This is a genomic window from Rhizobium sp. WSM1274 (assembly GCF_025200775.1).
In the GTDB taxonomy this organism is placed as follows: Bacteria; Pseudomonadota; Alphaproteobacteria; order Rhizobiales; family Rhizobiaceae; genus Rhizobium; species Rhizobium leguminosarum_I.
Genome location: NZ_CP104140.1, coordinates 169944 through 227614, shown reverse-complemented (window position 1 = coordinate 227614; position 57671 = coordinate 169944). Strand labels below are relative to the sequence as shown.

Genomic DNA, 57671 nt, shown 5'->3' with positions numbered 1-57671 from the left:
AGATGGTCTCAATCTTCGCGATCGGCGCGGCTTTGACCAACGTTTTCGGCCGCATGGTCGGCAACCAGCGCCAGGGCTGGGCGATCCTTGCCACGATGGGCGTGCTGTTCCTCGCAGGTGTCATCGTCACATATTGGGCGGAAGCTGCCGGCAACCCGCTGATGCATGCTTTCGGTCTCGGCGGCGGCAATATGGAAGGCAAGGAAGTCCGCTTCGGCGTTGCCTTGTCTTCGCTCTTTGCGGTCATTACCACGGCCGCTTCCTGTGGCGCGGTCAATGCCATGCACGGCAGCTTCACCGCGCTTGGTGGCCTGATCCCTTTGATCAACATGCAGCTCGGCGAAATCATTGTCGGCGGTGTCGGCGCGGGTTTCTACGGCATCCTTCTCTTCATCATCGTCGCCGTCTTCGTCGCCGGCCTGATGGTCGGCCGGACGCCGGAATATCTCGGCAAGAAGATCGAGGCGAAGGAAATGAAGATGGCCGTTCTCGCCATTCTCTGCCTGCCGCTCACCATGCTGGTCTTTACCGCAATTGCCACCGTGCTGCCCTCCGCCGTCGCCTCGATCGGCACCGCCGGCCCGCACGGCTTCTCCGAAATCCTCTATGCCTATACCTCGGCTGCGGCCAACAACGGTTCGGCTTTCGGCGGCCTGACCGGCAACACGCCCTGGTACAACGTGACGCTCGGCATCGGCATGCTCGCCGGCCGCTTCCTGGTCATCATCCCGGCGCTTGCCATCGCCGGCTCGCTGATCGCCAAAAAGACGGTTCCGGCTTCGGCAGGCACCTTCCCGACGGATGGACCGCTCTTCGTCGGCCTGCTGGTCGGCACGATCCTGATCGTCGGCGGCCTGACCTTCTTTCCGGCCTTGGCGCTCGGCCCTATCGTCGAGCACCTGGTCATGATCGCCGGCCAGACCTTCTGAGGTGATGCCATGATCCTCCGTCACAGGCTTCGCAACGCTCCCACCCTCGTCCCGGTGCGCCGGGACGAGGGAATGGCCCGACGACCCGCGCCCCCGACGTCATCCTGGTGATGATGGCAGGCTCCTCGTCATCGCCGCCATCTTCAAAATCCTACAGGGCTGACCGGCCGCCGGTTCGCCATCCTCGTTTCAAAGCTGGAGTCTCTTATGAGCCAGGCAAAATCCGCGAGCATCATGGATTCTCGCATCCTCATTCCGGCCGTGGGCGCCGCCTTCAAGAAGCTGAACCCGCGCGCGCTTGCCAGAAACCCGGTCATGTTCGTCGTGGCCACGGTCTCGGTGCTGACCACCGTCCTCTTCCTGCGCGATTTCGTAGCAGGCAACGGTAATCTCGGCTTCTCGTTTCAGATCAATCTTTGGCTCTGGTTCACCGTCCTCTTCGCCAACTTCGCCGAAGCCGTCGCCGAAGGCCGCGGCAAAGCGCAGGCGGATTCGCTGCGCAAAGCGCGCACCGAAACCCAGGCGAAGCTACTCACCGCCAACAACGGCAGCGGCTACCGCATGGTGCCGGGCACCAGCCTTAAGGTCGGCGATATCGTGCTCGTCGAGGCCGGCGACATCATCCCGTCGGATGGCGAAGTGATCGAAGGTGTAGCCTCCGTCAACGAAGCGGCGATAACAGGCGAATCCGCCCCTGTCATCCGCGAATCCGGCGGCGACCGCTCGGCCGTCACCGGCGGCACGCAGGTACTCTCCGACTGGATCCGTGTCCGCATCACCGCCGCTGCCGGCTCGACCTTCATCGACCGGATGATTGCGCTCGTCGAAGGCGCCGAACGCCAGAAGACGCCGAATGAGATCGCACTCAACATCCTGCTTGCCGGCATGACGCTGATCTTCGTGCTTGCCACCGCGACGATCCCGAGCTTTGCCATCTATGCCGGCGGCTCGATCCCGATCATCGTGCTCGTCGCCCTCTTCGTCACCCTGATCCCGACGACGATCGGCGCACTGCTCTCGGCAATCGGCATCGCCGGCATGGACCGCCTCGTCCGCTTCAACGTGCTCGCCATGTCCGGCCGCGCGGTCGAAGCTGCCGGCGACGTCGACACGCTGCTGCTCGACAAGACGGGCACGATCACGCTCGGCAATCGCCAGGCAACGACCTTCCGTCCGGTCCGCGGCGTTTCCGAACAGGATCTCGCCGATGCCGCCCAGCTCGCCTCGCTTGCCGACGAAACGCCGGAAGGTCGTTCGATCGTCGTGCTCGCCAAGGAGAAATACGCGATCCGCGGCCGCGACATGGCAAGCCTGAAAGCAACCTTCGTGCCCTTCACCGCCCAGACCCGCATGAGCGGCGTCGATCTCGAAGGAGCCTCGATCCGCAAAGGTGCGGTCGATGCCGTGCTGGCCTACGTCAACGGCGATTCATCCTCGAAAAACGGCAGCGAGGTCGTGCGCGAACTGCAGTCGATCGCCGACGAAGTCGCCAAATCAGGCGGCACACCGCTGGCAGTTGCCCGCGACGGCAGGCTGCTCGGCGTCATCCAGCTGAAGGATATCGTCAAGGGCGGTATCCGCGAGCGCTTCACCGAGCTGCGCCGCATGGGCATTCGCACCGTGATGATCACAGGCGATAACCCGCTGACGGCAGCCGCCATTGCCGCCGAGGCCGGCGTCGACGACTTCCTCGCCCAGGCAACGCCGGAAATGAAGCTGGCGCTGATGCGCGAGGAACAGTCGAAGGGCAAGCTCGTCGCCATGTGCGGCGACGGCACCAACGATGCGCCGGCGCTCGCCCAGGCCGATGTCGGCGTCGCCATGAACACCGGCACGGTCGCCGCCCGCGAGGCCGGCAACATGGTCGATCTCGATAGCGATCCGACGAAGCTCATCGAGATCGTCGAGATCGGCAAGCAGCTCCTGATGACGCGCGGCGCGCTGACGACGTTTTCGATCGCCAACGACATTGCCAAGTATTTCGCCATCATCCCGGCAATGTTCCTGACCTTCTACCCGCAGCTCGGCGTGCTCAACGTCATGGGATTGTCGACGCCGCAAAGCGCCATCCTCTCGGCGATCATCTTCAATGCCCTGATCATCATCGCGCTGATCCCGCTGTCGCTGAAAGGTGTCCGCTACCGTCCGATCGGCGCCGGCGCGCTACTGTCGCGCAACCTGCTGATCTACGGTGCCGGCGGCATCATCGTCCCCTTCATCGGCATCAAGGCGATCGACATGGCCGTCGCAGCCCTCGGACTCGCCTGAACACTCCAAGGAGTAAGACAATGTTCAAAGAACTTCGTCCGGCAATCGTCATGATCGTCGCCACCACCGCCATCACCGGTCTTCTCTATCCCCTCGCCATGACGGGTGCTGCCCAGGCCCTCTTCCCGACCCAGGCGAACGGCAGCCTGATCGAGAAGAACGGCCAGGTGATCGGCTCGACGCTGATCGGCCAGGCCTTCACCAGCGACAAGTATTTCCACGGCCGCCCTTCGGCCGCCGGCGACGGCTACAATGCGGCTGCCTCCAGCGGTTCGAATCTCGGCCCGACCAGCCAGAAGCTGATCGACCGCGTCAAGGGCGACTACGAGACCGCCAAGGCGACGAACCCGAACGCGGAGGTGCCCGCCGACCTCGTCACCGCTTCGGGCAGTGGCCTTGATCCCGATATCTCGCCGGAGGCTGCCTACTTTCAAGTGGCGCGCGTCGCCACGGCACGTGGTGTTGATGAGGCCAAGGTCAAGGCGCTGGTCGACGGTGTGGTTCATGCCCGCGAAATCGGCATTCTCGGCGAACCCACAGTCAATGTTCTGGCGTTGAACCAGAGCCTTGATGCTTCTATGACTCGGTAACCCTGGCAGGCTGGGCGCCCTTTTTCTTCCCATCGCTGCGCGCGTCGCAGGGACGAAGGATAGGAAGACATAGCGCCCCTCCTCGGCAGCCATCTACAGAAAGACCACACGCATGCCAGACGACAATCGCGACCAGGCCGGCAGGCCCTCGCCCGATGCGCTTCTTGAAAAAGCCCGGGCGGAGTCGCGCGGCCGTCTGAAGATCTTCCTCGGTGCCGCCCCCGGTGTCGGCAAGACCTACGAGATGCTCGTCTCCGGCCGCGCCAAGATGGCCGACGGTCTCGATGTCGTCATCGGCGTTGTCGAAACTCATGGCCGCAAGGAGACCGAGGCGCTCGTCGCCGGCTTCGAGATCATCCCCCGCGTTGAAATCAGCTACAAGGGCCGGCCGCTCGAGGAAATGGACCTCGACGGCATCCTCGCCCGCCGGCCGGATCTTGTGCTGGTCGACGAACTCGCCCACACCAATGCCGAGGGCAGCCGCCATCCGAAGCGCTATCTCGATGTCAAGGAATTGCTCGATCGCGGCATCGACGTTTATACGACGCTGAATATCCAGCATGTCGAAAGCCTGAACGACGTCGTCTCGCAGATCACCCGCATCCGCGTGCGCGAGACGGTGCCGGACTCGATTATCGACCTTGCCGACGACGTCGAGATCATCGACCTGACGCCGGATGATCTGATCAAGCGTCTGCATGACGGCAAGGTCTACATGCCGCGCACCGCCGAACGTGCGCTGAGCAATTATTTCACCCCCGGCAACCTGACGGCACTGCGAGAGCTTGCGCTCCGCAAGACTGCCCAGCGCGTCGACGACCAGCTGCTCACGCATATGCAGGCCCATGCCATATCGGGCCCCTGGGCGGCGGGCGAACGCGTTCTCGTCTCGGTCGACCACCATCCGCGCTCCGCCTCGCTGGTGCGTTATGCCGCCCGCATGGCCTCGCGGCTGCGCGCACCTTGGGCGGCCGTCTATATCGAGACCAACCGCTCGATCAATCTGACGGAAGCCGAGCGCGATATCGTCGCCGCCACGCTGCGCCTTGCCGAGCAGCTCGGCGGCGAAGCGATCACCATTCCCGGCCGCGAGGTAGCCGAAGAGCTCGTCCGCCACGCCACCGCCAATAACGTCACCCATATCGTCATCGGCGCCCCGAAGAAGCCGACATGGCGCGACTGGTGGAGCCGCTCGATCACCGACGAGCTGATCCGCAAGACCGGCGAGATCAGCGTCCATGTCATTTCAGGCAATGAGAAGGACGGCACCACCGCGCGCGGCGTCAGGGCGGCCGCCACCCCGCCGCCACTGGATTTCAGGGCCTACCTGCTGGCAACCGGTTATGTCGCCATCGCGCTCGGCGTCAGCATCGTGCTCGACCAGGTGCTCGACGTGCGCAACCTCGCCCTCGTCTTCCTGATGGCGGTGCTGACCTCCGCCGTCCTCCACGGCCTGCGGCCCGCCCTTTACAGCTGCATCCTCAGCGCGCTTTCCTTCAATTTCTTCTTCCTGCCGCCGCGCTACACGTTGACGATCAGCGATCCGGAAAGCGTACTTGCGCTCTTCTTCTTCCTGGGCGTCGCCATCATCGCCAGCAACCTGACCGCGACCGTGCAGCGCCAGGCGGCCGCCGCCCGCCAGCGGGCGCGCACGACCGAGGACCTCTATCTCTTCTCTAAAAAACTCGCCGGCACCGGCACGCTCGACGACGTGCTCTGGGCGACGGCCTTCCAGCTCGCCTCGATGTTGAAGGTCCGCGTCGTGCTGCTGCTGCCGGAAGAGGGCGGTATCGCCGTCAAGGCCGGTTATCCCCCCGATGACACACTCGACGATGCCGATATCGCCGCGGCCCGCTGGGCCTGGGAGCACAATCATGCCGCCGGCCGCGGCGCCGACACCCTGCCCGGCGCCAAGCGCCTCTATGTGCCGCTCCGAACCGGGCGCACCGCCATCGGCGTCATCGGCCTCGACAGCGACCGCCGCGACGGGCCGCTGCTGACGCCGGAGCAACAGCGGCTGCTCGATGCGCTGGCCGATCAGGCGGCCCTTGCCATCGAACGCATCCAGCTTGTTGCCGATGTCGACCGGGCACGGCTTGCGGCCGAAGCGGACCGGCTGCGCTCGGCCCTGCTGACGTCGATCTCGCACGACCTGAAGACACCGCTGGCCGCCATCCTCGGCGCCGCCGGCACGCTGCGCGACTATTTCGCCTCGATGCCGGAGGAGGACCGCAGCGACCTGCTGTCGACCGTCGTCGACGAATCCGAACGCCTCAACCGCTTCATCGCCAACCTGCTCGACATGACCAAGATCGAATCCGGCGCGATGGAGCCGAACCATGCGCTGCATTATGCCGGCGATATCGTCGGCAGCGCGCTACGCCGCGCGGCAAAGATCCTCGACGGCCATAAGACCGAGATGAGCATTCCCGCCGAGCTGCCGATGGTGCGCGTCGATCCTGTCCTGTTCGAGCAGGTGATCTTCAACCTGCTCGACAATGCCGCGAAATACGCGCCCGAGGGATCGGTGATCCATATCGGCGGCTGGGCCGATGCCGACAACGTCGTCGTGCAGATTTCGGACGAAGGCCCAGGCATTCCGCCGGCCGATCTTACCCGCGTCTTCGACACCTTCTACCGCGTGCGTAAGGGCGATCAGGTGCGCGCCGGCACCGGGCTTGGCCTTTCCATCTGTCGCGGCTTCATCGAGGCGATGGGGGGCACGATCACCGCCGGCAACCGGACGGGCCGTCCGGGCGCTGTCTTCACCATCCGCCTGCCGAAACCCACCGACATTCCAAAACTGGATGAACTCAAATGACCGGTTCAGCCGTCAAAATCCTCGTCGTCGACGACGAGCCTCCGATCCGCAAGCTGCTCCGCGTCGGCCTGACCGCGCAAGGCTACGAGGTGCAGGAGGCGCCGAACGCCAGCGTCGCCCGTCAGTCGGTCGCCGCCGACATGCCCGACCTCATCGTGCTCGACCTCGGCCTGCCCGATACATCAGGCCACGACTTGCTGCAGGCGTGGCGCGACGAAGGGCTTTCCATGCCGGTCGTCATTCTCTCCAGCCGCACTGACGAGGCCGGTATCGTCAAGGCGCTGGAAAGCGGCGCCGACGATTACGTCACCAAGCCCTTCGGCATCAACGAACTCGGCGCCCGCATCCGCGTGGCGCTGCGCCACCGCCTGCAGCAGCAGGGCGAAAAGGCAATCTTCCAGACCGGCGGGCTGTCGATCGATCTCGTCAAGCGCATCGTCAAGGTCGACGGCCAGGAAATAAAGCTGTCGCCGAAGGAATACGATATCCTGCGCGTGCTCGCCCAGCACGCCGGTAAGGTGCTGACACACCAGTTTCTTTTAAAGCAGGTATGGGGGCCGGCGGCGGATGTGCAGTATCTGCGCGTCTATATCCGGCAGCTGCGGCAAAAGGTCGAGCAGCTTCCGGACCAGCCGCACTATATCACCACCGAGACCGGCGTCGGCTACCGGCTCAGGGAACCGGATTGACATCCCCTCCCTCCCGCTGCCCGAGCAGTATTGAGCCGAACAGTATTGAGAATGACATGAACCTTCTGAACATCATCCGGCCGGAACACACCTTCATCGGCGTGTCGGCGCCGACCAAATGGCGCGCGCTGCAGACCATCGCGGACAAGGCGGCCAAGGCATTCTCCGTCGATGGCCAGACCATCCTGAAGGCGCTCGAAGCGCGTGAGAAGCTCGGTTCCACCGGCATCGGCAACGGTATCGCCATTCCACATGCGGCGATCGACGGCATGACCAGCCCGCGCGGCCTTCTCATCCGCTTCGCCCAACCACTGAATTTCGAAGCGATCGACGATATCCCGACCGACATCGCCTTCGTGCTGCTCTTCGGAGAAAACAATCGCGGCGAATATCTGAACGTGCTGTCTGCCATCGCCAGGCGGCTGCAATCGGACGGCGTGCTTGCCGCCATGCGCAAGGCAATAACGGTCGACGAATTCTATTCCGATTTCATCGCCGATTCACGGGTGTGACGTCCAAATTCAATAGCGAGAGCATGATGCTCGTCCGAAGATCGCTCACACTTGTCGGCATCATAAAAAGGCGCGGCCCGAAGGTCGCGCCCGCTCATCTGCAATCAGACTATCTTAGAAATCGCGCTGGAAGCGCAGGAAGCCGAACACTTCGTCGTCGCCTTCGTCCTCATCGTGATATTGCACGCTGAGCTTCGTACGCAGGTCTTCGACGATCTGGTAGTCGATGGTGACACCTGTGGTATAGGCGCTGCCGCCGGTGAAGCCGTTGCCGTCAGCCTCGAGAGCGATGTTTTCGAAGTACTGGAAGCCGGGAGTGACCTTCCACTTGTCGTTGATCTTCAAGGCATACTCAGCTGCGATCGTCCATTCGGACTCTTCGTAGTAGTAGTTGGCGCCGCTTGCCCATACGCCGGCGATGCCGAGCGTGCCCGGGCCGATATCGGCATAGACGATGCCGCGGACAGCGACTTCGCTGGTGTCGGTGTCATAACCGGCAAGCAGGTAAGCGCTGATGGCGCCGGCCTTGTAGGAGACCTGGCCTGCGACACCAAAGTTGTTCGGGCCGTCGCCCGGCTTGGTGGCGTAGTCGTCTTCCAGTTCGTCGACCGAGATGCCGGCCGCGAAAGCGCCGGCCTCGTACTGATAACGGATCGAGTTGTGGGTCGTCTCGTTGCTGGCGAGCGTATCGGTCTCCCCGCTCATGTCGTCATCCCACCAGCTGTACAGCTTACCGACGCGGAAACCGGCAATGTCGATATAGCCTTCATCGAGCAATGCTTCCTGGTCGGTGGCATTGTCGACATTGTAACGCAGCGTGATGACGCCGGTGAGCGTGCCGTACTCGGTGTCGTTCTTGGCCTGGAAGGTGACCTGACCGCGAGTCCAGAAGTCTACGTCGGAGTCGCCGGAAATATGGTCACCGAAACGCACTTCAGTACGGATGTAACCGCCGATCGAAAGGCATGTTTCCGTCCCCGGAATATAAAAATAGCCGGTACCGTAGGCGTCGCAAACGCGAACATATTCCACGGGCTCGGGTTCCGCCGCCACGATGGCGTCGGCTGCACGGGCTCCGGAGGCCGCGGCAAGGGCGGCAACGGAGGCAAAAAGGATCGTCCTGATATTCATTTTGAATGGCCCTTAACAGGTTTGGAATGCGAGGCGCACTTCAAGGGTTGCCCCCGCGTTGCGGTCGGCGAATACGACCGCAACGGAGGCCATATAGGAATCCGCAAGTGCCATCGCGGCAAAATCTTGGCAAAAATCAGCACCATCATGTCGCTTTCGTGGAGGAACTGTGGCCAAAAAAACACGCTCCCGCGACACGACGGCGGGCGACGATCGATTGGCCGCGGCCAACTTCGGCACGTCCATTTCGAAACCGCCTCTTAAATGGAATGACATTCTAACAGTCCGACTGGAACGGGAAGAAACTTCGTTTCATTATACGACTGAATTGATAGAGTTAAGACACAAAACAGGAGGGTTCCCATGCAGACACAACGGTTCACCCGGCTCCTCGCGGCGGCGGTCATGGCAGGCAGCTTCGCAATCGGGGGCATCGCTCCGGCATTCGCGGATCAGACGCTTCTTAACGTTTCCTACGATCCGACCCGCGAATTGTACAAGGATTTCAATGCCGCCTTTGCCGCCAAGTGGCAAAAGGACAGCGGTGAAACCGTGACGATCCAGGCATCGCATGGCGGCTCCGGCGCCCAGGCCCGCTCCGTCATCGACGGCCTCGACGCCGATGTCGTGACACTTGCCCTCGAAGGCGATATCGACGCCATCGCCAAGGCGACCGGCAAGATCCCGGCCGACTGGAAGACCAAGTTCCCCAACAATTCGACGCCATATACGTCGACGATCGTCTTCCTCGTCCGCAAGGGCAACCCGAAGGGCATCAAGGATTGGGGCGATCTGGTCAAGGACGACGTGCAGGTCATCACCCCGAACCCAAAGACATCGGGCGGCGCGCGCTGGAACTTCCTTGCCGCCTGGGCATGGGCCAAGCAGGCCAACGGCGGCGACGAAGCCAAGGCGCAGGATTACGTTGCGAAACTGCTGCAGCACGTTCCGGTTCTCGACACCGGCGCCCGCGGCGCCACGACCACCTTCGTCCAGCGCGGCCTCGGCGATGTGCTGCTTGCCTGGGAAAACGAAGCCTATCTTTCGCTCGAGGAACTCGGTCCCGACCAGTTCGAGATCGTGACACCGACCTTCTCCATCCGCGCCGACCCGCCGATCGCCATCGTCGACGGCAATGTCGACAAGAAGGGAACACGCAAGGTCGCCGAAGCCTATCTCAACTACCTCTATTCGGGCGAAGGCCAGAAGATCGCTGCCAAGCATTACTACCGGCCGTTCAAGCCGGAAGCCGCCGATCCGGCTGACATCGCCCGCTTCCCGAAGCTGACGCTGGCGACCATCGACGACTTCGGCGGCTGGAAGAGCGCACAGCCGAAATTCTTTGGCGACGGCGGCGTATTTGACCAAATCTACAAGCCGGCCCAATAATAGACTTCATGAAAGCACATAGCCCCACGCGGTGGCGGTTCAAACGGCCGAGCGTCATTCCGGGTTTCGGAATGGCGCTCGGCCTTACCTTGACCTGGCTCACCCTTCTGATCCTCATCCCGCTTTCGGGCCTTGCCGTCCGGTCGAGCGCGCTCGGCTGGGAGAAATTCTGGTCGATCGCGGTCGATCCCCGCACGTTGAACGCACTGCGTATCAGCTTCGGCAGCGCCTTCATCGCCGCGATCGTCAACGCCGTCTTCGGCATCATCCTCGCCTGGGTGCTGGTGCGTTACCGCTTCCCCGGCAAACGCATCATCGATGCCATGGTCGACCTGCCCTTCGCGCTGCCGACCGCCGTTGCCGGCATCGCACTGGCGACACTCTATGCGCCGAACGGCTGGATCGGTCAGTTCCTGACGCCGCTCGGCATCAAGATCGCCTTTACGCCAGCCGGCATCGTCGTGGCGCTGATCTTCGTCGGCCTGCCCTTCGTGGTGCGCACCGTGCAGCCCGTCATGGAGGAGATCGACAAGGAAGTGGAGGAGGCTGCGGCAACGCTCGGCGCCAACCGCTTCCAGACGATTTTCCGCGTGCTGCTGCCGGGGCTGGCGCCGGCCGTGCTCACCGGCTTCGCGCTCGCCTTTGCCCGCGGCGTCGGCGAATACGGCTCGGTCATCTTCATCGCCGGCAACCTGCCGTTCAAATCGGAGATTGCGCCGCTGCTGATCGTCATCAAACTCGAAGAGTATAATTACGCGGCAGCCACCGGCATTGCGGCGATCATGCTGGTCCTCTCGTTCGCCCTGCTGCTGGTCATCAACCTCATCCAGAGCTGGAGCAGGCGGAGGTATGGCTATGGCGCTTGATGCGACCGTTCGACCGGCAAAGCTGCGTTCGGTGACGACTGAACATCGGATCGCACGCTACAGCCTGATTGTCCTTTCACTCGTCTTCCTGCTGCTGATCCTGCTGCTGCCCCTCGCGGCCGTTTTCGTAGAGGCCTTCCGCAAGGGCACCGGCCCCTTCCTCGAGGCGCTCGGCGATGCGGAGACATTTTCGGCAATCCGCCTCACATTGATCGTCGCGGGGATCAGCGTGCCGCTCAACCTCGCCTTCGGGGTCACCGCCGCCTGGGCAATCGCCAAATTCGAGTTCAAAGGCAAGGCCTTCCTGACGACGCTGATCGACCTGCCCTTCTCGGTCTCACCCGTGATATCGGGCCTGGTCTTCGTTCTGCTGTTCGGCGCCAATACCTGGCTCGGCCAGTGGTTCAGCGCTCACGACATCAAGATCCTGTTTGCGGTGCCGGGGCTGATCCTCGCCACCATGTTCGTAACCTTCCCCTTCGTCGCCCGCGAACTGATTCCGCTGATGCAGGAACAGGGAACGGCCGACGAGGAGGCGGCCCTTTCGCTCGGCGCCAGCGGCTGGCAGACCTTCTGGCACGTGACCTTGCCGAATATCAAATGGGGCCTGCTCTACGGCGTGCTTCTCTGCAACGCCCGCGCCATGGGTGAATTCGGCGCCGTCTCAGTGGTATCAGGCCACATCCGCGGCCAGACCAATACCATGCCGCTGCAGGTGGAAATCCTCTATAACGAGTATAACTTCACCGGCGCTTTTGCCGTCGCCACGCTTTTGGCCTTGCTCGCGCTCCTGACTCTTGTTTTGAAGACGCTGCTGGAAATGCGCTATAGCGCCGAAATCGCCGCCAGCCGGCGGCACTGAAGGAATTGGAATGGAAGTACGCGTTCAAAACATTCGCAAGGAATTCGATCGTTTTCCGGCGCTGCACGATGTCTCGCTCGACATCCGCTCCGGCGAGCTGATCGCACTGCTCGGCCCTTCGGGTTCCGGCAAGACGACATTGCTGCGCCTGATCGCCGGGCTGGAAAGCCCGACGGAGGGGCTGATCTTCTTCGGCGACGAGGATGCCTCGAAGAAATCAGTGCAGCAGCGCAATATCGGCTTCGTTTTCCAGCATTATGCCCTCTTCCGCTACATGACGGTGCTCGATAACGTCACCTTCGGCCTGAGAGTCAGAAAGGGTGCGCGGCGGCCTGCGAAGGCCGACATCCGCCGGCGGGCGCTGGAACTGCTCGACCTTGTCCAGCTTTCCGGTCTTGAAAAACGCTATCCCGCCCAGCTTTCCGGCGGTCAGCGCCAGCGCGTGGCCCTCGCCCGCGCTATGGCCGTCGAGCCGAACGTGCTGCTGCTCGACGAACCCTTCGGGGCGCTCGACGCCCAGGTTCGCAAGGACCTGCGCAAATGGCTGCGCGAGATCCACGACCGCACCGGCCACACCACCGTTTTCGTCACGCACGACCAAGACGAGGCCCTAGAACTCGCCGACCGTGTCGTCGTTATGAGCCAGGGGGCGATCGAGCAGGTCGGCACGCCCGATCAGGTCTACGATTATCCGAACTCGCCCTTCGTCTTCGGCTTCATCGGCCAATCGAACTGCCTGCAGGTCGAGATATCAGGCGGTGACATCCTCTTCGAAGGCCGTTCGCTCGGTCTTAATGCCGATGGTGAGCCCGAGGGACCCGCGCAACTCTATTTCCGCCCGCATGACGTCAGGCTCTGCGAATCAGCCGAAAACTGCATAGCCGGCCAGCCCGTCTCCAGCCGCCGCGTGGCAGGCACCCGCCACATCGAATTGGATATCGGCAACGACCGCCCGCATATCGAGATCGAATTGCCGCCGAGCGAGGCCGACAGGCTTGACCGCAACCGGGTAGCTTTCAAGCCAACCCGCTGGAAACTGTTCCGCAGCTGATGGAGATTGGGGCAGCGCCGCGCGTCTTTTCGAGAGCTGCAGAAGACGCTGTAACACTTTGAATTGCTGCTTAATTTTATCCTTGGATCGATTCCGATCTCGGGAATTATGGAATGGCTCATCGCCGGAATCGTATTTGGCGAGAGGCCCTTAAGGTTTTTGTTATCTAAGGTTGTTTGTATTTCAGTCATATGACGAGTAAAACGTTTTCGCTTTATCATGAAGGGCTGAACTAATTCCGTAGGAGGCACCTGGCGTTGAGGGCGGAGATTTCCTTTGGAAAATCCCTGATCGGGATTTTGTTTGTAGGACTGGCAGCGGCAAGCTGCACGACGACATCGAAACCGGCGGCAACGGCGGCGAACACCAAGACGAAGCAGGGCCAAGCGGCGAAAGTCACGTTCAATTATACGGCCAAAGACCGCGAGTGCCTGCAACGCGCGATGTATTTCGAATCGCAGCATTCGGACGAGGACGGCTACATGGCTGTCGGGACCGTCGTCATGAACAGGCTCACCTCTGGCGCCTATTCCACATCGATCTGCGGCGTCGTGGCCCAGAAAAGGCAGTTCGCGCCCGGCGTGATGACGCGCGAAGTCAAACCGCAGGCGGAAACTGAGCTTGCGAGCGCGGCCGATGCGATTCTTATCAAGGGCGCACGCCATCCTGCGGTGAAGGATGCGATGTTCTTCCACACCGATGGCCTGAAATTCCCATACGACAATATGCACTATGTGACGGTTGCCGGCGGTAACGCCTTCTACGAGAAGCGCGACTCCAACGGCATGCTTGAAACGCCGCCGCCGCTGCCCTCCTACGAGGTGGCGATGAACTATGTGCCCGGCGAAAGCATGCTGCCGCCGCAATTCGAGGCATTGATACCCTCGGCAGTTCCCGTTCCTCTGCCGGCTCCGGACCCCATGGCGACGGCGAGCACGGGGCAGATGCGGATAACGGCGCCGGTGACTTCGCCGGAAACATCACCGGTAACAGCGGTCGAGCCGGAGCCGGGAATGCCCATCGCGATCCCTATTCCCCGGCCCGCCTATGACAGCGTGATGCTGCGTGAAAGCCTTCCGACGAAAGGTGGTTAAACCGTCCTTCCGGTATGAGTTAGATGGAAGCGCGCCTAGACTAAAGCGCGTCGCAATCTTTCAGATCCGCTGACCGCACTTCATGTCTTTGATTTCCGCATGTCGCGATCTCAAAACCGCTGCACACTTTTGCGCGACATGCTTTAGGCGCGCTCTTCCCAGACCCTCGCCAATTCGACGATCGTTTTGACGGCCTTTTCCATGTCCTGACGGCTCACCCATTCTAGCGGCGAGTGGAAAGCATGGCCGCCGGCGAAGATGTTCGGGCACGGCAGTCCCATGAAGGAAAGACGCGAGCCATCCGTGCCGCCGCGGATGCTGCCGCGCACCGGCGTCATGCCGGCCCGGCGCACCGCCTCGATGGCGTTCTCAACGATCTCCGGGTGACGATCGAGCACCACCTTCATGTTGCGATATTGCTCCTTCACCTCAAAACGATAGGTCGAGCCGGGATAGCCAGCCAACACGTCCTTAACGATGGCTTCGAGCATCGTTTCCTTTTCCGTCAGCCCCTTGTCGGTGAAGTCACGGATGATGAGGCTCAGCGACGCCTTCTCCATCGAGCCGGTCACGCCTGTCGGATGGATGAAGCCCTGCTTTCCTTCGGTGGTCTCGGGGGCAAGATGCCTCGGCAGCCGGTCGATGATGGCGCCTGCGATCTTGATGGCGTTTTCCATGCGGTCCTTGGCAAAGCCGGGATGGATTGCCACACCTGATATGCTGATCTCGACGCCATCGGCCGAGAAGGTCTCATCCTCGATATGGCCGGCCGTCTCGCCGTCCATCGTATAGGCGAAGTCGGCACCGAGTTTCTTCAGGTCGACCTTGTTGACGCCGCGCCCGACTTCCTCGTCGGGGGTGAACAGGATCTTGATCGTCCCATGCCTGATATCGGGATTACCGACGAGCATCTGAGCCGCGGTCATGATTTCGGCCAGTCCCGCCTTGTCGTCGGCACCGAGCAATGTCGTGCCGTCGGTCGTGACGATATCGTTGCCGATCTGGTTCTTCAGTTCGGGATGATCGCTGACGCGGATCACCCGGCTCGTATCATTGGCAAGCTTGATATCACCGCCGGCATAGTTCCTGATGATCTGCGGCTTGACATCGGTGCCGCTGAAATCGGGTGCGGTATCCATATGCGAGCAGAAACAGATGACCGGCACCGTCTTGTCGCTGTTGGCCGGAATGGTCGCGTAGACATAGCCGTGTTCATCGAGATGCGCGTCGGCGAGACCGATCTTCAGCAGTTCATCGACCAGAACCCGTCCGAGATCCTTCTGCTTTCCCGTGGTCGGCTGCGTCGACGAGGCAGGATCGGATTGCGTGTCGATAACGACATAACGGAGAAAGCGGTCGAGAACAGTGTCGGTCATAGCATCCAGTCCAGCAAGATCACACGGACGATATAGCCCTCATGGGCGATGCGGCAAAAGATTTTTCCGCTCGCAGCGCGTGAGGGTTCCACCATCCAATACGTCTCTCAGCCACCACCGCGGCAGCGAGCAACCCACCTCAACCCTCTCAGTCGACGCGTTTTCCCTCGGCGTCGAACACATGCAGATACTGGGCCGGGAAGGCCACATTGATTTTCGGACCTGCCTTCAGCGCTTCGCGGTTCAGCGTGAAGATCTTGAACGGCAGACCATGCAGGGCAAGGTGCAGGATGATGCCGAAGCCTGTGGGCTCGACGAGTTCCACATCGGTGGCGAGCCCTGCCCCGCCGTCGCTCACCAGCACATGCTCCGGCCGGATGCCGAGCGTCACCTTTGCGCCGTCGACAAGCGGCAGCGGCTTTGCAAGCGGCACGATCGTGCCGTCCTTCAACTTCACGCCGCCGGCATCATAGGTGGCCTCGAGGAAATTCATCCCCGGCGAGCCGATGAAGCCGGCGACAAAGAGATTGGCGGGGCGGTCGTAGAGTTCCAGGGGACTGCCGACCTGCTGGACCACCCCGCCATGCATGGCGACGATCCGGTCCGCCAGCGTCATTGCCTCGATCTGGTCGTGGGTCACGTAGATTGAGGTCGCCTTCAGGTCGCCATGCAGTTTCTTGATTTCGGCGCGCATCTGTTCGCGCAGGCGCGCATCGAGGTTCGACAGCGGTTCGTCGAACAGAAAGGCCTTCGGCTGGCGCACGATGGCGCGGCCCATGGCGACGCGCTGGCGCTGGCCGCCGGAAAGCGCCTTCGGCCTTCGTTCGAGCAAAGGGTCGAGGCCGAGCTTGGCAGCGGCTGCGGCCACCGCGCCTGCAATCTTCTCCTTCGCCACCTTCCGGAGCCTGAGGCTGTAGCTCATATTGCCGGCGACGTTCATATGCGGGTAAAGCGCGTAGGACTGGAACACCATGGCGATGTCGCGATCCTTGGGATGCAGCTCGTTGACCCTATTGCCGGCGATGCTGATCTCGCCTGATGTGACCTCCTCCAGCCCGGCGATCATCCGCAGCAGCGTGGACTTGCCACAGCCGGACGGGCCGACGAGCACGACGAACTCGCCGTCCCGGATCTCGAGGTCGACGCCGTGCAGCACCTGCACATGACCATAGGCTTTGTGAATATTCCGGATATCGATCGATGCCATTTGTTTAACCCTTGACCGCGCCGGCCGTCAGGCCCTGGACGAGATAGCGCTGGATAAGCAGGAAGAAGAGGCCGGCCGGAATGAGCGCCATGACGCCCGCCGCCATCATCTGCCCGAAATCCACCGAGAATTTCGAAACGAAGGTGAGAAGGCCGACCGGGAAGGTCGCCGCATCATTGCCGTTGATCAGCATCAGCGCGAAGAGCAGTTCGCTCCAGGCGGCGGTGAAGACGAAACCGAGGGTGGCGGCGATCCCCGGCAGCGTCAGCGGCAGGATGATCTGGCGAAACGCCGTGAACTGCGTCGCCCCGTCGATCTTCGCCGCCTCTTCGAGATCCCTCGGGATGCCGTCGAAGAAGGACTGCATCAGGAAGGTGGCGAAAGGCACGTTGAAGGCGGTGTAGACGACGACGAGCCCGGTCAGGCTGTTGGTCAGGTGCAGCGGCGACAGGATCTTGAAGATCGGCGCCACCAGCATGACCAGCGGGAACATCTGGGTCAGCAGCATCAGGGCGACGATCCAGTATTTTGCCCGGAAATTGAAGCGCGACAGCGCATATCCCGAGAGCGAGGCGCAGATGGTCACGGTGACCGCCGTCGAGGCCGAGACGATCAGGCTGTTCTTGAAGAAGGTCGGAAAGGCGCTGTGGCGCAGCACGAAGGCATAGTGATCCCATGTCATGCGCGATGGCCACATGCGCACGCCCTCGCTATAGAGCAGGTCATTCGGCGTCACCGAGACCTTGAGCAGCCAGAACAGCGGAAAAAGTGCGAAGGCGATGTAGCAGAGGATCGCCAGACGGTGTGCGATGGTGGGAATGACGGATCGTCTCATGATCTCAATCCTTGTTCAGCAGCGTCTGCCGGAGCAGGATGATCAGCATCGAATAGGCAAGCAGCAGCACGAGCAGCACCAGCGCGATCGCCGAGGCATAGCCGAAATCGAGCCGCCTGAAGGCCGTCGTGAAGATGTAGCTGGCGACGATCTGCGTCCGGTCGGCCGGCCCGCCACTGGTCATGACGACGATGAGATCGGCGAAATTGGAAATCCATACGGTGCGCAGCAGCACCGTGATGGCGATCGTCGGCGCCAGAAACGGCAGGGTGATCGAGCGGAAGCGCTGGAACCAGCCGGCGCCGTCGATCGATGCCGCCTCATAGAGATCGCGCGGGATCGCCTGCAGCGCCGCAAGCAGGGTGATGGCGAAGAACGGAATGCCCCACCAGACATTGGCGACGATCGGCCCCCACATCGCATAATTGGGATCGGAGAGGATGTTGCCCGGCTCATGCATCAGCCCGAGGGCGAAGAGCCAGTGCGGGATCGGCCCGATGACGGGATTGAACAGCCAGGCCCAGTTGAGGCCGGCGAGAAAGGACGGCACGGCCCAGGGCAGGAACACCAGCGCCTGGGCGATCGCCCTGCCCTTAAAGGGCTTGTCGAGCAGCAGCGCAAGGATCAGCCCGAAAACGAACTGCAGGACGACGGAGGCGCCGGTCCACCAGAGCGTATTCCGCAGCGCGCCATAGAAGGCGGCATCGCCGGCAAGCTCGCGGAAATGATCGAGCCCGATGAAGCCGCCGGAAAACGGATTGAGCAGCTGGATATCGCGGAAGGCATAGGAAATGCCGACCGTCAGCGGCACCAGCATCACCGCAATGATCAGGATCAGCGACGGCGCGCTGTAGAGATAGGGCTCCGAAGCATCGGCAACGCGACGCAGCCATGGCCTGCGGTCGCGACGCATGTCGAGCGTATCGGCGGAAATGGTCATCGGTCTGCAATTTCCATTGTCTTACCCGGTTGGGAATTTGTGGTGCTTTTGAATGGAGAGACCGGAGCCCCCTCATCCGCCTGCCGGCACCTTCTCCCCGCTGGGGAGAAGGGAATATGCCGCAACGTTTCCGTTCCCTCCTCCCTCGGGGAGAAGGTGGCCCGTAGGGTCGGATGAGGGGGCTTCTGGCTCAAAGCCCGCTATCCGCTATTTCTTGGCAAGGAACTTCTGCTGCGCCTTGGTGAGGTAGTCAGCCCACTGGTCGGCCAGATCCTTTGCCGAGATATCGCCGAGCAATGCCTGCTGCGAGGTCTTGATCGCCAGCGAATCCTTGAAGAAGGCGAATTCCTCGAGGTACGTCGGCATCACGGTTGGTACCGTGTTCGGGTCCGCCAGTTCCTCGAACCAGCCCTTGAACTGGTCACCGGCATAGAACGGATCCTTCTCGGCCGCCGTATAGGCCGGGAGGGCGCCGATGCGCTTGTTCCACTCGATATTGCCTTCCGGCCCTTCGAGGGTGGCGATCAGCTTCCAGGAGAGATCCTTGTTGCCGCTGGTCGTGAACATCGACCAACCGCCATAGCCGATCGTCGGGAAGGACTTGCCGTCAGGACCCTTCGGCAACGGCATCACGCCGAAATCATCCTTATTCATGCGTTCGGCGATGGCGATCAGCGCATCGGGATCCTGGTCGAGGAAAGCGCAGGTGCCGGAGTAGAAGCCGGCGACGACTTCGTTGAAGCCCCAGTTGACGCTATCCTTCGGCGCATAGCCCTTCTTGTAGAGATCGACCATCCATTCGATGCCCTTGGCCCAGCCGGGGCTGTTCATCGTCGAGGTGCCGTCGTCGTTGAAGTACTTGTTCGAGCCGGCCATCGAGGCGGCAAAGATCATCCAGCCGTTGAGGCCGCCTGGTCCGCCGCGCATGCAGTAGCCGTATTTGCCGGACAGTTTGGAAACTTTCTCCGAAGCGGCGGTGAATTCCTCCATCGTCTTCGGCGGCGCGGCGACGCCGGCTTCGGCAAGCAGTTTCTTGTTGTAGAACATCGCCCTCAGATAGAAGCCGTAGGGCAGCATATAGGCTGTGTTCTTGATGTCGCGGCCGAGTTCGAGTGCGCGCGGCGTCAGCTCCTTGGTGTGTTCCCACTTTTCGAGGTAGGGCTCCAGGCTCTCGAGCATGCCGTTATTGGCATAGAGCGACAGCCAGGTGTCGGGCATTTCCATCACATCGGGCACGTCGCCGGCCGATACCATGGTCGCGAACTTCTGGAAGGCTTCGTTCCAGGGCAGCGAGATGATGTCGACCTTGGTGCCGGGATTGGCGGCTTCGAATTTGCCGACGATCGATTTCAGCGTTTCGGTGCGCTCCGGGCTGGTAATGACTTCGACAAGCTTGAGCGTCGTATCGGCAAAGGCCGTACCCGCCATCATCGAAGCAAAGAGCGTCGAGACTATTAGTTTTTTCATGGCTCAGTTCCCCCTTATTAGGTTTCTCTCGGGTTTCAGGATTGTGAGGCGGCGGCGAGCGCCTCCTCGATGTCTCTCCACAGAGCCTCGGTTCCTTCGAGGCCGACATGGAGACGTACGGATCGCGCATGGATGCCGAAGGCATGTGCGGAATTCGGCTGTGCCTTCTGCTGAAGCACCACCTCGCCCGGTACGATCAGGCTTTCATGTCCACCCCAGCTTACGCCCAGTTTGAAGAGCTTGAGGTGATCGGCGAAGGTGCGGATATCGACGCCCTCGCGGAAGATGAAGGAAAACAGGCCCGAGGTGCCGATGAGGCCGGCGGGCAGGCGGTTGGCGAGCCCCGGATGGCAGACCGTCTCCACCACGTCGAGCTTCTGCAGGCGCCTGGCGATTTCAAGCGCCGATGTCTCGTGGGCCCGCATGCGCAGCGGCAGCGTGCGCAATCCGCGGATCAGCAGCCAGGCGTCGAACGGTGAAAGCTTGCCGCCGAGATAAGGATAGGCCTCGGCCTTGACGCGGGCGATCATCGCCTTCGAGCCGGCGATGACGCCCGCCACCACATCGCTGTGGCCGCCGAGATATTTCGAGGCCGAATGGATGACGAGATCGACGCCGAGCGTCAGCGGCCGCTGGAAGAACGGGCTTGCCCAGCTGTTGTCGATCATCGAGACAACACCGTGCCGCTTGGCGAGCGCTGCGAGCGCACCGACGTCATGGGCCTCCATCACCCAGCTCGTCGGGCTTTCCAGGTACAGAAGCTTGGCGCCGGGCAGCGCCCTGGCGACCGCTTCCTCGTCGCGCCCGTCGACATAGGTCACCTCGATCTTCATCCGTTTCAGGATGGTGCCGAACAGGCGGAAGGCGTCGGGATAGACATGATTGACGGCGACGATGCGATCGCCCGGCTCGACAAAGCTCAGCACCGAGGACGAGATTGCCGCCATGCCGCTCGCAAAACCCAGCGAATCCTCGGCACCTTCGAGCTTGGCGAGCATTTCCTCGAAGGCGCGTACCGTCGGGTTCAGGCCGCGCGTATAGATCGGCCGCACCTTCTCGCCGCGATAGGAGGCGATCATGTCCTCGTAATCGGAAAAGGTGAAAAGCGAGGTCTGGAAAATCGGCGGCACGACGGCGTCAGCGAAGTTGCCCTCGTCATGTGCGGTGATGAGGGAAGCAAGATCGAACGGTTCTGCGCCGTTGCTCATTTGGACATTTCCTTGATGTCTTCCTCGACGATATCGAGAATTTTCAGTGTTTCGGCGCGCGCCGCCTCGGGATCCCCGGCAGCGATCGCGTTGAAAAGGGTGCGGTGAAAGGGAAAGGACCGGCGGGCGAAATCCTGCCGGTCGAACGGATGTTCCCAGAAGCGCTCGAAGGTCTCGCGCATCTGCTCTAGAAGCTGGCGAAACAGCGGATTGTGGGTGGCGTCGTAGACGGCGAGGTGAAAGGCCAGATCCTCTGGCCCGGAGGTGCCTTTCTCCAAGTGCACCCGCTCCATCGCGTTGAGCTTTTCCTCGATGACGACGAGATCCGTGCTCGTGCGCCGCCGCGCCGCGACCATGCCCGCCTCGCATTCGATGCCGCGGCGAACCTCCAGCGTCTGCAGCAGCGCGTCGCGCAAATGGACCGCGTCGAGCGACAGCGGCATGTGGATCGTCGCCCTGGAAACCGGTTTCAGCAGATAGGTGCCACTGCCCTTGCGCGTCTCGATGACGCCGAGCGCCTGGAAGTGGCGGATCGCCTCGCGAATGGTCGAGCGACCGACGGCAAGGGCTGCCATCAGCTCGCGCTCGGCCGGCAGCCGATCGCCCGCCTTCAACCTGGCTTCCTCGACATAATCCGCCAGCGCATCGGTCACCTGACGCGCGCGGTCCATGACCGGAAGCGGCCGGATGACCGGCCTATCGCTACGATTTGCCTTCATGGTTCCCCATTTTCTTATCAGGCAGTCAGAGCTTGAAATTGGTCTGACATCTTAGCATTTCTCAAAGAGGGCAAGGCGTCAAGGGTGTTTGTTGGGAACGAACTCGCGTTGGTTCAGCCAACATGCATGGTGGCAAGCCCGTTCTCCGTTCTTATTGGGAGGTTGCGAGTGTCATAGTGCATTCGTGCCAATGTGCGGTTTGGCGCCGGACCAAAAAGCGGCTTAGCTGGACATCACGCGGAGAGCGCTACCATCCTGTCAATTGCCAATTTGTACGCCCGTTGACCGAGAATCGGCATGCGAATCCGAGATTTGGCGGACGCAACGGTGCGTTCACGGCGACGTAATCATCGAGTGAACTTTTAGTCCGATCGATAACAAGTGAACTATGCAGTCTTGCGGAAAGTATAGGCTTGGTGTCCCGTTCCGTCACCCACTTTGAATTGTCCAATCAGCTCGCGTAGCGTAACGGTCTCGTTCGCCAGCGACGTGGAGGCGGCACTCGCCTCCTCGACCATCGCAGCATTCTGTTGGGTCGTCTGATCGAGGCTGTTAACTGCCGTGTTTATCTCAGCGAGACCTGTCGACTGCTCGCGCGACGATACTGCGATCGCTTCGACGTGTTGATTCATTGCTACCACGAGCTCACCGATCTGCTTCAAGGCACTGCCGGTTTTCGAGACCAGCTCGACACCTGTTGCCACCTCCCCGCTCGATGTTTGAATGAGCGATTTGATTTCCTTTGCCGCCTTTGCCGAGCGCTGCGCCAGCTCGCGTACCTCCTGTGCAACGACCGCGAAGCCCTTGCCAGCTTCGCCCGCGCGTGCAGCTTCAACACCTGCGTTCAACGCGAGGAGATTCGTCTGAAAGGCGATTTCGTCAATGACACCGATGATGGTCGATATCTCGTTGGAAGATTGCTCGATGCGGCTCATTGCTTCGACTGCTTGTGTGACAATCTGGCCGGACGTCATTGCGCTGGCGTTGGCCTCAGCGGCAACCTTCCGGGCTTCCTCGGCGCGTTTGGAAGATGAGGCGACGTTTGCTGTGATTTCGTCCAGCGCGGCCGCCGTTTGTTCCAAAGCCGCCGCCTGCTGCTCGGTGCGTCTTGCGAGGTCGTTCGCACTGTTGGCGATCTCGTTCGATCCGCTGTCGATACCCACTGTCGAGCCGGCCACTTTGGTCAGCGTGCGACAGAGCTGGGCCACGGCACTGTTGAAGTCGCTCCTTAGCGCCTCAAAATCAGCATCGAATGGCTCGCTGATCTGGATTGTGAGATCGCCGTCAGCCAGCTTCTTCAAGTTTCCGGCCAATCCGTTCGTCGCCTGAGCCATCGCCGCCGCTCGCGCACGGTCAATCTCCTCACGTCTCTGGCGTTCACCTTCTGAAAGGGCGCGACTTACCTCAATTTCCTGATCCGCTTTGATCTTGGCCAATGCCGTCTGCCTGAAAACTTCGACCGCCCCAGCCATCGAGCCGATTTCGTCGGTTCGGCTGGCATAAGGAATGATTGCCGCCGTGTTGCCTGCAGCAAGCCCGGTCATCGAACCCGTAATCGCATTGATTGGACGGGCGATCTGCGCGGCAACGTAGACAATCGCGCCAGCGACAATCGCCAAGACTAAGGCAATAAGGCCCCAGGTGCTCCAGAGGATCGCGCTATAGGTTAGCTCGCTGCTCTCGTATGAGGCATCCGAACCCTTCACGTTGATGTAAAGCAGCTCGCTAGCGTCCTTGTCGGCTTCTTGGATAATGGGCTCCATATCGTTGTAGAAAATGACCTTCGCCGCATCGTTGTCGTTCTTACGAGATTTCTCGAGCATCGGCTCGGCCGCATTCGCGTAGTCGGTTGCGCCTTTTGCGATCTGTTCCAGTAATTCTTTCTCGTGAGGCGATGATATCAACGCGTTATAGGCTTCGATCGCTTTTGCCAGCTCTTCCCTCTGTGCGGTAACCTGCTTTTCAGCCGCCGCGATCGCTTCGTCACTGAGGGACATGATGTGATTGGCATATGCGAACTTCATATTCTGAAGTTGGAGTTGAATGTTCCTGACGACGGAAACGCTTGGCAGCCAATTCCTGGCAATGGCAGTAGTGTCCTCATTTACCGCTCGCACGCTACTCAGCGAGAACATTGCGAAGCCGAGAAAAATGGACGCAAACGTCAGATTGATGACGATCAGGGAGGTTCGGACGGTAGGCCTGCGCATGTATTCACTCCTTGGAACGATGTCAGGCCAGGTCACAAACTTGGCTCTTGGTAAGCACTGTATGAATTTTAGGGATTTCTGTTTAATTAAACGTCAAACCCGCAGTTAGTGTGCTTGACTTTGTCGCTCGCCAAAAAGCGGTATTAATGCTCGTGTCGAGCAATCTGCCGAAGGCATTTCGGGCAGCAAAGCTGGACGGATTATGCGTAGCTGCGCATGACCACGAATTTGACGCATGGCTTATCAGGGCTTCGACGAGGCGACATCAGAATTGATGATCGTCATCGCCTCCGAGTTACTGGCGGGGGCACCCGAAACCCTCAAAGACAAAGCACTCAGCCCTTACCATAGGGCCAACAAACTTCGGATCAGTGCCGCAGGGTTTGCGTTCTTTCATCGCGGTCCTGACCGAGGCCGAGCTGCACAGGCATTAGATCGCCCTCGCCGACGCCCAGTTCAATATCCCCCGATCCGGGACCCGACCAGCGCACGAAGAGCGAGGCAGCTGGGCTGAGCCGTTCGAAACTGCGGGCAACGAGCCGGTAGGCGCCGTCAGGAATGGCAAGACCGAAGAGGCGAAGCAGCCGGCCTGCTTTGATCTCCTCCTCGGCGAAGATCTCGTCCATCAGCGCTATGCCCTGCCCGCGCAGGACCGCCTGCATCACCAGGCCGCCATCGGCATAGATCGGTCCCCGCGCCGTTTCCGGCATGGCGATGCCAGCCGCCTCGAACTACCTCGACCACACGTCCCGGTTTTCCTCGTGCAGCAGCGTGTGGCGCAGAATGTCCTTCGGCCTCTTGATCGCCGGCCCGGCCTCGAACAAGGCGGGCGCTGCCACCGCTATCATGCTGGCATCGGTGAGATGTTCGCTCTCGGCCCTTGGCCAGGCGGTGACGACCGCGCTGTGGCGGATGGCGATCTCAGCCTGGCCGCCCCGGAATTCGACCAGGCGCGAATCGGCGTCGATTGTCACGTCGATCTCAGGATGCCGTTCCCGAAACTCCGGCAGGCGGGAAACGAGCCAGCACGCCGCGAAGGAAGGTTCCACGCTGATCGTCACCGCTGCCGTTGCCGGCCGGCTGCGAATTTCTTCCAGGCATTCGTCGATCCGGTCGAAGGATAACGTCAGGATCGCCAGCAGCTTGTTGCCCGAGGCGGTCAGGTGGACCCCGCGATGGCGGCGCTCGAAGAGGGCCTCGCCCAGCAACGTCTCCAGCTCGCGTATCTGGCGGCTGACCGCTGCCTGCGAGATGAACAGCTCCTGCGCCGCCAGCGTGAAGCTTTCGAGACGCCCGCCGACTGCGCAAGGCCGTCAACGGCAGACGTCCGCGTTTCATCCATAACCTCAAGTCATTCGAGGCCGACGATAAGCTCGTTTGAAGGCAAGAGGCAAGAGGCGGAATATGATCGCGAAGGAGAGATATCATGCGCAAGCGGATATTCGAGATCATATTGAACGTCATCCGGCGGGTGACGTTTCAGCCGCCGACTGAAGACGATTGACCGCCCCCGCCCTTTTCCAGCGCGCTTCCAGATCTGCTCATCAATCACACAACCTCCGCTCGTAGCCCAGGAGCCTTCGAGCTTTTGACTTGCCTCGGATTCGGAGGAACAGGCAAAAAGAAACAGCACTAAACTCACGGAGCCCTCTTCGGTTGGTCTCAGAGTCCATGCCCACGGCTGACGGCCCGCTGACGCCGTTCTGAGATGATCTGCTCGCTGCTTTCCCTGCGGACGGCCTGCTGCAGAACCTTCAGCTTTTCCTGCATCGCCTCGAAGGCATTGCGCTGCATCTGTGGCACGCGGTGGATGAGATCCTTTTCGCCGCGAATGATGGCATTGCGGCCGAAGCGCTCATCGAGCGCCCTGCTGACGGCGGCAAATTCCTGGCGAATAGTCGGATCGAGAGAAACCGCCGGTGCGTTCCGCTTGCGACCGTTGTTCCTCGCCTCGGCGGTCAGCCGCATGAGCGCCTCTTCGGCCGCCTTCGACAGGCCGGGAATGGCGACCGCCATGCGCCGCCGCTCTTCGGCAACAGCCTGGCGTTCGGCATCGAGCACATTGACGTAGGCCGAACCGAGCGCGCGCAGGCGGGCGGCGGCCTCAGGCACGGCCTGCACCGCCACTTTCCGCTCCCGGCCGGCGGCCAGCATCCGGTCCATCAGGCGATCGGAACCGCGCAAGGCACCATAGGCGGCGGGATCATTGGTCACCGCAGCGGCGATGCGCTCGCCAGCAAATCCTTTGGCAAGCAGGTCTTCGATCTTGCCGACAGCGTCGGCCGGATCGCGCCAGATCGTTGATGCCACGGCCGCCAGCGCGGCACGCTGCTGGCGATAGAGAGGATCTGAGAGCAGACGCGAGCGCGCCTCCTCGTCGAGCGGGTTCTTGAACTCGGTGATAGCGGCAAGCATGGGCAGCACGGCGGCATTCTCCTTGTCTGCCTCCATCCCCTGATCGGCACTGGCCGCCGCAACGATCTTCGAACGATCCCGCCGCTCGACCTGATGCTGCTCGTCGGCAAAGCGCTTCACGGCCTCGAACAACCGGATCAGCTTCTCGCCGCTGATGCTCGCAAGGTCTTCCGGCATACGCTCGATCATGTTGCGTTCGGCAACCGCATCGGCCCTTGAGGTAAAGGCGCTCCAGCCGAAGCGGGCGCTCAGCGCCTCGCTGACCGCCTTGACCTCTTGGACGAACGAGCGATCTTCGGCGGCAAGTGCAAAGGCGGTCTTGTAGGCATCGTCACCACCTTGCCTGCGCACCGCCTCGATTTCCGCAAGACGTGTCATCGCTGTTTTCGAGAGCGCCGGGATCGGCAATGACATATGGGTGCGACGCTGTTGCTCGCGGCTTTCGAACCGCTCGGCGTTTCTTCGGAACTCGGTCGCATGGGCGCGGGCGAGCGGCAGCAGGTCCGTCAAGGCGGTGATCGCGGCAATTCGTTCGTCGCGGGCCGCACGACCGTCGACGATGAGATCAGAACCCCGCAGCCGGCCAAGCCGATCCGGTGCTGCGGCAAGATCGTCGGCAAGCCTGCGGGGTTCGATGCTCATATCCGATGAAAGCGCGTTCAGCGCAGACAGCGCCGCATCCGGGTCACGATAGATCTTCTCCAGCAACGGCTGCAGGATCGCCTCCCGCTCTTTCCACGCCGGCGACGAAAGCTGTGCCAGTCGAGCGTCTTCCTCCACGCTCCTGGCAAAGACCGTGGTGGGCGCGATCAGATATCGGCCACCAGCTACATCCGCCTCCGAGACAGGTTGGGGTTCGGTCCGTTGCTCGCTATAAGCGACCCGCCGTTCCCGCTCGATCGCGAAGCCGAGCGCCATGCTGGCCCGCTCCCAGAGCTCAGCCACCTGCTCCCTCTTTTCCGCAATCCACGCCCACTGCCGGGAAAGGCTTTCCTCCATCCCGGCTGCGGCAAGCGAAAGATGATCGAGACCACGGCGTCGGGCAAAGTCGTCAGCATGGGCGCGATAACCGGCCTCGCTCTCAAAATCGAGTGTTGTCGTCTTGGCGCCGGAGCGCGACAGCCGCAGGGCGAGTTGTTTGAACACTTCCGGCCGATGGCTTTCCCGCTCGATGCGCTCCAGGCGAGCTTCGGCGGTTTCGATCTGCTTGGCAGTCCAGACATTGCGATCGACTTCTTTTTCCTCGAACCGTTTCTGGCCGGTTTGCTCGTCAACGATCTGAACCTGAACCTTGACCTTCTCGACACCGTCCTTGCGTAGGGTCACTGTATCGCCTTGCGAGACCCCACCCTGCTCGAGCGCCTTCGGCAGGCTCACACCCCAGAGACGATGAAGGGTTCCGTCATCCGCCTTCACGTCGGCATAGGGACTGTCGTCGGCATCCTCATCATTCGGTCGGAATTTGGCTTGTCCGGTTTCGACAAGCGCACCGGTGACGCCGGCGGCATGATCGACACGTGGTTTCCTGCCCCATTCCGGCCTCGCTTCAAAATCGTCCTTGGCGGCATAGAGATCGGCCCGGTCGCGATGGCGGGTCATCGACACATATGTCAAATGTTGGTCCATCATGCCGGTGGCAAGCACGAAGGTTCGCTCGACGGTGACCCCTTGTGATTTGTGAATGGTCGCGGCGTAGCCATGATCGACATTGCGATAGCTGTTCTCGCTGATGACGACATCACGACCATTGTCGAGACGGACCGAGAGCAATGTGTCGCCACGTTTGTCGCCGGTGGACACGACCGTGCCGAGCATGCCGTTCTTCACATATTGCGGACCAAGACGGGGAGCACGGGGCTCGAGGAAACGGGCATTCTCCAGGAAGATGATGCGATCGCCGGCGGCAAATTCCCGCGCCCCGCGTTCGGTCCGGAATGAGCGACCCGCACCCAGCGCGCCCTCGTCCGTCATCACCAATCGCAGCGCTTCGTTCAGACGCTTCACGTCTTGATTGGTATGGGCAAGCACAAGCAGTTCGTCGCCGCGAAGGCGGGTCGTGTTTGCGCCTTCGGCAGTTTCCCGAACGAGCGCGCGACGGGCATCCGTCCAGTCGGAAACAATCCGCCCGATGATTTCGTCGCGCGTCGCCGCCTCGACAAGGTGACCCTGCTGCGCATAGGCGTCGAGACCTTTCTCGACCTCGCCACGGGCGAACAGTCGCGAGGCCTCGCGCGCCCACGGCTCACGCTGGCGCCGCACGCCGGCGAGTTCGGCAAAACCGATCCGCTCGGTGATCGCCCGGAACGCCGCACCCGCCTGGATCGGCTGGAGCTGCATCGCATCGCCGACCAGCACGACTTTCGTGCCGGCTTCTTCGGCAATCTTCAACACGCGCGCCATTTGCTGCGACGACACCATGCCGGCCTCGTCGATGACCAGCACATCGCCGCGGTGAAGCGTCTCGTGTCCATTGGCCCAGATGAGTTCCCAGGAGGCGAGTGTTCGCGACCTGATGCCGGAACTATCCTCCAGTCCTTCCGCCGCTTTGCCGGCAAGTGCTGAACCGATCACCCGGCGGCCATCGTGTTCCCAGGCAATACGTGCGCCGGCAAGCAGGGTCGACTTGCCGGCGCCGGCAAGGCCGACCACCGCGGCAATGCCATTGTCGCCGGTGACATGACGAATGGCGTCGACCTGTTCTGCATCGAGCTTGAAAGGCTTTTCGGGATCGCCGGTCTCGACGTGTCTGACGGCGGCCGCGACATGCCGTGACGAAACGGCAAAACCGCGACGTTCCGATAAAACCTGCGCCGACCGCGCCATCTGATATTCGATGCGCAGGATCTCGCGCGTGGTGAAGACGGCAGGTTCGCTCGCCTTGCCCGTTTCGGCGTCGATCTGCTGCGGCTTCAGCATGATGAGATCGTCCGATGCCATCAGCCGCGCGCGGATATTGGCGAAGTCGGCGGGATCGTCGACGTATCGATGCAGCGCCTTGGCGATATCGCGCTCATCGAAGGTGGAGCGTTCGTTGCCGAGCTGCTTCAGCAGAAGCGCAGGATCGGCCAGCAGCCGGTCGGCCATCTCCTGGCGACGGGCGAGATCGGCCGGCGCGAAGTAGAGTTCCCTGCCCTTCCTGGCCAATGCTGCCTTTTCCGGACCGAGATGTTTTTGAGCGATGCCGTCCAGCCCTCGTTCGGCATAGGAGCGTCCGTCGAGCCGGATCTCATGGCCGGCAAGCGCCAGATGCCGGTTGGCCGTTTCCGCCCAGGCGATCTTCCAGGCCTTCATGGTTTCCTTGTCGCCGGCCCAGAGCTTGTAGACGATCCTGCCGTTCGGACGATCCGGCGTGACGACCCGCAGCGGCGTGCCGTCTTCGCCGGTGACCGGCACCTTCTTGCGTCCAAATCCCTCTTCCGTCAGCGGTCTTAGCGTCGTCATCAGATGGATGTGCGGATTGCTGTCCTTGTCGTGAAACACCCAGTCCGCAACCATGCCCTTTGAGGTGAGATTATCCCTCACGAACTCGCGCACCAGTGCGATGTTTTCCGCCCGCGTCAGTTCCTCCGGCAAGGCGATAATCAGCTCGCGAGCGAGCTGCGCGTCCGCCCGTTTCTCGAAAGCATCGACTGCGTTCCACAGCGCCTCGCTCGCCGCTGCAACGGTGCGACCGTCGATGGCCGCGCGCAGCCAATCCGGCGTCTGGTCCGGTAGCGCCAGCTCTTCATGCACCAGCTCGGACGCCCCGCCCCGATAGCTGAACGACGTTCCAGCCTGTTCGTCCATCATCCGAGTGCGATGACGATAGGCGGCAGCCGAGACGATGCTGCGTCCCCCTCCCCTGCCGATCACCTGCGCTCTGACGAACATGATCGCCACTGCCGTCTCCACCTCATGCGCGCACGTCGCGCCAGCGACGTATATTGCGCCCTCAAACCGATCGGCCTGCCAAGGCCGATGCCGCTTTTGCCGGGGCACATTAGCCCATTTAACTGATTTATTCTAGGTAGTCTATTTACTGGAATCACCTCATTGAACGAAAGGAACAGTTGGACGAAGTGGTCTTTCAAGACCGGCGTGACCGTTTCGCACGCGATCCCAAGCTGGGACGACCGAAACGCGAACCCAGAAAAGCTGGGACGTCAACTTACAGCCCCAGCTGCTAAGCGCCAGGAGTGGTGAGCTGCTTATGGCGGTTCGTCCTTACCTGCGCCGGCCATAGAGACACGAGCGGCATCAACCGGAATTCCAGTTTCCTGCGTGATTTCCTTTACGATCGGCGCCAGCGAGCTCAGCTGCTCCTCGGGCAGCGCGACCAGCTCCGGATAGGCGATATCGACCCCGCCGTCATCCGCCGTCAAAGCGTTGATCCACTCGCTGCCATTGATGCGGTATTCATGCGTGTCGAAATCGATTTCGAGGTCGTCCAGCAGATTGATGGTGAAGCGCCCGAATATCTCCGTCTCGCCCTGCAGCTGATATTCGGCGATTTCATCCTTTCCGGTGAGAACACGTCGTTCCAATGCCATCATCATCTGGATTCGAGCGATTGCCGCCTCGAGTCCTTCAATCAGACGGTCGTGAAGTTTTCGCGAGAAATCGGTGTCGCAGCCGAAGCGATTTGCGAGGACGACGAGCCGGAAACCGGCAAGCTTGCTGTAGAGTATGAGGTTCTGGTCGGATGTCATAATGTGATCTCCTTCATCTTGATGACGGAGATCGGCCACTCCTCGGCAAAGAGGGGTCAAGGACCGCGGAACGCGGCTCGCAAGCGGGGGAACCGATTTTGTCGCTTGCGGCAAAATTGGGGGAGACCGCGCCGTCCTTGACGCCGGATTTGCTGGAGTAAAATAGGACGTCAGAGAGAGAAGAGGCCCGCGGCCCCAAAGGGGACGCGACCGTTTCCGGCATCAGCCGGCGGGGAGTGTCGAGGGGTGAAACCCACGATAGCCTGGCGGCCGGTCGATCCGGCCGGCGTGGCTCACGGGCACGGCGTTAAGCTTCCGTCAGAACGGAGGCTCAGCCTTGATGCGGCCGTCCTGCTCGGCCCAGATCACCTCACGTTCGGCCAGCGCCAGTTCGAGCTCGTTCTCGATCTGCCGACGCTCGGCCGTATCGGCGTTCCGAAGCTCAGCCTGCAGCAGCGCGATGATTTCGTCGATGCAAGTGGTCATTGTCGTCTCCTTGACGTTTGTGAAAGACGACGCCTGCGGTCATGGCGGTATGCAGGGGGCAGGGATTGCGAAGCAACCGGCGGAGCCGGCGAGTGGGGGAGCCGATTTTGCCAAAGCGGAGGGGACCGGAGCGGAGACAAAATTGGGGGCACCGCTCGTCCTTGAGGCCTGCATGTCGCCATGGCACCCTCGGAGGGACTGAGCAGACCTTCCCTCTCGGTATGGCACCGGAAAAGCCGGCAACGGGCTCGATGCCCTTGACGGCTCGAATAACAACAAGGCTCGCGGCAGAGGCATTCTGAAAGTCGGCCTCGATCGCTCGAGGCCGACGGTCTGTCGTTCAGTTCGGGTTGTTCCAGAGGATGACCTTGCGGTTCGGCTCGCCGCCGGGGGCTTGTGCGAGATTGCCGAAGATCACGCCGATTTCAGGAGCCTCCAGCTTCACTGCAAGATATTCCTCGCCGGTCAAGCGGGCGATGCGGTTCCAGCCCGCGCCGATCTCGAAGCCGGTCTTGCGGTGGATGATGCGGTAGTCGGGAGCTTCCTCGCTCGCCTTGCTGGCGTTCGGGATGATGGCGATCGGGGCGTTGACCCGGATGGTAGCGAAGATGCCTTCGAGGGTGCCGTCGCTCTTTGCGGTGAGGATTGCGATCGTGGTGGCCATGGTATTGTCTCCTTCGGTTGCTCGGGACCATTCCCGATGGCGCCCGAAGAAGGGGGCGAGCCGCAGGCGTCACCGGAGCGCAAGCGTAGGGGAACCCCTTGCGGGTTGACGCTGATGGCGGCCGGCCTCTTAAAAAGGCGGCATGGTGAACGGGAATAGTCCTGAATAGCGACCGTCAGGGGACAATACCATGGCGATCCGATTGCCACCTCGTGCAGGAGTCCTGCCCCGGACGTCTTACACGAGCTGGATGGGTCTTCCTTTCGCATATCTGCGCCGGGCAGCAAGCCATCTTGGGCGACAGCCAGCTGCCATCGGCAAGGTCGGCTTTCTCATCGCCGATCGTCGGCAAGAGTTCTTCACCGGGTGCTGAAGAAGCCGTCAGGCAGTAGCATGCATCAAGAACATGAATCGATCCGCCACGACCGATTCAGGAAACTCGTTGGACGGCCAATTGGTGAGCGCGCATGATCCGATCATGGATACAACGGCTGACATTATGCTGCTCTACCGGATGGGTCCGTCCCGGAATATGGCGCGTTTCTATCGTCTGTCTATCCAGCCGACGTTATTCGGAGGCAGCTCTCTCATGCGTAATTGGGGCCGGATCGGTACCGAAGGCCGGCTGATGGTAGAACTGTACGATACACCCGAAGAGGCTGATACTGCCTGTGAGCGCATGACCAGCCGCAAGCTGCGTCGCGGCTATCGGTTTGACGGTGCAACATGCTTCGCCCAAGAAATCGTCGCGGCGAAAGGCGTGAAGACTGCTTCAGCTGATTTCGTAGAGCCGGCGACGCCGGCGGAATGGAGCCCCGGCCGGACGATATGCGCCCAACGGGTTCTCGAATTTCCCGAGAGTATGCCAGGGCAGCCACAGTGCCTTGGCGAACGTTAAGGGTGCGTCGGCAGGGTGGACCAAAGTGCACGTATTCCGACGCGAACCTAGGGTCGTACAATGTGAAAACTGCGGCTGGACGGTGCAGGATCTTTCGCCTATCGGTGTTTCATGAAGTCGTCGCTCGATCATATGCCGCTTCGCAAGCAGCGAGAACTCGGCCGGGTTCTGGAAATCCTCCACGAGGAATTCGAGGACGCGCTGAAGGAAGGCACAGCCGACTTCAAGAAGCGCGGACAAGGTTTCGATGTTCTGCCTGAGTGAGAAGGACTACAACGAAGCCGCGTTCATTATGCATCAATCCCTCGAGCAAGCCTATTCCTGCGTTCTGCTCACTCTGACCAACTACGGCCCACCATCGCATAACATCAAATTTCTGCGCTCGCTCGCGGAGGAGCAGGACCGCCGGCTGGCCGAAGCCTTTCCGCGTGATCAGCACAAGGAACGCGCCTGGTTCAACACATTGAACGAGGCCTATGTGAAGGCTCGCTATTCCAAACATTACGAGATCAGCGAGGAGGCTCTTGCCTGGCTTGCAGAGCAAAACGCTTTGCTGCTTGAACTGGTCAAGACGACGTGCGCCGAGCATCTGGAGATGCTTGAGCGGAATGGTGACGACGATGTCGATAAGTGAGTCGGCGTTACGATTCCCCACGCTCGCCTTGAAGCTGGCTGCTCCCCTTCGGAGCCCTATCAGGGCTGAATAGTGGCGCGCACCGTGACCAGTTGGACATAGGCAGCGGAGCTTAAGCTCATCGTAGACTGCGGCAAGGTGATTGGCGTAGTGCAAAGTCTCCGACCGGCTCTAAGTGGCCACCGGCTCCAGATCGACAAGCGCCTTGATCGGCAGGTGGTCGGAGGCGATGCGCGCCAGTGGCGTGTCATGCGCTTCCACCTCCGAAATGATCCCCTTGCGGTTGGCGATGATCCGGTCGAGGGCCAGAAGCGGCAGGCCGGCGGGGAAACTCGGTACGGCGGCCGGCAGCTCGCCGAAGGCGGATTGGAAGGTGTTGAGCGAAGACCGGTCGCCGAGCCGCCATTCGTTGAGGTCGCCAAGCAGGATGGTCGGCATCTCGTGCCTGTCGTTGATCAGTTCGACCAGCGTGCGGGCCTGCTGGGCTCTGCTATGGCGCAGCAATCCGAAATGCGCGGCGATGATGCGCAGCACCCCGCCCTGCTCGAGTTCGATTTCGGCAACCAGCGCCCCGCGCGGCTCCAGTCCCGGCAGCTTGACCTGGTGCACGTCATGCACCAGCCCCTTCTTGAAGAGCACGACATTGCCGTGCCAGCCATGCGCCTTCGCCATGCCGGCAATCGGCACCGGGATCAGTCCCGTCTCCCGCTCCAGCCGGCCGAGATCGAGAATGCCCGTGCGTTCGCCAAAGCGCGTATCGGCCTCCTGGAGCGCAATCACGTCGGCGCCGATTTCATGGATCACCCGGCTGGTGCGTTCCGGATCGAAGCGGCGGTCGGTGCCGATGCACTTGTGTACGTTGTAGGAGGCGATCAGCGTTCCCGCACTGCGCGGCCTTGCCTCGGTATAGGCTGGGTCGAGCCGCTTTTTCCTGCTCCTGATCGAGGCGAGAATGCTGGCGGGAAGGCTGTCTTTTCTGGCGTGCATCGGCAGGCGCACTCGTCCCGTTGTCGAAAATGCTTGTCTCAGCAGTATAGGCAGGCAAGCCGAACTTACCACGTCCGATCACAAAAAATCCGTCAGAGATAGGGCGACCCCAGCCATAGCACCTTTTCGATCAGCCGCACCGCGAAGGGTCGCGCCTGCAGGCCCTCAAGCGTCACCGGCGCTGCCGTTTTCAAGGTTTCCTCGATGTGCTCGTCGATCTCGGCGGCGAAGCCCTCGTTCAGCACTTCGAGATCGACCTCGAAATTCAGCCGCAGCGAACGCGGGTCGAGATTGGAAGAGCCGACATAGGCCCAGGTGCCGTCGATCGTCAGCAGCTTCGAATGGCTGAAGTTGCCGGTGGAGCGCCAGATGCGGCAATAATTCTTGAGGATCTGGTCAAATTGCGCCGTCATCGCCCGGTCGACCAGGACGAGGTTGTTGACCGCAGGCACGACGATATCGACTTCGACGCCGCGCCGCGCCGCCGTCACCAGCGCGCTGATGAGTTCGCGGTCCGGCAGGAAATAGGGCGACATGATGCGGATCGATTGGCGCGCCACGGAAAAAGCGCCCATCAGCATCTTATGGTTGGTCTCGACGCTGCGGTCCGGGCCGGAGGCGACGACACGCATCAGTATGGGATCACCGGCGCTGCGCTCTGGCGGTTCGATGCGCCACGGCTCGTCGTTCAACAACTCCTGCGTCGAGAAGCGCCAGTCTTCGGCGGCGAGGTCGAAGAGGTCGGCCACGACAGGGCCCGTGACGCTAAAATGCGTGTCGTGGGCAAAGTTTTCGCCTGTCGCCTCCTCGCTGAAGCCCGCCCTGATGTTCATCCCGCCTGTCAGCGCAATTTTCCCGTCGACGATCAGGATCTTGCGGTGGGTGCGCAGATTGGCATAAGGCAGCCGCAAGCCCATGATGACGTTGCCGTTGAAGACGGCAACGGTGACGCCGCTCTCCCTGAGATGGCCGAGAATGCTCGGCACCGAATAACGCGCCCCAACCGCGTCGATCAGGACCCGGACCTCCACACCACGCCTGACCGCGGCAATCAGCGCATCGGCGATGCGAAGGCCAACCGCATCTCGGTCGAAAATATAGGTTTCGAGCAGGATGCTGCGCGTCGCCTCGTCGATGGCTGATTTCATCGCGGCATAGGCCTCGTCGCCGGTCTCCAGCACGTCGATCGTATTGCCTGTCGTCAGCGGATTGCGAGTCACCCGGTCGCCCAGCGTCTGCAGCGCGGCAAAACGGCGGCCGAACTGGCTGATCACCGTCTCGGCCTCGGCGTCGAATGTCTCCAGTTCGTCGAATTCGTCCGCAAGCAGCAGCGCGTCGCGGCGGACGCTCAACGATTTGCGGCGGATGCGGTTGATGCCGGCAATCGCGTAAAGCACCGCGCCGATGATCGGAGACAGAATGATGACGCCGACCCAGCCGATCGCGGCACGCACCTCCTCCTTGGTCATGGCGGCATGGATCGCCGCCGCGGCCCCCATGGCGATCGAAACGACAAAGAGGATATGCGGCCAGTAGGTTGATAGGAGATAGAACATCGCTGGCGAATATAGCCGCGAAACCGCGACGTTCAATCACACTGCCGCTCTCCCATGAGGCGAAATTTTTCACCGTGACCGTTGTGCCAGCCCGGGGACCGATCGTGAAAGGTTCCGGAATGGGCCTGCAGATTGCAAAGCGCGCGGCTCATTCCCGAACGGGAACAATCCCGGCACAGATCGATTGACCCCAAGGAAATGAGGATCGCCATCATGAACATAGCCGCAAACGTCGGTCCCGCCTTGGCGCTCGAAGTCGCGGATGCTGACAGCATTGCCGAACTCCGGCATCAGGCCGAAGACTGCACCCGCTGTGATCTCTACAAAAATGCCACGCAGATCGTCTTCGGCGAAGGTCTGGGGAAAGCCGAGATCGTCCTCGTCGGCGAGCAGCCGGGCGATCAGGAGGATCTGACCGGCAGGCCCTTTGTCGGCCCCGCCGGCCGGCTGCTCGATCGCTGCCTCGAAGAGGCCGGTCTCGATCGTCAACGCTGTTATGTCACCAATGCGGTCAAGCATTTCAAGTTCACGCCACGCGGCAAACGGCGGCTGCATTCGAAACCGAATGCCGGCGAGATCAGGCGGTGCGCCTGGTGGCTCGGCGCAGAGATCAATATCCTGCAGCCGAAACTCGTCGTGACGCTCGGCGCAACCGCTCTTTATGCGCTGCTCGGCCCGAAAGCAAAGCTGACGCCAGAGCGCGGCCATATCCTGCATCCGACAAATCGTCCGCCTGTTCTGGTCACCATCCACCCCTCCTATCTCTTGCGCATTCGCGACGAAGAAGAGCAACAGCGGCAGCGCCGGGAGTTCGTGTCAGATCTGCACAAGGCGGCAGCGTTTCGGCCCGCTTGAGTGCCGATTCTCAACCCTAATATGCTGCGATGCGAAATATTTCGGGTTGCGGCGCGATTTCGCTTGAAACAGTTCCCCACCTCTGGAACCATCTCAGCAGTATCGCGTTCGAACGACGGCATCATGTGACTGGAGATCAGCGATGGCAGAAACTCGGGAAGAGTGGATCAAAAAACGTGCATACACTCTCTGGGAAGAAGAGGGATATCCGATAGGGCGAGATTCCATTCATTGGGAACAGGCACGACACGAGCGCGACACGCTCGATGGCTCTGCCGCGTCTTCCAACGGCAAGGAAGTCAAGTCCAAGGCGAAACGCAGCGTGACGGGCAGCAAGACGAACGGCGTCGTGACACCGGCAGCGAAACGGACTGCGAGCCGCAAGACGGCGTCCTGAACACTGAAATACCGAGCATGTCGATTAAAAGGGCGTCGTCGCGACGCCCTTTGATCCCTCTTTGTCATATGCCTGAATTAGTTGTACTTTATGGAATTTGAGAGGTGGGCTTCCATGCGGGGGTGAACAGAGGCCGGATGACGCTGCAAGCTTTGAGGCTTCAAAATAAAGTTGTTCCCCCGCCCGACAACCGGGAACAAGAACATCCAATGGCTGTTAATGGCGAAACCGGGGAGGTTGCCATGAACGACGGCCGTATCGAAATCCTTTCCATCCCGCTCTTCGCAGCCAGCGGCTGCGCTTCGACCACGATCGTGTGAGGGATGGAGATGTCGCTCCTCATCATCGCCGCGCTGCTCTATCTCGGTCTCGCGCTTGGGTTCATCCTTGTCGTCGACAATCTCGTCGGGCTGGTTTTCCGCGATCCGCGCGCGCCGGTGCAGCGGCCCTCCTTCGACATCGGCCGCGCCTTCGCCGCATCGCAAAAACTCTATCGAAAATAACAGCCCGCAGGCGCCGTCCGCAGACTGCTAAAAGTGTTGAACGCCCGGCGGTTAAGGATATTTCGACCGGGCCCTTTCCCTCCTATCGGAAGCCTCTATGTTGACGGTTTGGAAGGGCTGATCCCGAGGTGGCCAATCACCCGGCGCGGCTGACGACAAGAAAGCGATTTTGAATGGGAAGCGTCGCGAACGGCTGGCCGACAGGCGGCGGCGAAATCGGCGAATTGTTACGGCATCCGGCTTTCCATGCCGTCGGTCTCGGTCCGGTCGAAAGCTGGCCTGCGTCTCTCAAGCATATCGCCGAAATGGTGTTGAATTCCCGCCAGCCCAAATTCGTCGCCTGGGGTCCGGATCTCGCTTTTCTCTACAATGACGCCTATGTGCCTGTTTTCCCGGAGCGACATCCCGATGCCCTCGGAAGACCCTTCCGCGAGGTCTGGGCAGACATCTGGGAACAGTTCTCGCCAATCATCGCCAGCACTCTGGAAGGCGGTTCGCAGCTCTTCAAGGAACTGCTCATCCCGATGCGCCGCGACGGCCGCACCGAGGACACCTGGTTCACCTTCTCCTACACCCCGCTGCGCGACGATGACGGCATGGTCGCCGGCATCCTCTGTGCGGCCCTTGATGTCACAGACCAGGTGTCGGCCAAGCGCGGCGAACAGATTGCGCTGGAAGAGCTGCGTGCAAAATCGGACGCGCTTGCAGTCGTCAACCAGGCGGGCGCCGCGATCACCGCTGAGCCCAATGTCGAACGCCTCACCCAGATTGTCGTCGATGCCGGCGTGACGCTGACCGGCGCGGAATTCGGCGCCTTCTTCTACAATGTCGATGACGGTGAGCGCGGCAGCTACATGCTCTACGCGCTCTCAGGCGTCGATCGGAAGAACTTCGAGAAATTCCCGATGCCACGCAATACCAAGGTCTTCGCGCCGACTTTCAACGGCGAAGGCATCGTGCGCTCCGACGACATCCTGCTCGACCCGCGCTACGGGCAGAATGCGCCGCATGCAGGCATGCCGAAGGGGCATCTGCCGGTCAGGAGCTATCTTGCCGTGCCGGTGAAATCACGCGACGGCAGTGTCATCGGCGGTTTGTTCTTTGGCCACGGCCAGCCCGGCCGTTTTTCCCAAGCAGCCGAGGCGAGCCTCGTCAGCCTCGCCGGCCAATCGGCCGTCGCGATCGACAATATCCGGCTCTTCCGTGCCGCCAAAGTCGAAATTGACCAGCGCCGCGATATGGAAGATCAGCTGCGGAAACTCAATGAAATGCTCGAGGTCCGCGTCGCGGCAGAGATTGCCGAGCGCCAGCAAGCCGAAGCAGCACTCCAGCAATCGCAGAAGATGGAATCGATCGGCAAGCTTACCGGCGGCGTCGCCCATGATTTCAACAATCTGCTGCAAGTGATCTCCGGTAACCTGCAGCTTCTCGGCAAGGACGTGGCTGATAACGGCCGGGCCAAGGAACGCATTTCCAACGCGCTTGCCGCCGTCGGACGCGGCTCGCGACTGGCAAGCCAGTTGCTCGCCTTCGGCCGCCGCCAACCGCTGGAACCGAAGGTCGTCAATATCGGCCGCCTCGTCACCGGCATGGACGACATGCTGCGCCGCGCGCTTGGCGAAGAGATCGAAGTCGAGACCATGGTCTCCGGTGGCCTCTGGAACAGCTTTGCCGATCCGACCCAGATCGAGAACGCCCTGCTCAATCTTGCGATCAACTCCCGGGACGCGATGGATGGCGCCGGCAAGTTGACAATCGAGGTCGGCAACGCCTTCCTCGACGATTCCTACAGCCGCGCCCATCCTGAAGTCACCGCCGGCCAATATGTCGTGCTGGCGGTCACCGATACCGGCTCCGGCATGATACAGGAGGTAATAGAACAGGCATTCGAGCCCTTTTTCTCGACCAAGCCGGAAGGCAAGGGTACCGGGCTTGGCCTGTCGATGGTCTATGGCTTCGTCAAGCAGTCCGGCGGTCATGTGAAGATCTACAGTGAGATCGGCGAAGGCACGACCGTCAAGCTCTACCTGCCCCGCTCGTTCCAGAGCGAGGATGGCATCACCAATGTCGACAGCGTGCCGGCAACCGGGGGCACGGAAACCATCCTTGTCGCCGAGGATGACGAGGGTGTGCGCACGACTGTCGTTGAGATGCTGACGGATCTCGGCTATTACGTGCTGAAGTCCAAGGATGCGCAAAGCGCGCTCACCGTTATCGAAAGCGGCGCCCATATCGATCTGCTCTTTACCGATGTCATCATGCCCGGCCCGTTGAGGAGCCCGGAGCTTGCGCGCATGGCGCGAGAGCGCCTGCCCGATATCGCCGTGCTCTACACATCAGGCTATACCGAAAATTCGATCGTCCATGGCGGCAGGCTCGATCCCGGCCTCGAACTGCTCTCCAAGCCCTATACACGCGAGGAACTCGCCCGCAAGATCAGCCACGTGCTTGCCAACCGGAGCCAACGCCGCCAAGGGGCGAGCAATGCCGCAGCACCGGTTGCCCAGCCCGATATCGCCGGTGAAAAGCTGAAGCTGCTGCTCGTGGAAGATGACGCCTTCATCCGCATGGATACTGCCGAGATTCTGCAGGATCTCGGCTATGACGTCATCGAGGCTGATAGCGGTGAGCGGGGCGTGGAAATCCTCCGACACACCATCATCGACATCATCGTCGCCGATGTCGGCTTGCCCGGCATGTCGGGTCCGGCCTTTGCCGCCAAGGCGCGGGAGGCCTTTCCGTCGGTCGGCCTGGTCTTTGCCACCGGCAACAGCAGCCTGCCGGATGCAGACCGTTTCCCCGGCTCGGTACTGCTGTCAAAACCTTTCAGCAGCTCGGCGCTCGACCAGGCGGTCAGGAACGCCGTCCAGCAGCGACCTGTCGGCTAAGGCATTTCTGTTCTCTGCCAGTCGTGGAAATGCTGTAACTTCTGCTTTATGCGTCGGCGCCATGGAACTCGGGATATTTGCGCATCAGATCCACCTCACTGATGCAGCTGTCGTCACGCGCCATCAGTTCGATCGAGATCGTGTCGGCAGGATCGGGGTATAGGTGACCGGCATGCCTGACCGTTCACGTCGATCGCGCCGTTCCATCGGCTTTGACGATGTTGTTTTTCCATGTTCTCGGCTCCTTCCTATGTGCAGCTCATGCAGACTTTTCCCATCGGATACCTGATAAAATCGGCTTTTGTTCCGAATCCTGGGGCTGCAGACCATGATAGTATGACCGGAACTTTTGGCCTCCGTATCGGTTCACTCCCTTTGAAAGCCAGAGGAGGCAAAAATGCCGAGAGGTGACAAATCCGACTATACCGACAAGCAGAAACGCAAGGCCGAGCATATCGAGGAGGGCTACGAGGATCGCGGCGTCTCCGAGAAGGAAGCCGAACGGCGTGCCTGGGCGACCGTCAACAAGGAAAGCGGAGGCGGCAACAAATCCGGTTCCGGCCGCGGCAAGAAGGATACGCATGAATCTTCTGAAAAGGGCGGCCGCATCGGCGGCGCGGCCTCCGCCGCACGCTCGAAGGAGGAACGTTCCGCTTCCGCGAAGAAGGCCGCTGCAACGCGCAAGCGCAACGAACACCACAGCCACCATTGAAGAGGATGCGGCAAGCGGAGGCTTTCCGCCAGCCGCACAGGGAGTTTGACCCATGGCCAAATCGAGGAAGAAATGGTCGCAGGACGTCACCGAACACAGCGATGCGTTGGACCTAAAAGAAGGCGTGTTCAAATCGGACGATCCGAAGAAGATTGCCCGCTCCGTCAAGCACTCAGCCGAAGAGAGCGACCGCCGCAAGTCGAGTCCCTTTCGTGCCGCCATGTCGATGCTGACCTTCTACATCAACCGCGCCGGCAACCAGCTGACGAAAAAGCGGCGCGGTACCCTTGAAAAAGCCAAGGACGAACTGCGAAAAGACTTCGGTCGCCAACCGAAGGATTGAGCAGCCATGGCATATGAGCTTTATTATTGGGACGGCATTCAAGGCCGCGGCGAATTCGTGCGATTGGCGCTGGAAGAGGCCGGCGCCGACTATATCGACATCACCCGCCAGCCCGGGCGCGGCACCGGCGCCATGTTCGACATAATGGAGAGCGAAAGCGAACCGCACATTCCTTTTGCCCCGCCCTTCCTGAAGGACGGTGACCTCATTATCCCGCATGTCGCCAACATCCTGCTTTATCTCGGTCCGAAGCTCGGCCTTGCGCCCGAGGATGAAGGCCTTCGCCATGTCGTCAACGGCCTGCAGCTGACCGTCACCGATTTCGTCGCCGAAGTGCACGATACGCATCATCCGATCGATATGTCGCTCTATTATGAGGACCAGAAGCCAGAGGCAAAAGCTCGCTCAGCCGCCTTCATCCGCGAACGCATTCCGAAATTCCTCGGCTATTTCGAGCGTGTGCTGCGGCAAAATCCGAAAGGCCCCAAGCATCTGGTCGGCGATGCGCTCACCTACGTCGACCTCTCGCTCTTCCAGGTGATCGAGGGCCTGAGCTACGCCTTCCCAAGAGCCATGACAAACCGCAAGGCGGAATATCCCGCCCTTCTGGCTCTGCATGATGCGGTGGCTAAGCGTCCAAACATCGTCCGCTATCTCGCCTCCCCCCGCCGCCTCGCCTTCAACGAGGAAGGGATTTTCAGGCACTATCCTGAGCTCGACAGTGCGGGCTGAGTTAAGAGCCGTTCATTCCAGTGGCACGGCCGCATCGAAGAAATTTCCCCATGGGTCTTTCGGCCGGGTCTCCAATCGCCGCCGCACGTTGCCGAGCGTGAAAGCGGCGGGACCGTTCACCTCGTTCAATTCTGACCAATCCAGCGGCATCGAAACTGGCGCGCCCGATCGCGCCCGCGTCGAATAGGCCGCGACCGCCGTGTTGCCGCGGCCGTTGCGGAGATAATCGATATAGATATGTCCACCGCGTTTTGCCTTTGTCGCGGTTGCCAGATATTTGTCCGGCGCGTCGGCCGACATGCTTTCGGCCAGTGAATAGGCGAAATCCTTCACCTTCGCCCAGCCGGCCTTCGGCGCAAGCGGCGTCACCACATGCAGCCCCTTGCCGCCCGATGTCTTGACGAAGGCAGCCAACCCGCGGGCTTCCAGCCGTGCCTTCAATTCAAGCGCTGCCGTTATCGCCGCGCCCCAGGCAACGTCCTCGCCGGGATCGAGGTCCATGGTGATCATATCGGGTCGTTCCCAATCGTCGGTCGTTACGCCCCAGGGATGAATTTCGAGCACGGCCGACTGCACCAGCGCCACGAGACCGTTGAAATCGGCGATGCGCAGCAGCTTTTCGCCGTCCGCATCCTGCGGATCGGCAATCTCTTCGATATGCGGGTTCATGCCCTTCCAGGCATGTTTCTGAAAAAACCGTTGGTGGCTTTTTATCCCATCCGGCAGACGCAGCAGCGCCAACGGCCGATTGACGACATAGGGCGCCATGAACGGCCAGACCGCCGCGTAATAATCCGCGAGCTGCTGCTTGGTCACGCCCTCGTCCGGCCAGTAGAGCCGGTCGGGATGTGTCAAAGATACGTCCGATGCCGGCGGATGTCTGGGGCTCATTCTTCGATCTCGCTTGTGAGGAAATCAAGTAGCCTGTTTTCCTCGGCCCGCAAGCCCCGCAGCGGTTCGTTGCCGCTCTCCGTCAGCGGATGATCGTTGCCGGCGAGCGCGATGATCGCGGGATGGATATAGCTCGAGCGCGAAATCGCCGGTGTGTTGTGCAGCGTCTCGGCCGCGGCCTCCGACATTTGCTTTACCGTCGGCCGGCCGCCGCCGGCAATTGTCTCGCGCGCCACACCGAAGGCCGCCAGCGAGCCCGCCCAGGTGCGGAAGGTTTTCGCCGAAATCGGAACCCCCGATATCTCGGCCAGATAGGCGTTCAGCCGGCCGGAATCGATCGGCTTCAGCGTCCCGCTTTCGTCCTTCCAGACGAAGAGCTGGCGGCCGGGCAGGTCGGCTATCTCCTCCAGGATCTTCTGGAGCCTGGGATGCTTGAGGCTGCGGTGGACGCGCTTGCCACCCTTGGCGCGAAATTTCAGCTCTATCTGACCGGCGACGATCTTCAGGTGGCGCTTCAGCAGCGTCGTTGCGCCATAGGTGCCGTTCTCCCTGACATAGGCCTGGTTGCCGACGCGTAAGTGCGCCTCGTCGAGCAGCGTCGTCAAAGCCGCAAGTACGCCATTGATATCCTCCGCACCGGTGTCGAGATGGCGCAGCACGGTCCGGCGGATCCGAGGCAGCGCCCGGCCGAACTCGATCAACTGATGGAATTTTCCCGCACTTCGAAAGGATTGCCAGTCCTTGTGATAGCGGTATTGCTTGCGGCCGCGCGCATCGAAGCCCGTCGCCTGCAGATGACCGTTTTCGTAGAGGCAGATCCAGACATTCTCGTAGGCCGGCGGCAATCCAAGTGCCCTGATGCGCGCCCGCTGCGATTCATCAGTGAGCGTCGTGCCGTCGGGCATGACGTAGCTGAAGCCCTTGCCCTTCCTTCGTCTTCGGATGCCAGGTTCGGTGTCGCTGACATAAACGAGACCAAGTTCGGTGATGGCTTCGGCATTCATGCTTTCTGAGACCTACTTGCTCCAGCGGCCGAACTGGAACCAGCGACGACGCTCGGCCTTTGTCGCGCCTTGCGGCGGTTCGGTTTGTCCCTTCGGTGCGAAGACTGCGACGCTCTGGGCATAGACCATCACCGGATTGTCCTCATCGTGCACCTCGAAAGCCTCCGTCTCTGATCCCGTGTCGAGAACCCTCGACCACTGTTTCAGCCCGTTCACGACAGGCAGATGGACCTCGCAATCGCCGCCTGCATTGAAGACGAGGAAAAGGTCGTCCATCCTCTCGGTATCCGGAGCATGCACGCTCCTCGAGAGATAGACGCCAATGACCTGCAATCCGTCGTCATTCCAGGCGCCGTCATCCATGAAACTGCCGTCGGGCTTGTACCAGGCGATCTCGATGCGCCCGTCCTCGGCTGTCTCTCCGGTCAGGAACCGCTCCTGCCGCAGGACGGGGTGGGCCTTGCGGATGGCGACTGCCTGCCGGCAGAAATCGAGGAAGGGGTCGTCGAGCCCTGCCCAATCCGTCCAGCCGATTTCGTTGTCCTGGCAATAGGCGTTGTTGTTGCCGCCCTGACTGTTGCCGAGTTCGTCGCCGGCAAGGATCATCGGCACGCCCTGGGAGAGCATCAGCGTCGCCATCATGTTGCGCCGCCGCCGTGACCGCGCGGCGTTGATATCGGCATTATCCGTCGCACCCTCGGCACCCATATTGTCGGAATGATTATCCGAATGGCCGTCCCGGTTATCCTCGCCGTTCGCCTCGTTGTGCTTGTCGTTGAAGGAGACCGTGTCCATCAGCGTGAAGCCGTCATGGGCCGACAGAAGATTGATCGAGGAGGTCGCTCCCCGGTCCGAATGGTTGAACTGCGGCGCCGAGCCGGTGACACGCGCCGCCACCTCCGACACCATGCCGCCATCGCCCTTCCAGAAACGGCGAACATCGTCGCGGAATTTGTCGTTCCATTCGCGGAAGGGATGCGGGAAGCCGCCGACCTGATATCCGCCCTCACCGATATCCCAGGGTTCGGCGATCAGCTTGACCCCCGATAGCATCGGATCCTGCCGGATGGCGCCGAAGAAGCCGCCTTGGCGGTCGAACTCCAGATCCTGCCGGCCGAGCGTACTGGCAAGATCGAAGCGGAAGCCGTCGATATGCATGACGCCCACCCAGTAACGCAGGCTGTCGAGCACCATGCGCATCACCATGGGGTTGGCGACGTTCAGCGTATTGCCGGTACCCGTCGTATCGAAGGTATGGCGCGGATCATCGGGGGAGAGAATGTAATAGCTCGCATTGTCGAGCCCGCGGAAGGACAGTGTCGGGCCTTTTTCGCTGCCTTCGGCGGTGTGGTTATAGACCACGTCCATGATGACTTCGATGCCGGCGGCATGGAACCTTTTCACCATGGTCTTGATCTCGGTGATCTTGTCGCCGGACATGTAGCGGGATTGCGGCGCAAAGAAGCCGAGCGTCTGGTAGCCCCAGTAATTGCGTAAGTTCTTTTCCAGGAGATAACGGTCGTCGAGGAAATATTGGATCGGCAGAAGCTCGATCGCTGAGATGCCGAGCTTGACGAGATGGTCGATGATCGGATCGCTGCACATGCCGAGAAATGTGCCGCGCAGCCGGTCAGGCACTTTCGGATGCGTCATCGTCAGGCCGCGCACATGCGCCTCATAGATGATCGTGTCGGGCCAAGGGCGGCGGATCGCCTCTTCACCCGCCCAGTCGAAGTCCGGATCCTGCACCACGCCCTTAACCGTGAAGGGCGCACTGTCGCGCTCGTCGAAGGAAAGGTCATCCTCGCCGATCTGGTAGCCGAACAGCGCATCGTCCCACGTCAACTCGCCCGTCACCTGTTTGGCATAGGGATCGAGCAGCAGCTTGTTCGGATTGAAGCGATGGCCGGCGGCAGGCTCGTAGGGACCATGAGCGCGATAACCGTAGACGGTGCCGGGGCCGATGCCGGCAATATAGCCCGACCAGATATCGCCTTCGCGTTTCGGCAACGGCAGCCGGGCGATCTCATTCTTTCCATCAGGCGAGAAGAGACAGAGCTCCATCTGTTCCGCATGCGCGGAGAATACCGCGAAATGGGTGCCAGAACCCGTATACTCCGCCCCCAGCTCCGGCTTGAGGAAGTCGAGTTCCGAAAATGAAAAGCTCATGGTGCCCCGCTTGCTGAAAAGACCAAGCAGGAAACGTCACGGCGGTTCGAAAGTTCCCTTTTAAAAGGGAAAGCGAAGGATCTTGCTCGCCGATCGAAGCGTCTACGGCATCAGCTGGCCGCCATTGACCTCGATGATCTGGCCGGTGATGTAGCCCGACAGCGTCGGCGAGGCGAGGAAGAGATAGGCGCCGACGCAATCTTCCGACGTGCCGACGAAACCCATCGGGATCGACTTGCGCTGCAGCTCCATCTGCTCGTCATTGGTATAACGCTCGTGGAAGGGCGTGGCGATAACACCCGGCGCCACCGCGTTGACGCGGATCCTGTCGGCGACGAATTCCTTGGCATGACCGCGGGTGATCGTCGAGACGAAGCCTTTGGACGCCGCATAAAGGATCGCACCATTGCCGCCGCCATTGCGTGCGGCGATCGATGTGGTGTTGATGATGAAGCCGCCCTGCTTCTTCAGCCAGGGATGCGCCGCACGCGTTGCCGCCAGTACAGAGCGTGCGTTGAGATCCATGACCGCGGCATAATGGGCGTCGGTATATTCTGCGGTCGGCTTGCGCCCCAGCATGCCGCCGGCATTGTTGATAAGCCCGTCGAGATGACCGAAGGTCTTCGCTGTCTCCTCGACGACACGCTCCGTCTCGCCCTCCCTCGACACGTCGCCCTGGATCAGATGCACCGTGCCGACGGCAGCCCGGATCTCGTCTGCAAGCTTCTCCGCCGGTTCGCGGCTGGCATTGTAATGGACACCGACCTTGGCCCCTTGAGCCGCAAAGGCGCGAGCGAGCGCCGCGCCGATGCCGGTCGAGGCGCCGGTGATCAGCACGGCCTTGCCGGACAGGTCCGGCAGCTTGATGGATGCGAGCGACTGCGCAAGTTCGACCATGGCGACGATTGCCTCCCGAAAAACCAAGGACATAGGTGATGAAACGAATAGGAGAAGACTTATCAGGGGAAATCGAGGAAGGGCAATGCACGAAAAGGCGAGATTTGCGTCGCTCTTAGGGAATGCTGGATAATCTTCACGCGGGCGGCCATCGTCACCGACAGCCGCCTTGAAGCCTGCAAGAACAGAGAAGTGTCTGATTACGGAGCCGCGCCGAAGGACGGCTGCGGCTTTTGGTGGGCGAGAGGCGGGAATGCGAGCGCTATCGCCGCGGCCCCCAGCCCGACCATTGCGGAGCCGATGAACAGCCAGGAATAATTGGCGAAAGTGTCGAATATCCAGCCGCCGATCAGAGGGCCGAAGGCCATGCCGAGGCTGGACAGCATCGTCGCTGCGCCCAAGACGGTACCGACGATGCGTTGGCCGAAATATTCCCGCGCCAGCAGCGCATAAAGCGGCATCACGCCGCCATAAGCGCTGCCGAAGACGATGGCGAGCGCATAGAATTCGGTCAGCTCGCTGACGAGGAGATAGGTCGCAAGCGCTGCCGCCTGCACCAGCAGGCCGGCGACCAGCACCGGCTTTACCCCGATTCTGTCGGCGAGGCTGCCATAGAGCAGCCGGCCGCCGAGCCCCGCCAGCCCCTCAACGCTATAGATGCTGACCGCCGCCATCGGTGCGATGCCGCAGATCGTCGCATAGTTCACCATGTGGAAGATCGGGCCTGAATGGGCCGCACAGCAGGCAAAGAAGGTCAGGCCGAGCACGATGAATTGCGGTGACCGGAAGACTTTCGACAGCTGTGGCCTGGCGCCTTCCGCGGAAAATCCGGTGTCGGCATCTGCGGTCTCGGCAGGCGGACGCCTGACCAGCAGCGCGGCTGGCACCAGCAGCACCCAAGTCGCGATACCGATGATCAGCATGGCCGGCCGCCAGTCATAGGCCGAGATCAGCCAACGCGCGAAGGGTGAGATCGTCATCGGCGCAACGCCCATGCCGGCGGAGACGAGCGACACGGCAAGGCCGCGGTGTTCGTCGAACCAGGCGGTCGTCGCCGCGATCATCGGCGCGAAGAAGGCGCTGGCGGCCAGTCCGACGAGGATGCCGTAGGTCAGTTGGAATTGCAGGAGTGTCTCGGCGCGGCTCGCCAGCACCAGCGCCAGGCCGAGCAGCCCCGACCCTATCAGCACGACGACACGCGGGCCGAAGCGGTCGCTTGCCGCCCCCCAAAGGAAGCCGCCTAAGCCCATGACAATGAAATTCAGCGTCATTGCGCTCGCGATGCCGACATGCGACCAGCCGGTCGCGGTTGCGATCGGCTCCTGAAAAATCGCCAGCGAGAACATCGCCCCGATGGCCACGCATGACATCAGAGCGCCGACGCCGACGATGACCCAACGATAAGAAACACTCATGGCTTCATAACCTCCATGCCGACAGAGTGATCGCGAGGCACGCGGCTCACCCGCCGCATTCCGCGCCTGCAATGTCAAGACGTTTGAACCGCCGCGATTTCGACAGCGCATTCACATCTTTTTTCGCCGCACGACGTGGCCGCTAAAGCCTGCGAAACATCACCAATGCGTCGACATAGCCCTGCTTGGGATGGAGGAAGACGCCAGGAAGCCGGCCGACGATATCGAAGCCGAGAGATTGCCACAGCGCTACGGCGCGTTCATTGCTGCTGACGACGAAATTGAACTGCATCGCCCGAAAGCCAAGCAAGCGGGCATGGCCCAGGGAATGCTCATGCATCAGCCGTGCGACGCCGCGGCCGCTCGCGGCAGCATCGGTCATGTAGCCGCAATTGCAGACATGCCGGCCGCCGCCTGCCTGATTGGCCTTGATGTAATATGTGCCGAGGATCACGCCGTTTTCTTCGGCGACGAAGGTCTCGCGGTCCGGTGCCACCCAGTAGGCCAGCGCATCGGCTTCGCTGAGATCGCGATCGAGCGCATAGGTTTCGCCGGCGCGGATCGTCGGACCGATGATCCTCCAGATCGCGCTTCGATCCTTCTTGTCTGCAGGTCGGATCAGCATGCCCGATCTCTAACGAAACCGGGCGCACCGCGCAACGGGTCGGCAGCCTCCGGCTAAAGCTGGAAGCGTCCCGACCTCAAACCCTTTCAAGCGCAACCGCGATCCCCTGCCCGACACCGATGCACATGGTCGATAGCGAGTATTTTCCGCCGGTCTCCAGAAGCTCGAGTGCTGCCGTGCCGGTGATGCGTGCGCCCGACATGCCAAGCGGATGGCCGAGTGCGATCGCGCCGCCATTGCGGTTCACGCGTGCGTCATCATCGGCAATGCCCAGCGCGCGCAGCACCGCCAGCCCCTGGCTGGCAAAGGCCTCGTTGAGTTCGATCACGTCGAACTGCTCAGCGGTCATGCCGAGCCGTGCCATCAGCTTGCGCGAGGCCGGGATCGGCCCGACACCCATCACCCTTGGCGGAACGGCGGCAGCCGCGCCGCCGAGGATGCGGGCGATCGGCGTCAGGCCGTATTTTCGCGCCGCCGCTTCCGACGCGACGATCAGTGCCGCCGCCCCGTCATTGACGCCGGAGGCATTGCCGGCCGTCACCGTGCCGCCTTCCTTTTTGAAAGGTGTCGCGAGTTTCGCCAGCGTTTCGATCGTCGTCGCGCGCGGATGCTCGTCCTTGTCGACGACAACAGCATCACCCTTGCGCTGCGGGATCGTCACCGGCGTGATCTCCTTCGCCAGCCGTCCGTTTGCCTGGGCGGCGGCGGCCTTCGCCTGGCTTCGCACCGCAAACGCATCCTGGTCTTGGCGGCTGACATGATAGTCCTCGGCGACATTCTCGCCGGTCTCCGGCATGGAATCGACGCCGTACTGCTTCTTCATCAATGGGTTGACGAAGCGCCAGCCGATCGTCGTGTCATGAATTTCGGCCGCGCGCGAAAAGGCCGCCTCGGCTTTCGGCATGACGAAAGGCGCGCGCGACATGCTCTCGACGCCGCCGGCGACCATCAGCTCGGCCTCGCCGGAGCGGATGGCGCGCGCCGCCGTGATCACCGCATCCATGCCGGAGCCGCAGAGCCGGTTGATCGTCGTGCCGGGAACCGTGATCGGCAGGCCGGCCAGCAGGGCCGACATGCGCGCCACATTGCGGTTGTCCTCGCCCGCCTGATTGGCGCAGCCGAAGATCACATCGTCAACGGCTTCCCAATCGACGGCGGCATTTCGTTGCATCAGCGCCTTCAGCGGGACTGCGCCGAGATCGTCGGCGCGCACCTGGGATAGCGAGCCGGCGAAGCGGCCGATCGGCGTTCTGACATAGTCGCAGATAAAGGCTTCGGTCATGGCTTTTCCTCAGAGTTTGGGGACAACGAGGTCCGCAACCGGCCCGTCGACATGCAGCGGCGCGCCGGTCATCGCCTGCAATTCCTCCTGCGACATCGCGGCCAACTTCTCGCGCAGGACGAAGCGTCCCTTGACGATGTCGATGACGGCATGGCTGGTATAGACGCGGGTGATGCAGGCGACGCCGGTCAGCGGGAAGGTGCATGTCTCCACCAGCTTCGGCTCGCCCGTCTTGGTGACGTGCTCGGTGATGACGCAGACCTGCTTGGCGCCGTGCACCAGGTCCATGGCGCCGCCGACGGCCGGCACGCCTTTGCTGCCCACCCGCCAGTTGGCGAGGTCGCCATTCTCCGCAACCTGATAGGCGCCGAGGATCGCGACGTCGAGATGGCCGCCGCGGACCATGGCGAAGCTGTCGGCGTGATGGAAGAAGGCAGCGCCCGGCTTCAGCGTCACGGCCTTCTTGCCGGCATTGATCAGATCCCAGTCTTCTTCGCCTGCCGCCGGCGGCTCGCCAAAGTTCAGGATGCCGTTTTCGGTGTGGAAAATCGCCTGACGGCCGGGCGGCTGATAACGGGCGACCATTTCCGGAAAGCCGATGCCGAGGTTCACATAGGCGCCGTCGGCGATGTCCTGCGCGGCGCGCCAGGCGATCTGCGCATTGGAAAGCTTGATGTCTTCGCGGGTGTTGATGGAGCTGATATCGATGGTCATACGTAGGCCACTCCGGCTCGAATGAGCTCTTCTTCCTGCTGGGGATGGGGAACGGCAACGACGCGGTCGACGAAGATGCCCGGTGTCACCACTTGCTCGGGATCGATGCCGCCTGCCGGCACGATCGATGAGACCTGGACGATGGTCTTCGCCGCCGCCATGCACATCAGCGGATTGAAGTTGCGGCCGGCCTTGTTGTAGGTGAGATTGCCCTGGATATCGCCGATCGCAGCCTTGACGATTGCGAAGTCGGCCTTCAGCCAGCGCTCCTGCACGTAATGGCGGCCGTCGAATTCGGCGATGACCTTGCCGTTGGCCAGTTCGGTGCCGTAGGCCGTCGGCGTGTAGAAAGCCGGGATGCCGGCCCCGCCGGCGCGGATACGCTCGGCAAGCGTTCCCTGCGGCACCAGCTCGAGCTCGATTTCGCCGGCTAGATATTTATCGGTAAAGGCGCGCGGATCCGACGAACGCGGGAAAGAACAGATCATCTTTCTGACCATGCCGGCATCGATCATCGCCGCGATACCGATGCGCCCGTTGCCGGCATTGTTGTTGATCACGGTGAGGCCTTTGGAGCCCTTGTCGATCAACGCATGAATGAGCTCGATCGGCGCGCCCGAGCCACCAAAACCACCGATCATGACGGTCGCGCCATCACCGATCTCAGAGACAGCTTCCGCCGTGCTCCCGACTGTCTTGTCCATGCCGGATCTCTCCTTGGCTGATGCGGTCGGGAACTCTCCATCCCGTCCTCTGGCGTAGACATAAAGCGCGGCAAGCCAGCCGGCAACGTATTTTGTGCGGTATTTGACATTTGTTCATATATCGCACAAAGTGAAATGAATCCATTGGAGACTGGACCCATGCGCGAAACGGATTTCGTCAGCGGCTTCGCCCGCGGCCTGAAGGTCATCGAAGCTTTCGGTGAAACGCGGCAGCGGCTTTCCATTGCCGAGGCCGCCAAGCTGACGGAGCTTGACCGCGCCACCGTGCGCCGCTCGCTGCTGACGCTCGCCGAGCTCGGCTATGCCGATTACGACGGCAAGTTCTTCACGTTGACGCCGAAGATCCTGCGCCTTGGCCATGCCTATCTCTCAGCGACGCCGCTGCCGGCGCTGCTGCAGCCGCATCTCGATCAACTCTCGGAAAGGGCCGGCCAGAGCGCCTCGGCCTCGGTGCTCGACGGCACCGACATCGTCTATATCGCCCGCGCTTCGCAGCGCCGCGTCATGTCGATCAATTTGACCACCGGCAGCCGCCTGCCCGCCTACTGCGCCTCGATGGGCCGCGTGCAGCTTGCTGCCCTGGCCGAAAGCGAGGCGCGCGCCATCCTCGCCCGCAGCGAGCTGAAGCAAAACACGCCGAATACCAAGACCGATCCGGACGAGCTGATCGCCGAATTCCGGCGGGTCCGCACTGAGGGTTACGCCATCATCGATCAGGAGCTGGAGATCGGCCTCTGCTCCATCGCCGTGCCCATCGACAACGACCGCGGCGAAACGCTCGCGGCGATCAATATCGGCGCGCCAGCCGCCCTCGTCCCGGCGGCGGAAATGAAGGAACGCTATCTGCCGCTGCTGAAAGAAACACAGGCGGCGTTGCGCCCGCTGCTGCATCGCTGACAGCAAAATTGGGGCAGAGCGGCCCCGGTCAGCACCGGGGCCGCTCGTAATCGGTCAATGTGTCAGGTCGAGTGCAGCTGTGAGGTCACCCATCGGCGGCCGGTCGTTATTGCACAGCGCCTTGTCGCGGGCGAGGATGCCGGGCAAAACCGGCAGATCGTAGCGCGCGGTGATGAAGCGGATGATCGACGTCGTGTCGTACTGGGTATGATCGACCATGCCGCCCTTGGCGAAGGGCGAGATGATGAAGGCGGGAATACGGTTGCCCGGACCCCAGCGGTCGGCCTTCGGCGGTGCGACGTGATCCCAGAAGCCGCCATTCTCGTCATAGGTGACGATAACGAGCATATGGGCCCATTGCGGGCTGTTCTCGAGATGGGAAACGATATCGGCAAGATGCTGGTCGCCGCTCGAAACATCGGCGTAACCACATGTTCGTTGAGGTTGCCCTGCGGCTTGTAGAAGGAAACCGCCGGCAGCTTGCCATCGTCGATATCCCTAAGGAAAGCTTCGCCGCCAAGGCCGCCATCTTTCAGATGTTCGGCACGCGCCGGCGTACCGGGCGCAAAATTGGCGAAGTAGTTGAACGGCTGGTGATGAAACTGGAAGTTCGGCACCGGCGTGGCGTTCTTGCCGTCCAGGGCTGCCTGCCAGGCGCCGCTATACCAGCTCCAGCTGACACCCTTCAGCGACATGAGGTCGCCGATGGTGATTTCATGCTGCGGCGGCAGCGTCGTTGCGGCCGCCGGATCGGCAAAGGCCGGATCGCCGTCCTTGGCCGGCGGATTGGCGCTCGGCTGGTAGGGTGGCTGCATGGTGTTGACGGCGTAGAAGTCGGGCGTCAGCGTGCCGTCGGAGACGAATTTCGGTGCGCCCTCCAGCGCCGACTTCGGGGCATTCTCCGCCACCATCAGCGACGTCCCATCCGCATCCACCTTGGCGATGGTCGGCCTGGCTGGGCTCTTGTCGGCATCCGGATAATAGGGCGCGCAGGCGCAGACCAACGCGAAGTGGTTGAGGAACGAACCGCCGAAGGCGCCCTGGAAGAAATTGTCGGCAATGACGTATTTCTTGGCGACCTGCCACATCGGCAGGATGGAGCCGTCGTAGTGCCCCATGACCAGGCTGCCGGAATCGGCCCAGGCGACGAACTTGTCGTTCTTGCCGCCGTCGATCTGCATCTGCTCCTGATAGAAGCGATGCCAGAGGTCGCGGGTGATGACCGAAGGCGCCTGCGCGAAGCCCTTCGGATCGTCGATCGCGAAGGAGGCGTTGGCAAGATGGGCCGACTGCGCCTCAGTGACAGCAGGCGTCACCCCCTTGGCGGTGAGGCCGCCCCAGGCCGGCGGCAGTTCGGGCAGCGGCTGGCCGTCGCGGTCGAGTTGGCGGGCGCGATCGGCTGTCGCGTTCGAGAGCCCGTCGGCGCCTGGAAAGCTGCCGTAGAGATTATCGAAGCTGCGGTTTTCGGCATAGATGACGACGACATTGTCGATCTTGTCGTAGCCGGCGGGCGCCGCATGGGCTGCCGTCGCCATGGCAAACGGCACCATGGCCGATCCGGCGAGACGGATGGAATGGAGGAGTTTCAGTCTTTTCACGGGAAGTACCTCATGGCTAGGGGGCGTTGGCTAGAGGGAGCGGAGAACGCTCGGGGGCGCGCTGAGGCTATTCCCGCCGTCTATCAACTTTGTGACATCAGGACTTGCCGTGATGCCGCACGAGGATGGCCGTCATCAATTTGTTGCAGCGGGGTTCGATCATAGCGGAAACCGGCCCGAACTTATTGGAATCCTTATGATGACGACGAAGATCATCTGGCTTGTGCGGTCCGGCCTGGCCGTCAGCATGGGTGCCGTGGCGCTTGGTCTTGCCCTTCTTCCCCTGCGGCAAAGCAGCGCGGCAGCTGCCGCCGGCGTGCATCCGGGGCCGATGTCGCGCACGGAAGCCTTCGCCCGGGCCGAAACGCTCACAGCGCTCGGCCGCAAGATATTCTCAGATACCTCGCTGTCGGCCTCGGGGCTTCAAGCCTGCGCGTCCTGCCATGATCCGGCTCACGCCTTCGGCCCGGCATCGGCCATGCCGGTTGAAATGGGCGGCGAGCATCGGGACCAGCCGGGGCTACGCGCCGTTCCGACCCTGCGCTATCTGCAATCGGTGCCTGCTTTCACCGAGCATTGTTACGATTCAGAGGACGAAGGCGACGAGAGCGTCGACAACGGCCCGACGGGCGGTTTGACCTGGGACGGCCGGGTCGATCACGGCGCCGATCAGGCAAAAATCCCGCTGCTCTCACCCTTCGAGATGGGCGACAGGGATGTGGCCGAGGTGGTGGCGAAGCTGCAGACGGCAGCCTATGCCGACGACATCAAGGCGGCATTCGGCGAGGCCGTGTTCGACAATCCTAAGGACGCCTTCGATGCCGCCGCCGAGGCGCTCGCCACCTTCGAACAGAGCGGCCCGGATTTCTCTCCCTATTCCAGCCGCTACGACGCCTTCCTCGCCGGCAGGGCGACGCTGACGGCGCAGGAACTGCATGGGCGCCAGCTGTTCGAGGATCCGGCCAAGGGCAACTGTTCGAGCTGTCACTTGAGCGAACCCGCCAATGACGGCGAGCCGCCGCAATTTTCCGATTTCGGCTTCCTCGGGCTTGCCGCGCCGCGCAACATGGCGATCCCCGCCAGCAACGATCCTAACTATCATGATCTCGGTCTTTGCGGCCCTGAACGTACCGACTTTGCCGGGCGCAGCGAATATTGCGGCCTGTTTCGAACCCCGACGCTGCGCAATGTCGCATTGAAGCAGAGCTTCTTCCACAACGGCTATTTCCACTCGTTGCGCGACGTCGTCTCCTTCTATGCGACGCGCGACAGCGATCCCGGCCGCTGGTATCCGAAAAATTCCGACGGAACGGTTCGCAGATATGACGACCTGCCGCAGGCCTATTGGGACAATCTCAACCAGGATCCGCCCTTCGGCAGGAAGCCGGGCGACGCGCCTGCCCTCACCGATCCCGAAATCGACGACATCGTCGCCTTCCTCAGAACCCTGACCGATGCCGACCTGCAGACCAAGACGACCGGGCATTAGGACATCTCGAATTTTAAGAAGTGCCCGCCGCGAGACTGCGCGGGGCATCTGCCGGACTCAGGGACCAATGACGTCTTTCTCAACAATAACAATCAAACCACCGAAGCATTCCTACTTGATGTATCACAATTTCCGATATACATCACTTCATCGGAAATAGTGGGGGAATGATGGAACGCTCGTTTTTGACGATTGCCGCCGGCGAGAATAATGATGCGATACGCGCGCTTTCCGCGCCGGCGCGGCTTGAGATGCTCAGGCTGCTCTGCGCCAGGGGGCCGATGAATATCAACGATATCGCGCGTGCTCTTTCTCTTCCACAATCGACTGTCGCCACCGGGATCCAGATTTTGGAAGACGCCCGGCTTGTCGATTCCCAGCTGACGAAGGCCCGCAAAGGAAACCAGAAGATCTGCTCTGCGATCTACAGCGAAATTCTGATCAGCTTTGAGGAAAGTGCCGCGCAAAGGGCCAACAACATCATCGAAGTCGAGATGCCGGTTGGGCTCTACACCAGCTGTGACGTCCATGCGCCCTGTGGTCTTTGCTCCACCGAGAGCGTCATCGGCCCGCTCGATGTTCCCGACTATTTTCTGGATCCGCAGCGCATGCAGGCCGGACTCGTCTGGTTCGGCAGGGGATATGTGGAATATAAATTCCCCAACAACGCCAAGGTGTTGAACAAGGATATTCGCGCCATCGAGTTTTCGATGGAGCTGTCGTCTGAGGTGCCCGGCACCAATCCGGACTGGCCCTCTGATATAACGCTCTGGGTCAACGGCATGGCGATCGGCACCTGGACGTCGCCCGGCGACTACGGCGACAAGCGCGGCGCCTTCACGCCGGCATGGTGGAAGCTCGAGGGCTCGCAATATGGTATGATGAAGACTTGGCGGATCTCCACGCGCGGAACCTTCATCGACGGTATCGCCGCGTCGAATGTCACGCTCAGCGATCTCGCGCTTGCCCAGCATTCTTCCATCCGGCTGCGGGTCGGCATCGCGGAGAATGCCGGCCATACCGGCGGCGTCAACATTTTCGGC

The 57671-nt window shown here is 61.5% G+C and carries 49 protein-coding genes and 3 pseudogenes (2 of these 52 cut by a window edge); 24 read left to right on the top strand and 28 right to left on the bottom strand.

The window, feature by feature from the left end:
- From kdpA to N2600_RS30810, 6 genes are all read left to right on the top strand, one after another.
- A protein-coding gene (gene kdpA, locus N2600_RS30835; RefSeq protein WP_260299503.1) for a potassium-transporting ATPase subunit KdpA crosses the window boundary here: on the top strand, positions 1 to 929 show its 3' portion. The gene continues 775 nt to the left of window position 1, outside the view; only the last 929 of its 1704 coding nucleotides appear in the window; its start codon lies beyond the left edge, outside the window; the stop codon is at positions 927 to 929.
- A 207-nt stretch (positions 930 to 1136) separates the two neighbouring features.
- Positions 1137 to 3197, top strand: coding sequence for a potassium-transporting ATPase subunit KdpB (gene kdpB, locus N2600_RS30830; protein WP_260111830.1), 2061 nt, complete (start codon positions 1137 to 1139; stop codon positions 3195 to 3197).
- 20 nt (positions 3198 to 3217) lie between these two features.
- Complete coding sequence (gene kdpC / locus N2600_RS30825; protein ID WP_260299502.1) at positions 3218 to 3787, top strand: potassium-transporting ATPase subunit KdpC; 570 nt, start codon at positions 3218 to 3220, stop codon at positions 3785 to 3787.
- 112 nt (positions 3788 to 3899) lie between these two features.
- Positions 3900 to 6608: a sensor histidine kinase gene (locus N2600_RS30820; protein WP_170279532.1), complete on the top strand. Its 2709-nt coding sequence runs from the start codon at positions 3900 to 3902 to the stop codon at positions 6606 to 6608.
- On the top strand, positions 6605 to 7297 hold the full coding sequence (locus N2600_RS30815; RefSeq protein WP_260299501.1) for a response regulator transcription factor: 693 nt from the start codon (positions 6605 to 6607) through the stop codon (positions 7295 to 7297). Before N2600_RS30820 ends, N2600_RS30815 begins: the two co-directional genes overlap by 4 nt.
- Positions 7298 to 7353: 56 nt before the next feature.
- Entirely contained in the window at positions 7354 to 7809 is a 456-nt protein-coding gene (locus tag N2600_RS30810; protein ID WP_260299500.1) for a PTS sugar transporter subunit IIA, read from the top strand.
- Positions 7810 to 7923: 114 nt separating this feature from the next.
- Here N2600_RS30810 and N2600_RS30805 read toward each other — a convergent pair whose 3' ends face one another.
- Together N2600_RS30805 and N2600_RS30800 are read right to left on the bottom strand one after the other, a co-directional pair.
- Positions 7924 to 8940: a porin gene (locus tag N2600_RS30805; protein ID WP_017968352.1), complete on the bottom strand. Its 1017-nt coding sequence runs from the start codon at positions 8938 to 8940 to the stop codon at positions 7924 to 7926.
- Positions 8941 to 8952: 12 nt separating this feature from the next.
- Entirely contained in the window at positions 8953 to 9186 is a 234-nt protein-coding gene (locus N2600_RS30800) for a hypothetical protein (protein WP_170258370.1), read from the bottom strand.
- A gap of 117 nt (positions 9187 to 9303) precedes the next feature.
- Here N2600_RS30800 and N2600_RS30795 point away from each other — a divergent pair, with 117 nt between their 5' ends.
- From N2600_RS30795 to N2600_RS30775, 5 genes are all read left to right on the top strand, one after another.
- Positions 9304 to 10329, top strand: a complete 1026-nt coding sequence (locus N2600_RS30795) for a sulfate ABC transporter substrate-binding protein (RefSeq protein ID WP_260299499.1) — start codon at positions 9304 to 9306, stop codon at positions 10327 to 10329.
- 8 nt (positions 10330 to 10337) lie between these two features.
- Positions 10338 to 11195, top strand: coding sequence for a sulfate ABC transporter permease subunit CysT (gene cysT, locus N2600_RS30790; protein ID WP_260299498.1), 858 nt, complete (start codon positions 10338 to 10340; stop codon positions 11193 to 11195).
- Entirely contained in the window at positions 11185 to 12057 is an 873-nt protein-coding gene (gene cysW / locus N2600_RS30785) for a sulfate ABC transporter permease subunit CysW (protein WP_017968349.1), read from the top strand. The genes cysT and cysW overlap by 11 nt, the downstream gene beginning before the upstream one ends.
- A 10-nt stretch (positions 12058 to 12067) precedes the next feature.
- Positions 12068 to 13108, top strand: coding sequence for a sulfate/molybdate ABC transporter ATP-binding protein (locus N2600_RS30780; RefSeq protein ID WP_170258371.1), 1041 nt, complete (start codon positions 12068 to 12070; stop codon positions 13106 to 13108).
- Positions 13109 to 13365: 257 nt separating this feature from the next.
- Positions 13366 to 14202, top strand: coding sequence for a cell wall hydrolase (locus tag N2600_RS30775; protein ID WP_260299497.1), 837 nt, complete (start codon positions 13366 to 13368; stop codon positions 14200 to 14202).
- Positions 14203 to 14345: 143 nt separating this feature from the next.
- Here the strand turns inward: N2600_RS30775 and pepT are convergent, their stop codons facing one another.
- From pepT to N2600_RS30705, 14 genes and pseudogenes are all read right to left on the bottom strand, one after another.
- Positions 14346 to 15578: a peptidase T gene (pepT, locus tag N2600_RS30770; protein WP_260299496.1), complete on the bottom strand. Its 1233-nt coding sequence runs from the start codon at positions 15576 to 15578 to the stop codon at positions 14346 to 14348.
- Between the two features lie 148 nt (positions 15579 to 15726).
- Positions 15727 to 16785, bottom strand: a complete 1059-nt coding sequence (locus N2600_RS30765) for an ABC transporter ATP-binding protein (protein ID WP_170258374.1) — start codon at positions 16783 to 16785, stop codon at positions 15727 to 15729.
- Positions 16786 to 16789: 4 nt separating this feature from the next.
- Positions 16790 to 17620 carry a carbohydrate ABC transporter permease gene (locus tag N2600_RS30760; RefSeq protein WP_162115282.1) on the bottom strand — a complete coding sequence of 277 codons (831 nt, stop codon included), beginning with the start codon at positions 17618 to 17620 and terminating at the stop codon, positions 16790 to 16792.
- A gap of 4 nt (positions 17621 to 17624) precedes the next feature.
- Positions 17625 to 18560: a carbohydrate ABC transporter permease gene (locus N2600_RS30755; protein ID WP_024319982.1), complete on the bottom strand. Its 936-nt coding sequence runs from the start codon at positions 18558 to 18560 to the stop codon at positions 17625 to 17627.
- Positions 18561 to 18767: 207 nt separating this feature from the next.
- Positions 18768 to 20027 carry an ABC transporter substrate-binding protein gene (locus N2600_RS30750; RefSeq protein ID WP_222295270.1) on the bottom strand — a complete coding sequence of 420 codons (1260 nt, stop codon included), beginning with the start codon at positions 20025 to 20027 and terminating at the stop codon, positions 18768 to 18770.
- A 35-nt stretch (positions 20028 to 20062) separates the two neighbouring features.
- Positions 20063 to 21235, bottom strand: coding sequence for a PLP-dependent transferase (locus N2600_RS30745; RefSeq protein ID WP_260299702.1), 1173 nt, complete (start codon positions 21233 to 21235; stop codon positions 20063 to 20065).
- Positions 21232 to 21954, bottom strand: coding sequence for a FadR/GntR family transcriptional regulator (locus tag N2600_RS30740; RefSeq protein ID WP_260299701.1), 723 nt, complete (start codon positions 21952 to 21954; stop codon positions 21232 to 21234). Before N2600_RS30740 ends, N2600_RS30745 begins: the two co-directional genes overlap by 4 nt.
- Before the next feature lie 386 nt (positions 21955 to 22340).
- On the bottom strand, positions 22341 to 24164 hold the full coding sequence (locus N2600_RS30735) for a HAMP domain-containing methyl-accepting chemotaxis protein (RefSeq protein ID WP_260299700.1): 1824 nt from the start codon (positions 24162 to 24164) through the stop codon (positions 22341 to 22343).
- A 456-nt stretch (positions 24165 to 24620) separates the two neighbouring features.
- Positions 24621 to 25502: pseudogene (locus N2600_RS30730) on the bottom strand (LysR substrate-binding domain-containing protein).
- A gap of 13 nt (positions 25503 to 25515) precedes the next feature.
- Entirely contained in the window at positions 25516 to 25806 is a 291-nt protein-coding gene (locus tag N2600_RS30725) for a hypothetical protein (RefSeq protein WP_260299699.1), read from the bottom strand.
- A gap of 20 nt (positions 25807 to 25826) precedes the next feature.
- Positions 25827 to 30458, bottom strand: a complete 4632-nt coding sequence (gene traA, locus N2600_RS30720) for a Ti-type conjugative transfer relaxase TraA (RefSeq protein WP_260299698.1) — start codon at positions 30456 to 30458, stop codon at positions 25827 to 25829.
- Between the two features lie 308 nt (positions 30459 to 30766).
- A complete protein-coding gene (locus N2600_RS30715; RefSeq protein WP_260299697.1) occupies positions 30767 to 31267 on the bottom strand; it encodes a hypothetical protein in 501 nt (166 codons plus the stop codon).
- Between the two features lie 318 nt (positions 31268 to 31585).
- Positions 31586 to 31753, bottom strand: coding sequence for a hypothetical protein (locus N2600_RS30710; protein ID WP_170281847.1), 168 nt, complete (start codon positions 31751 to 31753; stop codon positions 31586 to 31588).
- Between the two features lie 340 nt (positions 31754 to 32093).
- Positions 32094 to 32417, bottom strand: coding sequence for a DUF736 domain-containing protein (locus tag N2600_RS30705; RefSeq protein WP_260299696.1), 324 nt, complete (start codon positions 32415 to 32417; stop codon positions 32094 to 32096).
- Positions 32418 to 32859: 442 nt separating this feature from the next.
- On the opposite strand from N2600_RS30705, the gene N2600_RS30700 reads away from it, so the two are divergent.
- A complete protein-coding gene (locus N2600_RS30700; RefSeq protein WP_260299695.1) occupies positions 32860 to 33315 on the top strand; it encodes a WGR domain-containing protein in 456 nt (151 codons plus the stop codon).
- A gap of 111 nt (positions 33316 to 33426) precedes the next feature.
- Positions 33427 to 33949, top strand: a pseudogene (locus tag N2600_RS30695) (HEPN domain-containing protein).
- Positions 33950 to 34120: 171 nt separating this feature from the next.
- Here N2600_RS30695 and N2600_RS30690 read toward each other — a convergent pair.
- A complete protein-coding gene (locus tag N2600_RS30690) occupies positions 34121 to 34936 on the bottom strand; it encodes an endonuclease/exonuclease/phosphatase family protein (protein ID WP_260299694.1) in 816 nt (271 codons plus the stop codon).
- A 92-nt stretch (positions 34937 to 35028) separates the two neighbouring features.
- Positions 35029 to 36492 carry a phospholipase D-like domain-containing protein gene (locus N2600_RS30685; protein ID WP_026154588.1) on the bottom strand — a complete coding sequence of 488 codons (1464 nt, stop codon included), beginning with the start codon at positions 36490 to 36492 and terminating at the stop codon, positions 35029 to 35031.
- 213 nt (positions 36493 to 36705) lie between these two features.
- On the opposite strand from N2600_RS30685, the gene N2600_RS30680 reads away from it, so the two are divergent.
- The 8 genes from N2600_RS30680 to N2600_RS30645 all read left to right on the top strand — a co-directional run bounded on the left by N2600_RS30680 (position 36706) and on the right by N2600_RS30645 (position 42922).
- Entirely contained in the window at positions 36706 to 37347 is a 642-nt protein-coding gene (locus N2600_RS30680; protein ID WP_170260495.1) for a UdgX family uracil-DNA binding protein, read from the top strand.
- Positions 37348 to 37489: 142 nt separating this feature from the next.
- Complete coding sequence (locus N2600_RS30675) at positions 37490 to 37744, top strand: DUF2934 domain-containing protein (RefSeq protein ID WP_026154587.1); 255 nt, start codon at positions 37490 to 37492, stop codon at positions 37742 to 37744.
- A gap of 137 nt (positions 37745 to 37881) precedes the next feature.
- Positions 37882 to 38064, top strand: a complete 183-nt coding sequence (locus N2600_RS30670; RefSeq protein ID WP_017968333.1) for a hypothetical protein — start codon at positions 37882 to 37884, stop codon at positions 38062 to 38064.
- Positions 38065 to 38073: 9 nt separating this feature from the next.
- On the top strand, positions 38074 to 38247 hold the full coding sequence (locus N2600_RS30665; protein WP_017968332.1) for a hypothetical protein: 174 nt from the start codon (positions 38074 to 38076) through the stop codon (positions 38245 to 38247).
- Between the two features lie 173 nt (positions 38248 to 38420).
- Complete coding sequence (locus tag N2600_RS30660; protein ID WP_260299693.1) at positions 38421 to 41135, top strand: hybrid sensor histidine kinase/response regulator; 2715 nt, start codon at positions 38421 to 38423, stop codon at positions 41133 to 41135.
- 397 nt (positions 41136 to 41532) lie between these two features.
- A complete protein-coding gene (locus N2600_RS30655) occupies positions 41533 to 41847 on the top strand; it encodes a hypothetical protein (protein WP_011655053.1) in 315 nt (104 codons plus the stop codon).
- Positions 41848 to 41899: 52 nt separating this feature from the next.
- The gene (locus tag N2600_RS30650) at positions 41900 to 42190 is read left to right on the top strand and encodes a DUF3175 domain-containing protein (protein WP_017968329.1); all 291 of its coding nucleotides are present in this window, start codon (positions 41900 to 41902) and stop codon (positions 42188 to 42190) included.
- A 6-nt stretch (positions 42191 to 42196) separates the two neighbouring features.
- Positions 42197 to 42922, top strand: coding sequence for a glutathione S-transferase (locus N2600_RS30645; RefSeq protein ID WP_260299692.1), 726 nt, complete (start codon positions 42197 to 42199; stop codon positions 42920 to 42922).
- Positions 42923 to 42934: 12 nt separating this feature from the next.
- On the opposite strand, the gene ligD is transcribed toward N2600_RS30645, so the two are convergent.
- The 9 genes from ligD to N2600_RS30600 all read right to left on the bottom strand — a co-directional run bounded on the left by ligD (position 42935) and on the right by N2600_RS30600 (position 52623).
- Positions 42935 to 43813, bottom strand: coding sequence for a non-homologous end-joining DNA ligase (gene ligD, locus N2600_RS30640; protein ID WP_260299691.1), 879 nt, complete (start codon positions 43811 to 43813; stop codon positions 42935 to 42937).
- The gene (locus tag N2600_RS30635; RefSeq protein WP_260299690.1) at positions 43810 to 44817 is read right to left on the bottom strand and encodes a DNA topoisomerase IB; all 1008 of its coding nucleotides are present in this window, start codon (positions 44815 to 44817) and stop codon (positions 43810 to 43812) included. The genes ligD and N2600_RS30635 overlap by 4 nt, the downstream gene beginning before the upstream one ends.
- 12 nt (positions 44818 to 44829) lie before the next feature.
- Positions 44830 to 46986 (bottom strand): glycogen debranching protein GlgX, encoded by a 2157-nt coding sequence (gene glgX / locus N2600_RS30630; RefSeq protein ID WP_260299689.1) that lies wholly within the window; start codon positions 46984 to 46986, stop codon positions 44830 to 44832.
- 102 nt (positions 46987 to 47088) lie between these two features.
- Complete coding sequence (locus tag N2600_RS30625) at positions 47089 to 47883, bottom strand: SDR family NAD(P)-dependent oxidoreductase (RefSeq protein ID WP_260299688.1); 795 nt, start codon at positions 47881 to 47883, stop codon at positions 47089 to 47091.
- Positions 47884 to 48083: 200 nt separating this feature from the next.
- Positions 48084 to 49298 carry an MFS transporter gene (locus N2600_RS30620; RefSeq protein WP_260299687.1) on the bottom strand — a complete coding sequence of 405 codons (1215 nt, stop codon included), beginning with the start codon at positions 49296 to 49298 and terminating at the stop codon, positions 48084 to 48086.
- Positions 49299 to 49440: 142 nt separating this feature from the next.
- Positions 49441 to 49923, bottom strand: coding sequence for a GNAT family N-acetyltransferase (locus N2600_RS30615; protein WP_260299686.1), 483 nt, complete (start codon positions 49921 to 49923; stop codon positions 49441 to 49443).
- Between the two features lie 76 nt (positions 49924 to 49999).
- Positions 50000 to 51205 (bottom strand): 3-oxoadipyl-CoA thiolase, encoded by a 1206-nt coding sequence (pcaF, locus tag N2600_RS30610; RefSeq protein WP_260299685.1) that lies wholly within the window; start codon positions 51203 to 51205, stop codon positions 50000 to 50002.
- A 9-nt stretch (positions 51206 to 51214) separates the two neighbouring features.
- The gene (locus tag N2600_RS30605) at positions 51215 to 51919 is read right to left on the bottom strand and encodes a 3-oxoacid CoA-transferase subunit B (protein WP_260299684.1); all 705 of its coding nucleotides are present in this window, start codon (positions 51917 to 51919) and stop codon (positions 51215 to 51217) included.
- Positions 51916 to 52623, bottom strand: a complete 708-nt coding sequence (locus N2600_RS30600; RefSeq protein ID WP_017968319.1) for a 3-oxoacid CoA-transferase subunit A — start codon at positions 52621 to 52623, stop codon at positions 51916 to 51918. The genes N2600_RS30605 and N2600_RS30600 overlap by 4 nt, the downstream gene beginning before the upstream one ends.
- A gap of 159 nt (positions 52624 to 52782) precedes the next feature.
- Here N2600_RS30600 and N2600_RS30595 point away from each other — a divergent pair, with 159 nt between their 5' ends.
- On the top strand, positions 52783 to 53541 hold the full coding sequence (locus tag N2600_RS30595) for an IclR family transcriptional regulator domain-containing protein (protein WP_260299683.1): 759 nt from the start codon (positions 52783 to 52785) through the stop codon (positions 53539 to 53541).
- Positions 53542 to 53595: 54 nt separating this feature from the next.
- Here the strand turns inward: N2600_RS30595 and N2600_RS30590 are convergent.
- Positions 53596 to 55139: pseudogene (locus tag N2600_RS30590) on the bottom strand (acid phosphatase).
- A gap of 199 nt (positions 55140 to 55338) precedes the next feature.
- Between N2600_RS30590 and N2600_RS30585 the strand changes: the two are divergent.
- Together N2600_RS30585 and N2600_RS30580 are read left to right on the top strand one after the other, a co-directional pair.
- Entirely contained in the window at positions 55339 to 56628 is a 1290-nt protein-coding gene (locus tag N2600_RS30585; protein ID WP_260299682.1) for a cytochrome-c peroxidase, read from the top strand.
- 167 nt (positions 56629 to 56795) lie between these two features.
- Positions 56796 to 57671, top strand: partial view of an ArsR/SmtB family transcription factor gene (locus tag N2600_RS30580; RefSeq protein WP_170256523.1) — the 5' portion only. Its footprint extends 51 nt past the window's final position; only the first 876 of its 927 coding nucleotides appear in the window; its start codon is at positions 56796 to 56798; its stop codon lies off the right edge, out of view.

What these genes read in the sequence shown, in the direction of transcription:
- kdpB (WP_260111830.1), top strand. Translation starts at nt 1,137, where the DNA reads ATGAGCCAGGCAAAATCCGCGAGCATCATGGATTCTCGCATCCTCATT.
- kdpC (WP_260299502.1), top strand. Translation starts at nt 3,218, where the DNA reads ATGTTCAAAGAACTTCGTCCGGCAATCGTCATGATCGTCGCCACCACC.
- N2600_RS30820 (WP_170279532.1), top strand. Translation starts at nt 3,900, where the DNA reads ATGCCAGACGACAATCGCGACCAGGCCGGCAGGCCCTCGCCCGATGCG.
- N2600_RS30815 (WP_260299501.1), top strand. Translation starts at nt 6,605, where the DNA reads ATGACCGGTTCAGCCGTCAAAATCCTCGTCGTCGACGACGAGCCTCCG.
- N2600_RS30810 (WP_260299500.1), top strand. Translation starts at nt 7,354, where the DNA reads ATGAACCTTCTGAACATCATCCGGCCGGAACACACCTTCATCGGCGTG.
- N2600_RS30805 (WP_017968352.1), bottom strand. Translation starts at nt 8,940, where the DNA reads ATGAATATCAGGACGATCCTTTTTGCCTCCGTTGCCGCCCTTGCCGCG.
- N2600_RS30800 (WP_170258370.1), bottom strand. Translation starts at nt 9,186, where the DNA reads ATGGACGTGCCGAAGTTGGCCGCGGCCAATCGATCGTCGCCCGCCGTC.
- N2600_RS30795 (WP_260299499.1), top strand. Translation starts at nt 9,304, where the DNA reads ATGCAGACACAACGGTTCACCCGGCTCCTCGCGGCGGCGGTCATGGCA.
- cysT (WP_260299498.1), top strand. Translation starts at nt 10,338, where the DNA reads ATGAAAGCACATAGCCCCACGCGGTGGCGGTTCAAACGGCCGAGCGTC.
- cysW (WP_017968349.1), top strand. Translation starts at nt 11,185, where the DNA reads ATGGCGCTTGATGCGACCGTTCGACCGGCAAAGCTGCGTTCGGTGACG.
- N2600_RS30780 (WP_170258371.1), top strand. Translation starts at nt 12,068, where the DNA reads ATGGAAGTACGCGTTCAAAACATTCGCAAGGAATTCGATCGTTTTCCG.
- pepT (WP_260299496.1), bottom strand. Translation starts at nt 15,578, where the DNA reads ATGACCGACACTGTTCTCGACCGCTTTCTCCGTTATGTCGTTATCGAC.
- N2600_RS30765 (WP_170258374.1), bottom strand. Translation starts at nt 16,785, where the DNA reads ATGGCATCGATCGATATCCGGAATATTCACAAAGCCTATGGTCATGTG.
- N2600_RS30760 (WP_162115282.1), bottom strand. Translation starts at nt 17,620, where the DNA reads ATGAGACGATCCGTCATTCCCACCATCGCACACCGTCTGGCGATCCTC.
- N2600_RS30755 (WP_024319982.1), bottom strand. Translation starts at nt 18,560, where the DNA reads ATGACCATTTCCGCCGATACGCTCGACATGCGTCGCGACCGCAGGCCA.
- N2600_RS30750 (WP_222295270.1), bottom strand. Translation starts at nt 20,027, where the DNA reads ATGAAAAAACTAATAGTCTCGACGCTCTTTGCTTCGATGATGGCGGGT.
- N2600_RS30745 (WP_260299702.1), bottom strand. Translation starts at nt 21,235, where the DNA reads ATGAGCAACGGCGCAGAACCGTTCGATCTTGCTTCCCTCATCACCGCA.
- N2600_RS30740 (WP_260299701.1), bottom strand. Translation starts at nt 21,954, where the DNA reads ATGAAGGCAAATCGTAGCGATAGGCCGGTCATCCGGCCGCTTCCGGTC.
- N2600_RS30735 (WP_260299700.1), bottom strand. Translation starts at nt 24,164, where the DNA reads ATGCGCAGGCCTACCGTCCGAACCTCCCTGATCGTCATCAATCTGACG.
- N2600_RS30715 (WP_260299697.1), bottom strand. Translation starts at nt 31,267, where the DNA reads ATGACATCCGACCAGAACCTCATACTCTACAGCAAGCTTGCCGGTTTC.
- N2600_RS30710 (WP_170281847.1), bottom strand. Translation starts at nt 31,753, where the DNA reads ATGACCACTTGCATCGACGAAATCATCGCGCTGCTGCAGGCTGAGCTT.
- N2600_RS30705 (WP_260299696.1), bottom strand. Translation starts at nt 32,417, where the DNA reads ATGGCCACCACGATCGCAATCCTCACCGCAAAGAGCGACGGCACCCTC.
- N2600_RS30690 (WP_260299694.1), bottom strand. Translation starts at nt 34,936, where the DNA reads ATGCACGCCAGAAAAGACAGCCTTCCCGCCAGCATTCTCGCCTCGATC.
- N2600_RS30685 (WP_026154588.1), bottom strand. Translation starts at nt 36,492, where the DNA reads ATGTTCTATCTCCTATCAACCTACTGGCCGCATATCCTCTTTGTCGTT.
- N2600_RS30680 (WP_170260495.1), top strand. Translation starts at nt 36,706, where the DNA reads ATGAACATAGCCGCAAACGTCGGTCCCGCCTTGGCGCTCGAAGTCGCG.
- N2600_RS30675 (WP_026154587.1), top strand. Translation starts at nt 37,490, where the DNA reads ATGGCAGAAACTCGGGAAGAGTGGATCAAAAAACGTGCATACACTCTC.
- N2600_RS30670 (WP_017968333.1), top strand. Translation starts at nt 37,882, where the DNA reads ATGACGCTGCAAGCTTTGAGGCTTCAAAATAAAGTTGTTCCCCCGCCC.
- N2600_RS30665 (WP_017968332.1), top strand. Translation starts at nt 38,074, where the DNA reads ATGTCGCTCCTCATCATCGCCGCGCTGCTCTATCTCGGTCTCGCGCTT.
- N2600_RS30660 (WP_260299693.1), top strand. Translation starts at nt 38,421, where the DNA reads ATGGGAAGCGTCGCGAACGGCTGGCCGACAGGCGGCGGCGAAATCGGC.
- N2600_RS30655 (WP_011655053.1), top strand. Translation starts at nt 41,533, where the DNA reads ATGCCGAGAGGTGACAAATCCGACTATACCGACAAGCAGAAACGCAAG.
- N2600_RS30650 (WP_017968329.1), top strand. Translation starts at nt 41,900, where the DNA reads ATGGCCAAATCGAGGAAGAAATGGTCGCAGGACGTCACCGAACACAGC.
- N2600_RS30645 (WP_260299692.1), top strand. Translation starts at nt 42,197, where the DNA reads ATGGCATATGAGCTTTATTATTGGGACGGCATTCAAGGCCGCGGCGAA.
- ligD (WP_260299691.1), bottom strand. Translation starts at nt 43,813, where the DNA reads ATGAGCCCCAGACATCCGCCGGCATCGGACGTATCTTTGACACATCCC.
- N2600_RS30635 (WP_260299690.1), bottom strand. Translation starts at nt 44,817, where the DNA reads ATGAATGCCGAAGCCATCACCGAACTTGGTCTCGTTTATGTCAGCGAC.
- glgX (WP_260299689.1), bottom strand. Translation starts at nt 46,986, where the DNA reads ATGAGCTTTTCATTTTCGGAACTCGACTTCCTCAAGCCGGAGCTGGGG.
- N2600_RS30625 (WP_260299688.1), bottom strand. Translation starts at nt 47,883, where the DNA reads ATGGTCGAACTTGCGCAGTCGCTCGCATCCATCAAGCTGCCGGACCTG.
- N2600_RS30620 (WP_260299687.1), bottom strand. Translation starts at nt 49,298, where the DNA reads ATGAGTGTTTCTTATCGTTGGGTCATCGTCGGCGTCGGCGCTCTGATG.
- N2600_RS30615 (WP_260299686.1), bottom strand. Translation starts at nt 49,923, where the DNA reads ATGCTGATCCGACCTGCAGACAAGAAGGATCGAAGCGCGATCTGGAGG.
- pcaF (WP_260299685.1), bottom strand. Translation starts at nt 51,205, where the DNA reads ATGACCGAAGCCTTTATCTGCGACTATGTCAGAACGCCGATCGGCCGC.
- N2600_RS30605 (WP_260299684.1), bottom strand. Translation starts at nt 51,919, where the DNA reads ATGACCATCGATATCAGCTCCATCAACACCCGCGAAGACATCAAGCTT.
- N2600_RS30600 (WP_017968319.1), bottom strand. Translation starts at nt 52,623, where the DNA reads ATGGACAAGACAGTCGGGAGCACGGCGGAAGCTGTCTCTGAGATCGGT.
- N2600_RS30595 (WP_260299683.1), top strand. Translation starts at nt 52,783, where the DNA reads ATGCGCGAAACGGATTTCGTCAGCGGCTTCGCCCGCGGCCTGAAGGTC.
- N2600_RS30585 (WP_260299682.1), top strand. Translation starts at nt 55,339, where the DNA reads ATGACGACGAAGATCATCTGGCTTGTGCGGTCCGGCCTGGCCGTCAGC.